The organism is Herbaspirillum frisingense GSF30 (assembly GCF_000300975.2).
In the GTDB taxonomy this organism is placed as follows: domain Bacteria; phylum Pseudomonadota; class Gammaproteobacteria; order Burkholderiales; family Burkholderiaceae_D; genus Herbaspirillum; species Herbaspirillum frisingense.
The window spans coordinates 112,843-170,513 of record NZ_AEEC02000008.1; the positions used below are offsets into that span (position 1 = coordinate 112,843).

Sequence of the window (57,671 nt, forward strand, 5' to 3'; positions counted from 1 at the left end):
GATATTTAACGTTGTATTGATCGACCCAGTCGGCGTAGTCGGCACGCGCGCCGGGGAAGCCGACCATCTTCCAGCCGCCCATCTTCTGGTTGCCGCCGTACATCGGGTCGGCGAAATAGCCTTCCTTGGTATTGCCCAGCATGAAGCTGAAGAAGGTCTTGGCCGGGACGGTCTCGAAGGCGATCTTGCCGCCTTCCATCATCTTCAGCACTTCCAGCTGCTTGGCCTTGTCCAGTTCGGCGAAGACCTTGCCGTGGTTCTTGCTGCACCAGTCGTTGCAGGCGGCGATACCCTGGCGATAGATGTCACGCGGCACCAGCGAAAGCTGGTAACCCAGTTCGGGAACGCTGTCAGGATGGAAAGGACCTTGCATGTACCACAGCTTGCCGGCGCCATAGGGGGTTTCCATCTGGCGGTCGATGAACTCCGGCACGCCCGTTTCGAGGGCGCCGGCACCGTACTGGTCGGAGGGGATGAGGTGGTCGACGGCGGCGTTGATGAAGGCCCATTCGGCCGCGTTGAAGTAGGTGGGGGTGTAGGCGCGGGGCTTGCCCGGTGAGCCGGTGTCGGCGATTGCCTGCTGGCTGACTGCGACGGTAGTGGCGCCACCTAGCGTTGTTGCTGCTGGGACAATGGCCAATACCTGGCGCAGGAAACGCCGCCTCGGCTCTTTATCTTGTGACATGACTATCCTTTGGACGTGGGATTTGACGAGGGAAAACACGGACGCTACGCCACGGCCGGAAGCAGGGATACACCCCGCCCCTTGATGGACGTCTATCTCTTGTTGTTGTGGTGATACCCCCTGCCGGCCGGCTCCTGGCGCCGACCGGCAGGGTCAGGAACACGGTCCGAACTCAGGCCAGCACTTCGCCGAAGAAGGCCTGCAGTGCCACGGCGGCACGCTCGGCGGTCTGGCGGTGATAGAAGAAGCCGGGGTTGTTGGCATCCGGATCGGTGAAGGAGTGGCCGGCCTGGCCATAGTTGACCAGTTGCCAGTCGATCTTCAGCGCGCTCATCTCGTCAATGAAGCCATTGACCTGCTCACGCGGGACCGAAGGATCCTGCACGCCATGCAGCACCAGCACTGCGCCCTTGATTTTGCTCTCGCCCGGGGCCGGGGTATCGAGCGCACCGTGCAGCGACACCGTGCCGCGCAGTTCGGTGCCATCACGGGCAAGTTCCAGCGCGGCCGTGCCGCCGAAGCAGAAGCCGCAGGCGCCGATCTTGTCGGCCGCGAGTTTCACGAAGCTCTGTTCGCGCAAGACCTTCAGCGCTGCCTGCATGCGCCGGCGCAGTTCTGCGCGATCTTTCTTCAGGGGCATGATGGCGGCCACGGCCTGGTCGCCATCGGTGGGGCGCACCGACTTGCCGAAGACGTCGGCCACCAGGATGGCATGGCCGGCACCGATGGTGGTGGCGGCGATTTCCAGTGCCTGCTGGCGCAGGCCGAAATAGTTGGGCACCGACAGCACGCCCGAGACAGGCGGCTGGGCCTTGTTGTAGAGCAGGACGCTTTCGTAATCACCGCCGTCGACGCTATGGGAAATCGTTTCGAGGGCAAGATCGGTGACCGCAATGCCGAGCTTGGCGGCAATGGCGGCGGTGTTCCAGGACGTGGACATGGAGGCTCCTTTGGGTGGAAAACGCCAGCCGGTGTGGAGACCGGCCGGCGCTCAGGAAACTTTTATTTGGGCGCGGATTGCGGCTGCAGATTGACAACGCAAGCCGGAAACCAGCTCAGCAATGCCTTCACCTTGACCGCATCAGGGCAACAATGTTCGCACAAACAGTGCATTTCTGCAGGAGGTCATACCACTTGACCTCGTCATAATGCGAGGTACTTACCTACAATCCCCATACAAGCCGCATGGATAAGGGCTTGGCTTGACATTTGTCTGCGAGCAATAGATTCTTGCCCGACCCGTCGGCAGCCTCTTCCTCAGACAAATCCAAACCAGAGCTCCCATGAACGACACCATCGACCTGCCCTTCCCGTCCGAACCAGCTCCCGAGCCAGTGCCGAGAGCGAGCATCACCCCACCCCCTTCCCCGCAACCTTTTGTCTTCAGCGGGCGCGGTTCGGAATATTTCCGCATCTGGACCGTCAATCTCTTGCTGTCCATCCTCACCCTGGGCATCTACTCGGCCTGGGCCAAGGTGCGCCGCCTGCGCTACTTCTATGACAATACCTCGGTGGCCGAGGGCAGCTTCGACTACCACGGGAATCCCGTTTCCATCCTCAAGGGCCGCATCATCGCCGTGGTGTTGCTGGCGGTCTATCACTTCGCCGGTGCGGCCAATCCACTGCTGGGCCTGGCAGCGGCGTTAATGATGGTGCTGGCCGGCCCCTGGCTGATCTGGCGCAGCCTGCAGTTCAAGCTCTACAACACCAGCTATCGCGGCATCCGCTTCGGTTTTCGCGGTAGCCTCGGCGGCGCAGCCCGCAACTTCCTGATGTGGCCGATGCTGGCCAGTGTTTCCCTGGGCCTGCTGGCGCCGCTGGCCTACCAGCGTTTCAAGCGCTACCAGCACAGCGAAGCGCGCTTCGGGGCGACGCACTTTTCCTTCCATGGCTCGGTGGGTGCGTTCTACAAGGCCGTCGTGATCGGGCTGGGGCTATGGCTGGGCGGGCTGGTGGTCATCTTCGTCGGCTTTGGCGGCCTCATGCTGATCGAGCTTGCCAAGTCGGGCGACATGGGGGGAGGCAAGCTGGTGCTGATGTCCCTGTGCCTGTATGCCTGGAGCTTCCTGGCCATCCCGCTGTGGATGACCTTGATGCAGAACCTGGTCTGGAACAACACCCGCCTGGGCGAGCATCGCTTCCAGAGCAGGATGCGTTGGGGCCGCACTGCCTTCATCGTCTTCACCAATATCCTGGGCATCGCCTTCACGCTGGGTCTGTTCACCCCCTTCGCGCAGATCCGCCTGCTGCGGTATCGCATCGAATCGCTGACACTGCTGCCGGCCAGTGGCCTGGATGATTTCATCGCCTCCAGCGAAGCCCATGGTTCGGCCACCGGCGAGGGCCTGGGGGATCTGCTCGACTTCGACCTGTCGATGTAGGCCAGGGATGGTCAAGGCTTCCTATTACGACGGCAAGACCTCGCGGCGTCACCAGGTGACGCTGACGGTGGTCGATGGCATGGCGCAGGTGCGCGGCGAGGTCGAACGCGATTGCCCGATCTCGCAATTGCGCGTGTCCGAGCGCTTCAAACGGGCGGCGCGCAAGGTCAGCTTCGCCGACGGCGCCTATCTGGAAATCATCGATGCCCAGGCCTTCCGCGATCTGCTGCAGCAGACCGGTCACCACGACACGCTGGTGGTGCGGCTGCAGCAGAGCTGGCGCCATGCCCTGGCCGCCTGCGCAGTCCTGATCGCGGTGGTGGCACTGGGTTACCTCTATCTGCTACCGCTGGCTGCGCGCGGCATCGCCGCGGCACTGCCAGTGCAGGTGGATCAGCAGATCGGACGCGGCACGCTGGAATTCCTCGACCAGCATGTGCTGGCCCCCAGCCTGCTGGACGTGCGCCGGGCGGCCGCCATCAAGGCGCGCTTCCAGGCTTTGACGGCGCCCATGGCGGATGCGCCGGCCTATGACATCGTGTTCCGCAAGAGTCGCATCGGTCCCAATGCCTTCGCCCTGCCCTCCGGACAGATCGTGGTGACTGACGAGATCGTGCGCCTGCTGGACGATGACGATGCGCTCATGGGCGTGCTGGCCCACGAGCTCGGCCACGTCCACCGACGCCACCTGATGCGCCGGCTGATCCAGAGTTCGGCCATGGCGGCCACGGCGACGGTGCTGTTCGGGGACGTCTCGGCGGTGCTGGCCAATATCCCGACGGTAATGCTGGACCTGAAGTATTCACGCGACATCGAGCGCGAAGCCGACGACTACGCCATCGCCATGTTCCAGGCCAACGGCCTGCCGCGCCAGAAGCTGGCGAAGGTGTTCGAAAAGCTGGAACAGGCCGGTGGCGGTGCCGACGGCAGCGTGTCACCCTATCTGTCCAGCCACCCCGCCAACGACGAACGGATTGCCCACATCCTCGGGGCGCGCTGATCCGTTCAGGCCGAGAAGGGGAACAGGGTGCGTACGGCAGTGAGTGCCTCCATCCCCTCCAGCTGTGCCAGCCGCTCGTGGGCAATGTGCTCATCGATGCCACCGTAGCGCAGGCATTCCAGGAATTTCTCGCGCCGCTGGTCCGGCGTCAACGGCTCGCGTGCTGCGCCACGCGGCGCATCGCGACGGCCACGCAACTGCCGGCCATCATTCAATTCGATACAGACCTCGGCCCCCTCGGGGGCCTGCAGTTGCCGCACCGGCTCCTGCCATTGCGTGCTACTGCACATGCTGACCCTGGCCATGAGCGCGATCATGTCGGCCTGCGCCAGCCGCGCCGCCTCCAGGTCCTGCAGGCGCGGCCCGTCGTGCAGCACCGCCGCCGCAATGGCGAAGGGCATGCTGAACTGTGCCTGCTGCGGCGTCTGTGGACGATCGTGGATCAGGTTGGCGATCACGATGGGCGGCACGTCGCAGCGGATGGCAAGAATCTCCTCGCTGCGCACACCATGCGCTGCGATCAACTCCACCACCACATCGACAGCGGCATGCGAAGACAGGCAGACCGGGATGCGCTTGACGTCCAGCCCCGGATCTTCCAGCGTCCAGCGTTGCCCCAGTGCGCTGAAGACGCTGCCGTCGAAGTGATCGTCATTGAAGAGATGCGCAACGCCATGGCGATGCTCGAAGGCATCGATCGGGCCGGTGGCGCCGGCCTGTGCCAGCCAGGCCGCCATCACCCCGGCCTCGGCGGCGCGTCCGGCCAGCAGGGCCTTGGCATCGGTGCCGAAGCCGGCCTTGATGCCGGCTGCGCTGGCAGCGGCCAGGCCGAGTGCATGCGCGGCCTGCTGCGCGTCCAGACGCAGCAGCCAGGCTGCCGCCGCGCAGGCCCCGATGGGGCCGAGTATCCCGCTGCTCCACCAGCCGCGCCGGTAGAGCCGGTTGTCGCTTGCCAGGCCCAGCGTGTACTGGCATTCGGCGCCGACCACCAGGGCCGTCAACAGGGCCTGGCCATCGGCATCGATCTGCTGGGCCACCGCCAGCGCGGCCGGCACGATCACCGCCGAACCGTGGACGAAACCGGCATAGCAGTTGTCATCGAAGTCCAGCGCATGCGCGGCCACCGCATTGACCAGCGCGGCGTGGCGCGCCTGCGTGCGCTGGTCGCTGCCGGCCAGGCCACAGGTACCGACCGCGCCATCGCCCTGCACCAGCAGGCGGGCATGGGCCGCCACGCGGGTGCGACCACCGGCGCTGATCACGCCGAGCGTATCGATGAGGCTATGCAGGGCGATGCTGCGGATGCGCGGGGGGATGCTTCCCGCCTCCTGCCGCACCAGCCAGCGTGCCATGGCAGGGATGGCGAGGCTCACACCCGGCGCATCGCCTGTCATGGCGGAGTGCGGCCCGCTCAATCCGGCAGCTGCCCGGCCGGAGCGCCCAGCCAGGTCTGCGAGAACTTGTCGATGGTGCCATCGGCGCGGGCTTCGCGGATGATCATGTTGATCTTCGCCAGCAGGGTCGATTCACCCTTGGGCATGGCCACGTAGCAAGGCGCATTGGCCAGGATCACCTTCAGTTCCATGTCCAGTGACGGGTTCATCTTCTGCAGCGCGGCGGCAACCGTGGTGCCGGTGGCGAACATCTGCACATGCCCGGCCAGGAAGGCCGACAGCGTGGCATTGTTGTCCTCGAAGCGCTTGACCACCGCGCCCGGCGCCAGCTGTTCCAGCTCCTGGTCCTGCATCGAGCCACGGGTCACCGAGATAGTCTTGCCGTTGAGTTCGGCGAAGCTGGTGGCCTTGACCTTCTTGGTGCCGAACACCGCATCGAAGAACGGCGCATAGGCCAGGCTGAAGTCCACCACCTTGGCGCGTTCGGCGGTCTTGCCCAGCGACGAGATGGTGATGTCGGCCTTGTTGGTCTGCAGGTAGGCGATGCGGTTGGGCGCGGTCACCGGAACCAGTTCGACCTTCACGCCGAGTTTCTTGCCGATCAGTTGCGCCATGTCGATGTCGTAGCCACGCGGGGTCATGTCACTGCCCACCGAGCCGTAGGGCGGGTAGTCGGTCGGCACGGCCACGCGGATGGACTTGCGCGCCATGATGGTGCTGTAGAGGTCGTCGGCCAGCACGGGCGAGCTGGCCACGGCCAGGCCAGCCGCAAGAGTCAGCATGGCAAGTAGGGAGCGGCGTTTCATGGAAAACCTTTCTGGAGCCAAGCTCCGTCGATACGCAGTAAGAAAGTTCGAGAACCTGGGGCGAGCCCCTGCCGCCTTCTGGCGTGCTTGTTGTCCGTCGCATGTCTCGGGCATGCGCCGCTCCGGTAATGCTTTTTGCGCTGCTGCCTCTTCAGGTGCGGCGTCGTCTGTTGCGGGTGGGCGCAGCCGCGCGCGGTTCCAGCGCGGGAGCTTCCTCGCCCTGGCTGCCCCACCATTCGCCCACGCCCCAGAGTTTTCTCTCGGTGTCGGCGATCTGTGACTTGATGTTGATCTTTGCGGTGGCGGCCATGAGCGCCGCCAGGATTTCTGCCACCAGAAAGGCCGGCAGCAAGGTATCGAAGAACGACGCGCCCTTGTTGGGCACGATGATGGCTTCGCTGGCCATGCGCGCCATGGGCGAGCTGGCGCTGTCGGTGATGACCACCAGCCGCACGCCGGCCTTCTGCAGATGGGTGGCGATCGACATGGCCCGGCGCGAATGCGGCGCCATGCTGCAGATCAGCGCCACGTCGCGCGAGGAGGGCTGGTGCATCAGCTTCATGATGCCGCTCTCGCCGGCGCCATCCACCAGCGTGACATTGCGCGCAAAGAATTCACACACATGGGCAAACTGGAAGGCCACCGGGAAGGAACCGCGCAGGCCCAGGCAAAAGATGTCACGTGCCGCCGACAGCAGCTTGGCCGCGCGCATGATGGCCGGCATGGTGGATCCGCTGGCGAAGGAGCGTATCTGCGCCTCGGCGGTCTGCACCAGGTCCATGGCCAGGGCTTCCTCGCCGATGCGCTGGTGCAACTCCACCAGGCCCTGGGCGCGTGAACCGAATTCGCTGCCATGGCTGCGCAGGCTGGCCTTGAACACTTCGCGTACGGCGTCGTAGCCGGACAGCCCGAGCGCCTTGGCAAAGCGCGTCATGGTGGACGGTGGCAGCTCGATCAGGCGCGCCTGTTCGCGCATGGACAGCACCGCCACCTCATGCGGGTGATCCAGCACGAAGGCAGCCACCTCCCGCACCTGGCGCGGCAGGCGGTCGAAGCGTTCCTTGATGAGGGCGGTCAGCGCAGCTTGGTTCACGATGCAGGGCAAGGGGCGGAAGATAGCCCTGCATGAGCAACATGTGTGCCAATTGCCGATGCAAACGATACAAATGAACCATTTGCGTCCGCGCTTGGCCTGCATCAGCAAGGGCCTGCCACCGGGCTTGCCCCGTCCCGGCGACGACCGGGGCGATACAAACGAAACAGAAATCGGCCCTTGCTGTATCGACCGCCTCTCCCGCGCCGTGGGGATGGCGCGGCACCCGGACCGTGTCAGCCGCGGCGCAGCGCCCCGTCATGGGACATCACGCCCCACGCCGACGCAAAGCCGTGGGCGATGCTGCTCCCTCAGCTCGACAGATGGGCGGCGGAGCGGATGTGCAATTCGCGCAGCAGGGAGAGGAACAGTTCAGCGCGGTGCGTGGAAGGACGGTGCGGGTCGGTCACGGCGCAGATGGGATGGACGAAGGTGGGACTGGCGCGGCGCGCGCGCAGGGCATAACGCTTGCCGATCAGTTGCGCGTAATGCGTGGGCAGCAGGCCGACATAGTCACCGCTGGCCACCAGCAGGGCGATGGCTTCCAGGCCACCGGCCTCCGGCCCGCGCTCGTATCCATCGCCGGCCAGCACCTGATCGACATAGGGATGGGGTCGGTAGACCAGGGGCCAGACCGCCTTGCGCGGCTCGCCGCCCTCCTTGCGCACGGCGCCATAGAGGCGATGGCTCTCGACGAACAGCGGCAGGTAATCGAATTCATCATCGCCCGGATAACGGCCGCGAATGGCGATATCGACCCGTTGCTCGCGCAGCGCCTGGTTCAGTTCGGGAAAGGTCATCACCTCGATACGCGGCTGTACCTGGGGCGCGCGCCGCTTGAGCGCGGCGATGGCCTGCGGCAATTTGCAATCGGGATGACTCAGGGCATGCTCCACCACCCCCAGCGCCAGCGGCCCGGACAGCACACCATGCACGGCATCGATCTCGGGGCGGATGCGCTCCAGCGAACGCAGGGCGGTGGTGGCCAGCTTGAGCGCCACCTCGCCCTCGGGCGTGAGCCGGAAGCCGGCCGGCCCCCGCTCGCACAGGCGCACGCCCAGGCGTTCCTCCACCTCGCGCACATGGCGGCTGATGGAGGCCTTGGACATCAGCAGCACCCGCTCGGCGGCGGCGAAACCACCGGCCTCGGCGACGTTGCAGAAGACCCGCAGCGAGCGCAGGTCGCGCTCATCGAAATCCAGCCTGATCATGACGCTCCTGTCTGCATGCACCGTTGCGGTGAAATTGCAAAGTCTCGAAAAATGAAACTATACCTCTAAAAGAATCATTTTCTATGATCACCGCGACTCGCTACAGTGAATGCATGCACAGCGGCCCATCGCTGCCTCATCGATGCATGCAGGCCCGCTGCATTTCTTTTATCAGGAAACCATCCATGGACAATCTCACCGCACCGCGCACCGGCCACAAGACCCTGCTGTATTCGGAGCTGGTCACCGACCTCACCGACTTCAAGGCCGACATCGCGGTCCTGGGGGTCCCCTTCGGCGCCGCCTACGGCCCGCGCCAGTACAGCAACGACCAGACCAATGCGCCGCAGGCCCTGCGCGACCTGAGCGACCGCATGGTGCGCCATCCCAGCCACTATGACTTCGATATCGATGGTCCGCTGCTGCAGGAGCGCGAGGATATTCGCTTCGTCGACTGCGGCGATGTCCTGCCCGACCTGGCCCAGCCGGAGCTGCACAAGCAGCGCGCCGAAAGCGCGGTGCGCCAGATCCTGCGCGGCGGCGCCCTGCCCATCGTGCTGGGTGGCGACCATGGCATCACCAATCCGGTGCTGCGCGGCTTCGATGAAGTCGGGCCGATCACGCTGGTTCACATCGATGCCCACCTCGACTGGCGCGACGAGGTCAACGGCGTGCGCGATGGCCTGTCCAGCGTGATCCGCCGTGCCTCGGAACTGCCCTACGTCAAGCACATCGTGCAGATCGGCCTGCGCGCCCAGGGCAGCGGGCGGCCGGCCGACTATCGCGCCGCCAAGGAATGGGGTGCCGACCTGATCAGCGCCTATGAATTGCACGACATCGGCATGGATGCGGTGCTGGCGCGCATTCCCGATGGCGGTAACTACTATCTGACCATCGATGCCGATGGCCTGGACTGCGCCATCATGCCGGCCGTCGATGGCCCCGCGCCGGGCGGCGTCACCTTCCTGCAGGCGCGCAAGCTGATCCACGGCCTGGTGCGCAAGGGCCGCGTGGTGGGCATGGACATCGTGGAAATCCAGCCGGCCAAGGACAATGCCAGCAAGATCAGTGGCGTCACCGCCGGCCGCCTGATCGTCAATCTCATCGGCGCCACCATCCGCGCCGGTTATTTCGACAAGAAGTAAGAAGCCCCGCTCACTATCCCAACCACCCATTTCCGGAACCGACATGGCCCATACCCGCATCCGCAAGTTCAACACCCGCGAAACCTATCCCGAACAGAAGCTGGACAATGACCTCTGCCAGGCCGTAGTGGCCCGCGGCACCATGGTCTTCCTGCGGGGACAGATCGGCCAGGACCTCGATACCTCCGAGAGCGTCTGCATCGGCGACGTCAAGGGACAGACCGAACAGGCCATGAAGAACATCGACATGCTGCTCAAGGAAGCCGGCAGCCAGCTGGACCATATCTGCAAGCTCACCATCTATATCTCCGACCCGCGTTTCCGCGAGGATGTCTATACGGTGGTGGGCAAATGGCTCAAGGGCGTCTATCCGGTCTCGACGGGGATCGTGGTGACCGCCTTCGCCCGTCCGGAATACCTGGTCGAGGTGGATGCCACGGCGGTGATTCCCGACTAGATCAGACCTTTATGCAGTGACCGCCAGGTGCGGCACTGGAACTCTTCCGGTAAGTAGCAGTACTTGGGCCGCATCGATGATGCGGCCTTTTTTTGGTGCGGCGCGGTGGAATTGGGCGTAGCGGGAAGCGGGAGGCAGGAGGCAGGCGGTGCGGGCAGCAAAGTCCCGCTCCGTAACCGGCGACCAGGGGCCGCCGGCGGGAGGATCAGCGGGAAGAGTTGTCGCGCGACATTGTCGACAAACCCGAATACAGGCTGCAGCTGTGCGGCGCGCCACGATGGGAACCGGTGTCCAGTTCGCTGGAATCGTTCAGGTAATCGACCAGCTTGCGATAGAGCTTTGCGAAGTAGTGCATGACTTACCCCCTTTCAATGTGCCTCTGTTGGCTGTCTGTTGGCGGATGGTGTCAGTGCTTGACGAACCACCCATGCCGGCTTTACCACCCCACCCACATCACCCGCTTCACGGCCCGGCACGAACCGTATAAATTGTTTATATGATTTATTCTATTTGCATGCGGCGGCCGCGTCTATCAGGAATTCTCTGACATTGGCTTCCTGTTGCAGGTAATCATCACTTCCGGCGCGCCTACATCCCGGCCGCATGCCCCTGCAGCCAGTCGCGAAACGCCGTCATGGCCGTCCCCTGTGGCCGGGATTTGAGGCGGGTGAGCCAGTAGGCACCGGTGACGATGCCGGTCTCGAAAGGGCAGACCAGCCGCCCCTGGCGCAGCTCCCGTTCGAACATCAGTACCGGCAGCAAGGCCACACCGGCCTGCTGGGCGGCCGCTTCGGCCAGCGCCAGCGAGGAGTCGAACACGAAGCCGCGCAAGGGCGGGCAAGGTGCGCCGGCGGCGGAGAACCACTGGTTCCACTCGTCGCTGCGGTAGGAACGCAGCAGGGTCTGGCTCGCCAGGTCGGCAGGGCTGCGTAATTGAGCGGCCAGGGCAGGTGCGCACATCGGCGCCAGCGGCGCCTCGAACAGACGTTCAGCCTCGGTGCCATGCCATGCACCATCGCCAAAGCGGATCGCATAATCGAGACCCTCGCCGGCCAGATCGACCCGGTTGTTGTTGGTCAGCAGGCGCAGGTCGACGAAGGGATGGTTCTGCTGGAATTCCCGCAGGCGCGGCATCAGCCAGCCCACGGCAAAGGTGCCGACCACACCCACGGTGAGCACTTCTCGGCGACGGCCATGTTCGAACTGGCCCAGCACGTCGGCAATGCGTCCGAAGGACTGGGCCACCACCGGCAACAGCGCCAGGCCCTCGTCGGTCAGTGCCAGGCCACGCGGCAGGCGCCGGAACAGGGCCACGCCGAGCCGCTGTTCGAGGTTCTTGACCTGCATGCTCACGGCGGTCTGGGTCACGCTCAATTGCTCGGCGGCGCGGGTGAAGGACAGGTGGCGGGCCGACATCTCGAAGGCACGCAAGGCATTCAACGGCAAATACATGGAGTCTCCAGGCATCAGATTTTCTTGGGTCTACGGCCAATTATCATGAATTGTGGCCATCGCCGCCACTGCCTATGATCTGGCCTGTCGCAAATCCGCAATCAACAAATTACTAGGAGAAAACATGTCCGGAAGACGCAACTTCCTGGCCCTCACGGCCCTGGCGGCCGGTGGCCTGATCAGCCGTAGCTGGGCTGGCGACGTACAAGGCGCAAGTAAAACTATGGACTCGTCCAGTATCGTTCAGAAACTGGCGCGGCTGGAAGCCGATATCGGCGGCCGCCTGGGCGTATCGCTGGTGGATACCGTCCATGGCCGGCAGTGGGGTTATCGCGCCGACGAGCGCTTCCCCATGTGCAGTACCTTCAAGTTCCTGGCGGCGGCAGCGGTGCTGCGCCGGGTCGATGAAGGCCGGGAGCGCCTGGCAAGGCGCATCGTCTATCGCAAGCAGGACCTGGTCCCCTACTCGCCCACCACCGGCAAGCACACTGGCGGCGCCGGCCTTTCCATGGCGCAGTTGTGCGAGGCGGCCATCACGCTGTCCGACAATACCGCCGCCAACCTGATGCTGGCCAGCATGGGCGGCCCGGCCGGACTGACCGGTTTCGTGCGGACGCAGGGCGACGAGCTCACGCGCCTGGATCGCAACGAACCCACGCTCAACGAAGCCATCCCGGGCGACCCGCGTGACACCACCACCCCGGCCGCCATGACCGCCGACCTGCGCCAGGTGGTGCTGGGCAATGCCCTGGCACCAGCCTCGCGCGAACAGATCACGCAGTGGCTGCTGGCCAACCAGACCGGCGACAAGCGCGTGCGCGCCGGCCTGCCGGCGGGCTGGAAGGTGGGAGACAAGACCGGGACGGGTGACCGCGGTACGGCCAACGACGTGGGCGTGGTGTGGACGCCGCAGGGTGCGCCGCTGCTGTTTGCGGTCTACCTCACCGAGAACACGGCCGAAGCGGCCCGGCGCGACGCCGTGCATGCCGAAGTCGGTCGCCTGATTGCGCAGGTGATGGGCTGAGCGCGTGCGTGCTCAGTTGAGGCTCGGTGGAGGCTGGGTGGAGGCTCAGTTGGCAAACTGCAGCGACACCGGCCCCACGCCTTCCAGCGCGGCTTCCACCAGCAGACCACCGCGCGCCAGTTGCAGGCCGGTACAGGAGCCGGTGGTGATGATCTGCCCCCGGCGCCAGGGCTGGCCGCGCTGGGCGCAATGCTGCGCCAGCCAGCCCAGCATGGGCCACAGGTCGGCCGGGTTGCCGCCGGTGGTGCGGGTGATGGGCTGGCCATCGATGACCAGGCTGGCCTCCACAGTGCGCAATGACAATTGCGGCGGCAGCGGCTGGGGCTGACCGGTCACCAGCGCGCCATGGCTCTGCAGATCGGCCATGCCGGCCCAGGGATTGCCGCAGGGCGGATGTCCCAGGCGCGTCTCCACCACTTCGATGGCCGGCAGGATGGCGTCGAAGACGGTGCGCAGTTCGGCCTCCTCGGGCTGTTGCGTGCCGGGATCGAAATCACGCCCCACCCGCAAGGCCAGTTCCACTTCCAGTCCGCGCATGCGCCACTGCGGCCCGGCCAGTCGGGCGCCCGAGGGCAGGATGCCGGACTGAGGCAGAGGCGCGCAGCCGGGCGTGCTGCCATCGCCCTTGCTGCCCACCTTCCACCCGCCCACCGGCCCCAGCCGGCGCAGTTGCGCATCCTGCACCGCGTAGGCGGTCTCGGCGTCGCCCACCGCCAGCCGGCGCCAGTCCAGGGCCAGGCCGCTGTGGCGGGCGTCGAGCAGAAGTTGGGTGGCGGCGTCGATGTGCATGGGTAAGGCTCCGGCAATGAGATGGCATGGGCAGCGCGCATTGTACTGTCAGGGGCGCCATCGACCAAAGTCCAGCTTCGACCAAGCGATGAAATCGGCCCCGTCGGCACGCTGTCCCGGACCCGCCGATAATGAAGAGAATCACGCTTGACTTCGAGCGCACTCCAACTTCTAGACTGGCTGCCATGACCTCTTCCCTGACCATTGCCCAAGCTGCTGCGGCCACCGGCCTGTCGGTGCATACCCTGCGCTACTACGAGAGGATAGGCCTGCTCGATCCGGTCGAGCGGCGCGACAACCGGCATCGGCGCTATACCCAGGAAGACCTGAACTGGATCGCCTTCCTGAAGAAGCTCAAGGCCACCGGCCTGCCGGTGCGCGCCATGCTGCGCTACGCCGAGCTGCGGCGCGACGGCAATACCGTGGAGAGTGTCATGGAACGCAAGGCGATGCTGCAGGCCCATACGCTAAGCGTCCAGCAAACCCTGGCCGAACTGCAGGAAAACCTGGCCGTGCTGCACCACAAGCTGGCGCTGTACGACACCCTGGAACAGCAGGCGCGCATGGCGCCGGCCATTCCGGCAGGGCTGCCCCGACCGGCCTCAACCAAAGAAAGGATTGCACCATGACCGAACCCATCACCTCCCACCTGCAACCGGAATCCGCCGTCGGCACCCGCCGCCTGGGCAGCAACGGCCCGCTGGTCTCGGCCATCGGCCTGGGCTGCATGGGCATGAGCGATTTCTACGCCCGGCGCGACGACCAGGAATCGCTGGCTACCATCGACCGCGCCCTGGAGCTGGGCATCAACTTGCTGGACACGGCCGATATGTATGGCCCCTACACCAATGAAGAGCTGGTCGGACGTGCCATCAAGGGGCGCCGCGACAAGTTCTTCATCGCCACCAAGTTCGGCTTCAAGCGCGACCCGGCCGATCCCACCGTGCGCGGCGTGGACGGCAGCCCTGCCTATATCCGGCAAGCGGTCGAAGGCAGCCTCAAGCGCCTGGGCATCGAGGCCATCGATCTCTACTACCAGCACCGCATCGATCCCAACACCCCCATCGAAGCCAGCATGGGCGTGCTAGCCGATCTGGTGCGGGCCGGCAAGATCCGCTACATCGGCCTGTCCGAGGCGTCATCGGCCACGCTGGAGCGGGCGCACCGGGTACACCCGGTCACCGCGCTGCAGAGCGAATATTCGCTGTGGACGCGCGACCCGGAAAGCGACGTGCTGGCCACCTGCCGTGCACTGGGCATCGGCTTCGTGGCCTACAGCCCGCTGGGCCGGGGCTTCCTGAGCGGCGCCATCCAGCGCGTCGAGGATCTGGCCGAGGATGATTTCCGACGCAGCAATCCGCGCTTCCAGGGCGAGAATTTCCAGCGCAACCTGCAATTGGTGGCAAAAGTGAAGGAAATCGCCAGCCAGCACGGCTGCACGCCGAGCCAGCTGGCGCTGGCCTGGGTGATGGCCCAGGACCCGCATCTGGTCCCCATCCCCGGCACCAAGCGCCGACACTATCTGGAAGAAAATGCCGGCGCCTGCAATGTGAAGCTTTCTGCCCAGGATCTGCAGAACCTGGATGCGGTCTTCCCACGCGGCGCCGCCGCCGGTGAGCGCTACACCGAAGCCAGCATGAAACTGCTCAACGGCTGATTCCCTGGCCGCCCCCTGGCCGCCCCCTGACCGATCCCGCAGCAGCCCCCCCACCCGACGCCGACCTCGGCGCCGGGTCGGTTCCCTCCCCGAACCACCGACCTTCCGCCCCACACCTACGTAGTCCTACTGAGCCCCTCTACGTGGTGCCCCGCTTGTTCTGCTTGTCGTAAATGCCAATACTACGACCAACAAAAAAAGCCGCATCCGCGTGCCGACAATCCACGATCAGGGACATTCACCACCAGGCTGCAGCCAGCCGGCTGAGCGCATCCGTCGGCAGGCTGCCGCTGCGCGCAGGTTCAGCATCAATACCCGGACATGACCTGTCCGGGGGATAAAAAAACAGGGCGTCAAAAACGCCCTACCACCTTCAAAACGACAGAGGAGAACAGATGTCCGTCGCTGCCCCATCCGCAAAGAGTCCTTTGCGCCTATTGCTGTTGCTGCCTTTCATCGCCCTGCTCTGGGTACCGTTCTACAACCAGGAACTGCCCAGCCTGTTCGGCTTCCCCTTCTTCTACTGGTATCAGCTGGCGTGGGTGCCGCTGACTTCCCTGATCATCTGGCTGGTCTATCGTGATGGCCTGACAAAGGGAGTCGAGTGATGGAGACCTCCAACATCCACTGGACCGCCCTCTGGGTCTTCCTGTTCTTCTTCGTGCTGGTCACCGTGCTGGGTTTCATGGCCTCGAAATGGATGGCCGGCCCCAGCAACAAGGGCGCCCACCTCGATGAATGGGGCCTGGGTGGCCGCAACTTCGGCACCTGGATCACCTGGTTCCTGGTCGGCGGCGACTTCTATACCGCCTATACCGTCATCGCCGTGCCGGCGCTGGTCTATGCGGTGGGGGCCTATGGCTTCTTCGCCCTGCCCTACACCATCCTGGTCTATCCCATCGTGTTCGTGATCATGCCCAAGCTGTGGCATGCCGCCCACAAGGCCGGTCACGTGACCGCCGCCGACGTGGTCTGGGGTCGCTACCAGTCGCGTCCGCTGGAGTTCGCCATCGCCCTGACCGGCGTGGTCGCCACCATGCCCTACATCGCGCTGCAGCTGATCGGCATGGAAGTGGTCATCAAGGCCCTCGGCCTGACCGGTGAACTGCCGCTGCTGGCGGCCTTCGTGATCCTGGCGCTGTACACCTACTCGGCCGGCCTGCGGGCGCCGGCTCTGATCGCCTTCGTCAAGGACATCATGATCTACATCGTGGTGATCGTGGCGGTGGTGGTGGTGCCGGCCAAGCTGGGTGGCTACGGTGCGGTGTTCAGCTCGGCGCGCGATGCCTTCGCCCTCAAGGGTGGTGCTACCGGCCTGACCCTGAAGCCCACGCAGTTCCTGCCCTTCGCCTCGCTGGCCCTGGGTTCGGCGCTGGCGGCCTTCATGTATCCGCATACGCTGACCGGCATCTTCGCCGCCAAGGACGCCAATACCATCCGCAAGAACGCGGTGTTCCTGCCGGCCTATACCGTGCTGCTGGGTCTGATCGCGCTGCTGGGTTACATGGCCTATGCCGCTGGCATCAAGGTGCAAGCCAACAACGACGTGGTCCCGGCGCTGTTCAACAACCTGTTCCCGGGCTGGTTCGCCGGCTTCGCCTTCGCTGCCATCGCCATCGGTGCGCTGGTGCCGGCTGCGGTGATGTCCATCGGTGCCTCCAACCTGTTCACCCGCAACTTCTGGAAGCCTTACGTCAATCCTGGCATCAGCCATGAAGGCGAAGCCAAGGTGGCCAAGATCGTGTCGCTGGTGGTCAAGTTCGGCGCGCTGGTGTTCATCCTGTTCCTGCCGACCAAGTTCGCGCTGGACCTGCAGTTGCTGGGCGGCGTGTGGATCCTGCAGACCTTCCCGGCCCTGGTGTTCGGCCTGTTCGTCGGCTGGTTCGGTGCGCGCGCCCTGCTGTGCGGCTGGGCGGTGGGCATCGTCGGTGGTAGCTGGATGGCCTTTGCCGATGGCATCAAGCCGGTCCATAGCTTCATCATCGGTGGCGAGGCCTACACGCTCTACACCGGCCTGATCGCTCTGACCCTCAACGTGGTCGTGGCCGTGATCGCCAACCTGATCTTCGGCAAGGGTTCGCAGCCCGCGCTGAAGCGCTGAGCGAGCGCCTGCGGGCGCCCGTCGTAGAAAAGCCGAGCCCGACCCATGTGGTCGGGCTCGGTTTTTTTGTTCCCCGAAGCCGGTGGCCGTTACGTTCTCAGGCCAGCGCTTCCAGGCACAGGGCGATACCCTGACCACCGCCGATGCACAGCGACACCACGGCGCGCCGCTGGCCGGTGCGCTGCAGTGCGTGGGCGGCCTTGGTGATGAGGATGGCCCCGGTGGCGCCGATGGGGTGACCGTGGGCGATGGCGCCACCGTCGATGTTGAGGATGTCGGACGGAATGTCCAGCTCACGCTGCACCGCCAGCGCGATGGCGGCAAAGGCTTCGTTGATCTCGAAACGGTCCACCTCGCCCAGGCTCCAGCGGGCGCGGGCCAGCGCCTGGCGGATCGCCGGCACCGGTCCCAGGCCGAACATGCCCGGCTCCACGCCACTGACGGCCGCTGCGCGCACAACCACCAGCGGGGCCAGGCCCAAAGCATCGGCGGTCTCGCGGGTACTCACGATCATCGCCGCCGCACCGGCATTCACGCCGGGCGCATTGCCGGCGGTGATGCTGCCGTCCTTGCGGAAGGCCGGCTTCAGGCGGGCCAGCGATTCGACCGTGGTGTCCGGGCGCACGGACTCGTCCTGGTCGAAGATCTGTTCACCTTTCTTGCTGGTGAGGGTAATGGGCAGGATCTCGCGGCTGAAGTAGCCGGCCGCCTGGGCGGCGGCGAAGCGCTGCTGGCTCTGCGCGGCGTAGTGGTCCTGCTGCTCGCGGCTGAGGCTGAACTGCTGCACCAGGTCCTCGGTATGCCAGCCGGAATGCTTGCCGGAGAAGGCATCGTTGAGGCCGTCGCTGAGGATGGCGTCGATCACCGCGCCATCGCCCATGCGCATGCCGGCACGCGCCCCGGGCAGCAGATAGGGGGCGCGCTCCATGTTTTCCATGCCGCCGGCGATGACACAGCGCGACAGCCCGGCACTGATCTCGCCCAGTGCCGTCACCACTGCCTGGGCGCCGGAACCGCAGACGCGGTTGATCGCCATGGCCGGGGTCTCGACCGGCAGACCGCCCTTGATCGCAGCCTGGCGGGCCGGGTTCATGGCGTTGCCGGCCTGGATCACATTGCCCATCACCACCGAATCGACCACTTCCGGGGCGATCCGGGTGTTCTGCAAGACCGCCCGGATCGCCTGGGCGCCCAGCTCCACGGCGGGGACGTCCTTCAGACTGCCGCCAAAGCTGCCGATCGCGGTGCGACGCGGCGAACTGATCACGATTTCCTGCTGCATGGCCTGCTCCTTCCTCACAAGTCGTTCTTCACCCATGCCGCTATCTGCGACCACCCGACGGGCGGCGCTGACAGGCAGCGGCACACCGTTACCATCCCGACAAGAGGCGGGAAGGCAACTTACTTTCATAATGCAACTTACTAGATGCTATCACTGCGGACGCCGATTGGCATCTCGTAGTTTTGCTGTTGCCGGCGTGGGGTCGGTAAGTCAGGAGGAGGGCCCGCCGTCGAGCGACGGCGGGTGGTGGCGCAGCGAGGAGCGCCTCAGTCGGCGCTGCTGGCGGCCGGATGTTCGGCCAGCGGCACGAAGGTATTGCTGGCGGCATCCAGCGCCAGGATGGAGCCGGATTCGATGTCATAGACCCAGCCGTGCAACGCCAGGCGGCCCTGCGCCAGGGCCACCGCCACCGAGGGATGGGTGCGGATGTTGTTCAGCTGGGCGATCACGTTCTCGCGCACCATGCCGTCGATGCGGTCCTTTTCGGTGGCGTGCGGGCGGGATTCGTTGATCATGCGGGCCGCATCCGTATGGTGCAGCCAGTTGCGCACGGCCGGCATGTGATCCAGGCAGGCACAGGTCGCCACGGCGGTCATGGCGCCGCAGTCGGAGTGGCCGCAGATGACGATGTCGGACACCTTCAGCTGCGCCACCGCGTATTCCACCGTGGCACTCACGCCGCCCGGCTCGGGGCCGAAGGACGGCACGATGTTGCCGGCGTTGCGGATGACGAACAGGTCGCCCGGTTCGCGCTGGGTGACCAGCTCCGGCACCATGCGGCTGTCCGAACAGGAGATGAACAGGGCCTTGGGCGTCTGCCCGGTGGCCAGGGTCTTGAACAGCTCCTTGCGGGAGGGGAAGACGTCCTGCTGGAAGCGCAGGAAGCCATTGATGATGTCGCGCATGGGGGAATGCCTTGGTCTGGATGATCAACAGCCGGCATTATCGCCCGGAATCGCAATCGTCGCCTTGGCAAGTCGGCAATGGTCGACCGAACGAAACCCGCACGGACCGCCGGCTGCTTCGTTTTCCCTTCTCTTCCCTGCCCGCCCTAAGCGGCCGCCAGCTGGTACTTGCGAATCTTGTCGTAGAGCGTCTTGCGCGGAATCCCCAATCGTTCGGCGGCCACTGCCACGCTGCCCTCGCTGTCCTTGAGGGCGGCGGCGATGAGGCCAGCTTCGAACTGTTCCACCTGCTCCGGCAAGGGAGACGCCGGCAGGTCGCCGGCAGGCGCACCAAGGCCGGCGATCTGCTCCACGCCCAGCACCCAGCGGTCGGCGAAATTGCGCAGCTCGCGCACGTTGCCGGGCCAGTCGCGCTGTTGCCACTGCTGCATCTGCGCCGCCGTCCAGGGTGGCGACTCGCGCCGGTAACGCACCGCCGCCGCCTGGCAGAAATGCGCCAGCAGCAGCGGGATGTCGCTGCTGCGCTGGTTCAGCGCCGGCAGGTCGATGGAAACCACGCCGATGCGGTAGTACAGGTCTTCACGGAACTGGCCCTCGCCGGCCAGCTTCAGCAGGTCGGCCTTGCTGGCGGCGATCACGCGGCAATCAACGGCGACCGACTCGTTGCCGCCCAGGCGCTCCAGGCGCCGCTCCTGCAGCACGCGCAGCAGCTTGACCTGCAAGGCCAGCGGCATGCTTTCGATCTCATCGAGGAAGAGCGTGCCGCCGTCGGCATATTCCAGCTTGCCGATGCGACGCTTTTGCGCACCGGTGAAGGCGCCGGCTTCGTGGCCGAAGATTTCGCTCTCGAACACGGTTTCCGGCAAGGCGCCGCAATTGAGGGCCACGAACGGCCCCTTGCGGCCGCTGGCGGCATGCAGCTGGCGCGCCACGACTTCCTTGCCGCTGCCGGTCTGGCCGTTGATCAGGACATCCACGTCGGCCGGCCCCAGGCTGCGGATGAGCGTGCGCACGCGTTCGATGGCGGGCGACTGGCCGACCAGCGGTGGCAGTTCCGGGTCATGTGCCCAGGCTTCGCGCAGGCGGCGGTTTTCCAGCACCAGGCTGCGCTTTTCCTGGGCGCGCAGGGCGATCTCCAGCAGGCCGTCCGAACTGAAGGGTTTTTCGACGAAGTCATAGGCGCCGGCACGCATGGCCTCCACCGCCATGCCGACGTCGCCGTGGCCGGTGACCACGATCACCGGCAGGTCGGGGTCGATGGCCACCACATGCGCCAGCACCTGCAGGCCGGACCAGCCCGGCAGGCGCACATCGGTCACCAGCACGCCAGCGAAGTCGCGGGTCAGCAAAGGCAGGGCCTGCTCGGCGCTGGCACAGGCGGTCACCGTAAAACCCTCCAGCTCCAGCGCCTGGGCGGTGGCGTGGCGCACGGCCTGCTCGTCCTCGATCAGGATGGCGCTCTGGGCGCCGCTTTGTCTGTCCATCAATTCTCCGTCTTCAACAGGGGCAGGCGCACCACGAATTCGGCGCCGCCTTGTTCATGATTATGCGCGCTCAACTGACCATTCATGGCTTGCACGATCGATGAGGAAATCGCCAGTCCCAGCCCCAGGCCCTTGCTGGAAGACTTGGTAGTGAAGAAGGGTTCGAACAGGTGCGGGGCCACCTCGTCGGCGATGCCGGTCCCGGAATCGCGGATGCGCAGCACCGCCTGGCGCTGGGCGTGATCGACCTCCAGCAGCACGCAGACGCATTTGCGCGGCGCCTCTTCGACGGCATCCAGGGCATTGCGCAAGAGATTGATCAGGACCTGCTCGGTGCGCACCGCGTCGCCGGTGACGTGGACGGCTTCGCGCAGTTCGATGCGCACTTCGACGCCCTGCTTCTCGAAGTCGCCCGACAGCAGCAGCACCGAGGCCTCGATGGCCTGGCGCAGATCGACCGCCACCGGCGCATCGCCGCTCTTGCGCGCAAAGCCCTTCAACTGGCCGATGATGCGGCCCATGTGGGCGCTGGCGCTGCTGATGTGTTGCAGGTTTTCCGCCACCTGGGCCTGTTGGCCGCGGGCCAGGAACTTCACCGAATTGTCGGCAAAGGCGCGGATTGCCGCCAGCGGCTGGTTCAGCTCGTGTGTGACGCCGGCCGCCATCTGTCCCAGCATGGCCAGCTTGCCGGCCTGGACCAGCTCGTCCTGGGTGCTGCGCAAGAGGCTTTCGGTCTGCTGCAGCTTGGCGTACTTGGTGGCGATGGCCTGGTTGGCGGCGGTCAGTTCTTCGGTGCGCTGGGCGATGCGCTGGTCCAGTTCCTCGGCGGCGCGGCGCAGGGCATCACGGGACTCCAGCCGCTCCTGCAGGCGGCGCCGGTGCTGGTACCAGGCCAGCAGCGAAATGGCCAGCGCCAGCATGAACAGGGCCGCAGCCATGGTCGAGAGCATGGCCGTGCGCTGCATGCGCGCCTGCGAGGGAAACAGCATCAGCTGCCAGCCCAGCCGCCCCACCGTGCGCGAGACGTGGGTGCCGAAGCCGCGCTGCAGGGCCGGTGGCAGCGCCGTCACCGGAGTGATGGGCAGGTCTGCATATTGGTGGGTGCCGGCCAGCTCCTGCTGCACCGGCGCGCTCAGGGCCTGCAGGCTGTGGTATTTCCATTCCGGCCGGTTGGAGAGGAAGACCACGCCGCCAGCATCGGTCAGGGTGATCGGATCGCTGCTGCTGCGCCAGGTATGTTCGAATTCGGCCAGGTCCACCTTGACCACCATGACGCCGATGGGCAGGTCACCCTCGGCCTGGTCCTGGCGCCGGTAGATCGGTTGCGCGATGAAATAGCCCGGCTCGCTGGAGATATTGCCGATGCCGTAGAAGCGCCCTGCCCGCCCCTGTACCGCCTCGCGGAAATAAGGACGGAAGCCGAAGTCGCGCCCGACAAAGCTGAACTCATCGTCCCAGTTGCTGGACGCCAGCGTCAGTCCCCGGCGATCCAGCATGAAGATATTGACTGCCCGGGATTGCTGCTGGATGGTCTTGAAGGCGCGGTTCAGGCGGTCCACCGCCAGGGCGTCCTCGGGATGCTGCAGGACCTGGCGCACATCGGTCTGGAAGCCCAGGGCAAAGGGCAAGGCCTCGTACTTCTGCAGGATCGATTCCAGGTCCAGCGCGGCGATCTGCAATTGCGCCGCGCCCATGTTCTGCTGGTCCGTCGCCGCCTTGCGCAGGGCCACGCGATAGGTGATCCCGCACACCAGCAGCGTGGTGGCGAAGAACAGGATCAGGATCAGCAGGTTGCGTCTGGCTCGCATGCGTTCGAAATGACAGGTCCGTGGGGATAAAAGCAGCGCGGCGCCCCGCTGGGCGCCGCGTTGAAGGCCACATGATAACGCGACAGCCGAAGCTGCCGCGCTGAACCTGCGCTGATGCTGGCGTTACACCAATCAGGCCGGCTTGTGCAGCTTGCCGGGCTCGGCGGTGTCCTGCTCGTCCGGGTTCATGGCGACATCACCCTTGAGGTGGCCATGGCGTTGCGGGTCGGGCATGCGCAGGCTGATGATCAGGGCCACCAGGCACAGGGCGCTGACATACCAGTAGAAGGCCGATTCCACGCCAGCCGACTTCAGCGACAGCGCCACGAACTCGGCCGAACCGCCGAAGATGGCATTACCCACCGCATAGGACAGGCCCACGCCCAGGGCGCGCACTTCGGGCGGGAACATCTCGGCCTTGATCAGGCCGCTGATGGAGGTGTAGAAGCTGACGATGGTCAGGGCCAGGATGGCCAGCGCCATGGCCACGCCCGGGCTGCTCACGTCCTTCAGGAAGTGCAGGATGGGGAAGGTGCCGATCATGCCGAAGAAGGCGAAGCAGAGCATGGAATTGCGACGGCCGATCTTGTCCGAGATGGCACCGAAGATCGGTTGCAGGATCATGTAGACGAACAGCGCGCCGGTCATGACGCCATTGGCGACCTTGGGGTCCATGCCGGCGGTGTTGACCAGGTACTTCTGCATGTAGGTGGTGAAGGTGTAGAACATCAGCGAACCACCGGCGGTGAAGCCGACCACGTTCAGGAAGGCGCGCTTGTGCTGTAGCAAGCCCTTCAGGGTGCCAGCGTCCTTCTTCTTGCGTGCACCGGCCGACGAGGTCTCAGCCAGCGAGCTGCGCAGGTACATCGCCACCAGCGCACCGACCGCGCCCAGCACGAAGGGAACGCGCCAGCCCCAGGCCATCAGCTCGGCCTTGGTCAGCCATTGCTGCATGCCGAACAGCACCAGCACGGCCAGCAACTGGCCGCCGATCAGGGTCACGTACTGGAAGGAGGCGAAGAAGCCGCGACGACCATTGGGCGCCACCTCACTCATGTAGGTGGCCGAGGTGCCGTATTCACCGCCCACCGACAGGCCCTGGAACAGGCGTGCCAGCAGCAGCAGGGCCGGGGCCCAGGCGCCGATGGTGGCGTAGGTCGGCATCACGGCCACGGCCAGCGAGCCGCCGCACATCATCAGCACCGAGATCAGCATGGAGGTCTTGCGGCCATGCTTGTCGGCGATGCGGCCGAACAGCCAGCCGCCGATGGGACGCATCAGGAAACCGGCGGCGAACACGCCTGCCGTGTTGAGCAACTGGCTGGTGGGGTCGCCCTTGGGGAAGAAGGCCGGCGCGAAGTAGATCGCGCAGAAGGAATAGACATAGAAGTCGAACCATTCGACCAGGTTGCCCGAGGATGCGCCGAGGATGGCGAAGATGCGCTTGCGGTACTCTGCCGCGCTCAGTTTGACGTTGTCGCTCATGGATATCTCCTGTGTGGGCCGCTCCTTCCCGGCGCTGGCGCGTCGGTCGTGCGGCGGGTCATCTTGCTTTTGGTGGAACCGGAACAAGGCAATCAGGAGAGCGACGCAAGCAGCCGTCAGGGTGTGGACGATGCTGGCCCGCATCAGAGGTCTGTCTCCGTTTTTGCTTTTGTTTTGTGGCTCTTATTGCAGACTTCGTGCCAAGAACCAGGCAGGGCCTCGAAAATACGTAAGTCATTGATTTAATTGCATTTTCATTTCTGGATCAGGGAAAAACGCGCAGAAGTCCGGGCGGATTCCCGGAATGCTGCCGCGCCGCATGTCCGGGAATCCATCCTGACCACCCCGCTGGATGGGACGAAAAAAAAACGGCGCATGTCGGTTCGACATGCGCCGCTTTCGCGGTCTTGCGCTTGAATCAATGCGCCATCAGCGCGCCATCAACGCTCCGACAGCGCATCCATGACGCACAGGGCGGTCATGTTGATGATGCGGCGCACGGTGGCCGACGGCGTCAGGATATGCACCGGCTTGGCACAACCCAGCAGGATGGGGCCGATCGCCACACCGTTGCCCGATGCGGTCTTGAGCAGGTTGTAGGCGATGTTGGCGGCATCGATGTTGGGCATGACCAGCAGGTTGGCGTCACCCTTCAACGGCGAATCCGGGATCACTGCATGCAGCAGCTTGGATTCGAGCGCGGTGTCGCCGTGCATTTCGCCATCCACTTCCAGGTCCGGTGCGATCTCGCGCAGGATGCCCAGAGCTTCGCGCATCTTGCGGGCCGATTCGCTGTTGCTGGAACCGAAGTTCGAGTGCGACAGCAGGGCCGCACGCGGGTGCAGACCGAAGCGACGCATTTCCTCGGCAGCCAGCATGGTGATCTCGGCCAGCTCGCGGGCGTTGGGGTTTTCGTTGACGTGGGTGTCCACCATCACCAGCTGGCGATTGGGCAGGATCACCGCATTCATCGCGGCATAGACATTGACGCCTTCGCGCTTGCCCAGGACCTGGTCGATGTAGTGCAGGTGCAGCTGGGTGGTGCCGTAGGTGCCGCAGATCATGCCGTCGGCATCGCCCTTGTGGATCGCCATGGAGCCGATCAGGGTGTGGCGGCGACGCATTTCCAGCTTGGCGTACTGCTCGGTGACGCCCTTGCGACGGGACATCTCCAGGAAGCTTTGCCAGTAGTCGCGGTAGCGGCTGTCGAAGTTGGGGTTGATGACCTCGAAGTCGGTGCCGGGGCGCAGGCGCAGGCCGAACTTCTTGATGCGCTGTTCCAGCACTTCCGGACGGCCCACCAGGATGGGCTTGGCCAGGTTTTCATCGACGATCACCTGCACCGCGCGCAGCACGCGCTCTTCTTCACCTTCGGCGTAGACGATGCGCTTGTTGGCTTCGGCGGCCTTCTTGGCGACCTGGAAGATCGGGCGCATGAAGGTGCCGCTGTGGTAGACGAACTGTTCCAGCTTCTCGATGTAGGCATCCATGTCCTGGATCGGACGGGCGGCCACGCCGGAGCTCTCGGCAGCACGCGCCACGGCCGGCGCGATCTTGATCATCAGGCGCGGGTCGAAGGGCTTGGGAATGATGTATTCCGGGCCGAAGGACAGGTTGGCGATGCCATAGGTGGCGGCCACGATATCGGACTGCTCGGCCTGGGCCAGCTCGGCGATGGCGTGGACGGTGGCGATCTCCATCTCGCGGGTGATGGTGGTGGCGCCCGAATCGAGCGCACCACGGAAGATGTAGGGGAAGCACAGGACGTTGTTGACCTGGTTCGGATAGTCCGAACGGCCGGTGGCGATGATGGCGTCGTCGCGCACGGCCATGACTTCCTCGGGCAGGATTTCCGGGGTCGGGTTGGCCAGGGCCAGCACCAGCGGACGGGCCGCCATCTGCTTGACCATCTCCGGCTTCAACACGCCTGCGGCCGACAGGCCCAGGAAGATGTCGGCATCGGGAATCACTTCGGCCAGGGTACGGGCATCGGTTTCGCGGGCGAAACGCTCCTTGTCCGGGTCCATCAGTTCCTTGCGGCCCTTGTAGACCACGCCGGCCAGGTCGGTGACGTAGATGTTCTCGATCGGGAAGCCGAGGTCGACGATCAGGTCCAGGCAGGCCAGCGCTGCCGCGCCCGCGCCGGAGACCACCAGCTTGACGTTCTTGATGTCCTTGCCGACCACTTTGAGGCCGTTCAGGATGGCGGCGCCGACGATGATGGCGGTGCCGTGCTGGTCATCGTGGAAGACCGGGATCTTCATCTTCTCGCGCAGCTTGCGCTCGATGTAGAAGCACTCGGGGGCCTTGATGTCTTCCAGGTTGATGCCGCCGAAGGTCGGCTCCAGGGCCGCGATGACGTCGATCAGCTTGTCCGGGTCGGTTTCGTTGATTTCGATGTCGAAGACGTCGATGCCGGCGAACTTCTTGAACAGCACGCCCTTGCCTTCCATCACCGGCTTGGAGGCCAGCGCACCGATGTTGCCCAGGCCCAGCACGGCGGTGCCGTTGGTGATGACGGCCACCAGGTTGCCACGGGCGGTGTAGCGGAAGGCGTTCAGCGGGTCGGCCACGATTTCTTCGCAGGCCGCGGCCACGCCGGGAGAATACGCGAGGGAGAGATCACGCTGGTTGGTCAGCAGCTTGGTGGGCGTGACCGCGATCTTGCCCGGGGTCGGAAACTCGTGGTAATCCAGCGCTGCCTGACGAAGTTGCTGACGCACTTCTTCTTTCTTACTGATCATCGAATCCATAACTCTGTATTCTCTAGTTGACTTGCGAAGGGGGTCGATTCTAGCAGAGGTCGGCCCTCAATCATAGGCCAGCGGCCTTATGCTGCCCCGCGCAAAGCCTTTTCGGGACTGGCTTTGCGGCGTTTCACCAATGGCACATGATGTTCGCGAACATGGGCTTTCAGCGGGCAGATGACGTCCGGTTACCGTGTGATGTGCGCATTTGCGCACAGCTTGATTTCCGGCACGACAGGCTGCCACCGCCACCCAATGACGGGTATTGGGGAAAACCCCTAGACTTTCAGGAACACATGAACCGAGCCTGGATAGTGCCCCCCCCGGGCAGCTCTCGCTGCAGCGCAACAATTCACAATCCGCACACATAGACTGACGGATATTGTGCGCCTGAAGCCATGACGGATTGGTTACAATCGGCCCCATGCTTTCCGAATTCGAACTCATTGCGCGCTATTTCAGCCGCCCACCCGCCCCCGACAGCCGCACGGCGCTCGGCGTGGGGGACGACTGCGCGCTGATGACACCGGCACCGGGCATGCAACTGGCCATTTCCAGCGACATGCTGGTCGCCGGCCGCCACTTCTTCCCCGATGCCGATCCCGCCACGCTGGGCCACAAGTGCCTGGCCGTGAACCTGTCCGACCTGGCCGCCATGGGGGCGCAGCCGATCGCCTTCACGCTGGCGCTGGCCCTGCCGGAAGCCCGCGCCGAATGGCTGGCGCCGTTTTCCCGGGGCATGCTGGCGCTGGCCGATGAACATGGCTGCGAACTGATCGGCGGCGACACCACCAAGGGGCCGCTGACCATCAGCATCACCGTGTTCGGTGAAGTGCCGCCGCAGCAGGCGCTGCGCCGCGACGCCGCGCGCGTCGGTGACGATCTCTGGGTCTCCGGCAGCCTGGGCGATGCGCGCCTGGCACTGGCCGGCTATCGCCGCGAATTCAGCGACGACCTGGCCGTCAATGCGGAAGAACTGGCCGTCGCCGCGCCGCGCATGCACGCACCGACCCCACGCGTGGCACTGGGCCTGGCCCTGCGCGGCATCGCCCACGCCGCCATCGATATCTCGGATGGCCTGGCCGGTGACCTCGGCCACATCCTGACGCGCTCCCGCGTCGGCGCGACGCTGGACGTGGACGCCCTGCCGCCCGGCCCGGCGCTGCAGCAGCGCGACCTGCACCTGCGCCGCCGCTTTACGCTCTCCGGCGGTGACGACTACGAACTCTGCTTCACCGCTCCGGTACGCCAGCGCGATGCCGTCTACAAGGCCGCCCAGGCCGCCGGCACACCGGTCACCCGCATCGGCAGCATCGATGCGGCTGCCGGCCTGCGCCTGCTGGATGCGGCAGGCGAACCCCTGCAGGACACGCCGGATTCCTTCGACCATTTCCGTTCATGAACCAAGCTGCCACGCCCTTCCCCCCACCGCCCCCACCCGCCCCGAAGAAACGCAAAGCCACCGCGCATTTCATGCTGGCCCATCCGGCCCACTGGATCGCCCAGGGTTTCGGCAGCGGCCTCTCGCCCATCATGCCGGGTACCGCTGGCACGCTGTTCGCCTGGCTCTCCTTCGCAGTGCTCTCCACGCGCTGGCCGCATGTCTTCACGGCCGGCAACTGGCTGGCCATCATCGTGGCCGGCTTCATCATCGGTATCTGGGCCTGCCATCGCACCGGGCAGGCGCTGAACTCGCCCGACGACGGCAGCATGGTGTGGGACGAGATCATCGCCTTCTGGCTGGTGCTGGTACTGGTGACGCCGGCCAGCCTGAAGACGCAGTTCGCGGCCTTCGTGGTATTCCGCTTCTTCGACATGGTCAAGCCGCCGCCGATCGCCTGGTTCGACCGCCGCTTCAAGGGCGGCTTCGGCGTGATGTGGGACGACATCCTGGCCGCCTTCTATACCCTGCTGGTCTTTGCCTTCTGGCGCGCCTACTGGTAAGTGAACAATCAGCGCTTGTCCGATACAACAAGAGCCGACATCGGAGTATGCTAGTTCGCGCAAGTTGATCAACCGACCGTGGTCCGCCCCGCACGACGGGCCGAGACTGCGGCACAGCCGAGGATGACACTCATGGACAGCACGATAGACCTAGCCACCCGCGTGGGCCAGACTCTCAAAGCCAAGGGCCTGCTGCTCGCCACTGCAGAATCGTGTACCGGCGGCGGCATTGCCCACGCCATCACGGAGATCGCCGGATCGTCGGAATGGTTCGACTGCGGTTTCGTCACCTATTCGAACGCTTCCAAGAATGAACTGCTGGACATTTCCGAAGCCCTGATTGCCCAGCATGGCGCCGTCAGCGAGGAGATCGCCGGCGCCATGGCCGAGGGCGCGGTGGCCAACAGCAGTTCGGACCTGGCCGTCTCCACCACCGGCATCGCCGGCCCCGGTGGCGCGGTGCCGGGCAAGCCGGTGGGCACCGTCTGCTTCGGCTGGCGTGTAGGCGACAAGACCTATACCGAGCGCCTGGTCTTCAAGGGCGACCGCCAGCAGGTGCGCGCCCAGACGGTGGATCATGCGCTGAAGGGCTTGCTCAAGCTGCTGGCCGATTGAATTCGGCCGGACTGAATCCGGCCCATCAAGACAAAGGCGGCGCTCCATCGGAGTCGCCGCCTTTTTCATGGCACCGTCGCTTCAGGATCAGCGGAAGCGGTTGATCGCGTCACGCGTTTCGATGGCCACGCGGCGCGCGGCCGCGGCGAAGTCTTCACCTTCCTGCGGCTTGGCGTACAGGATGGCGCGCGAGGAATTGATCATCATGCCGGTGCCGGCGGCGGTCCTGCCGGATTTCACGGTGGCTTCGACGTCCCCGCCCTGGGCGCCCACGCCCGGGACCAGCAGGGGCATGTCACCGATGATGGCGCGTACCTGCGCCAGCTCGTGCGGGAAGGTCGCGCCCACCACCAGGCCGCACTGACCGTTGGTATTCCACTTCTCGGCCACCAGGCGCGCCACGTGCTGGTACAGCGGCTTGCCATCGACTTCCAGGAACTGCAGGTCCGAACCACCGGCGTTGGAGGTGCGGCACAGCACGATCACGCCGCGATCCTTCCACTCCAGGTAGGGCGAGACCGAGTCCCAGCCCATGTAGGGGCTGACGGTGACGACATCGGCGTCATAGCGCTCGAAGGCTTCGCGGGCGTATTGTTCGGCGGTAGCGCCGATATCACCGCGCTTGGCATCCAACACCAGGGGGATCTCGGGATAGTTGCTGCGCAGATAGGCGCAGATGCGCTCCAGCTGTTCTTCCGCGCCCAGCGCGGCGAAATAGGCGATCTGCGGCTTGAAGGCACAGGCGGCCTCGGCGGTGGCATCGATGATGGCGCGGCAGAATTCGAAGATCGCGTCCGGGCGGCCTTGCAGCTCGGCCGGGAATTTCTTGAGGTCGGGGTCCAGGCCCACGCACAGCAGGGAATTGCGCGAAGTCCACGCAGCGTTGAGTTTCTCGATGAATGTCACGGTGGTGCCTTTAACTGAAAGATGCGCTATTGTAGCGCGCCGGCACGGCCCGATCTCGATATTTGACTGATGTTCAGCGGTTTTCCCGGAACATCGGGCACTTGGCGTGGATTTTCCGGTCTCATGCGCTCTCATTGCTTCACTTTTGCTACGAGGAAACACAACATGAAAAAACTCTTCGCCTGGCTGGCCGTCGCCATGACGGCCCTGACCCTCTCCGGCTGCGGCTACAACGAGTTCCAGGCCAAGGACGAGGCCACCAAGGCCGCCTGGGGCGAAGTGGTCAACCAGTACCAGCGCCGCGCCGACCTGATCCCCAACCTGGTCAACACCGTCAAGGGCTATGCCTCGCACGAGAAGGACACCCTGGAAGCCGTCACCCGCGCCCGCGCCGCTGCCACCAGCTTCCAGATCACGCCGGAGGTGCTCAATGATCCGCAGGCCTTCGCCAAGTTCCAGCAGGTGCAGGGCGAGCTGTCCTCGGCGCTGTCGCGCCTGATGGTGGTGTCCGAGAACTACCCGCAGCTGAAGGCCGACGCCAGCTTCCGCGACCTGCAATCGCAACTGGAAGGCACCGAGAACCGCATCACCGTGGCCCGCCAGCGCTACATCGCAGCGGTCAAGGACTACAACATCCTGGCGCGCAGCTTCCCCACCAACCTCACCGCCAAGCTGTTCAGCTACGAGGTCAAGCCGTCCTTCACGGTGGATAACGAAAAAGCCATCTCGACCGCCCCCGCGGTCAACTTCGGCAAGTAATCTGCCCGCCCCGGTCCGCCATGCGCAAGCTGCTCATCACCTGCTGGCTGTTGATCCTCCTGCCCCTGGCTGGCCTGGCCCGGGCCGATGACGGCCTGGTGGCCGTGCCGCCCTTGTCGTCCCACGTCATCGACCAGATCCACCTGCTGCAGCCGCAACAGCAGCAGGCCCTGGAAGGCGTGCTGGCCGAGATCGAGCAGCGCACCGGCAGCCAGATCGCGGTACTGCTGATGTCCTCCACCGCGCCGGAAGCCATCGAGCAATACAGCATCCGCGTGGCCGATGCCTGGCAACTGGGCCGCAAGGGTGTGGATGACGGTGTGCTGCTCATCGTCGCCCGCGACAATCCCAAGTCGCTGCGGCGCCTGCGCATCGAAGCCGGACGCGGCGTGCAGGGCAGCCTCACCGATGCCCAATCCAAGCGCATCCTGGAAGACGTGATCGCACCGCATTTCCGCCAGAACGATTTCTACGGCGGCCTGGCCGCCGGCGTGACCGCCATCACCACCCTGCTGGAACAGGAAAAACTGCCCGCCGCCCAGCGCCACACCGGGCCTGTGCAGGCTGATGACGGTGGTGGCTGGTCGACGCTGATGGTGATCGTGCTGTTCCTGGTGGTGTTCTTTGCCATGCTGCTGAAGTCGCGCCGCGGCGCCCGCAACACGCTGGACAACAATGACTGGGGCCGAGGCCGGGGACGCGCCACCACGGCCGGCGTCATCATCGGCAGCATCCTCGACGAAGCGGCACGCCAGGCCGCCTCCGGACGCGGCTGGCCGCGCTCGGGGGGTGGCGGTGGTGGAGGCTTTGGCGGCTCCTCCGGCGGTGGCGGGTTCTCCGGCGGTGGTGGCAGCTTCGATGGTGGCGGCGCTTCAGGAGACTGGTGACATGCCTCACAACACCCCATCCCCTTCCCTGCCGGTGCGCCTGATGCGCCATCTGCGCAGCACCCGCACCACGGCGCGGCGTGCCTTCCCCTCGACCACGCTCAAGGCCATCCAGGCCAGCATCGGCGAAGGGGAGCAACGGCACCGGGCGCAGGTCCGCGTGATTGTCGAAGCCGCCTTGTCACTGGGTGCCGTGCGACGCGGCGAAAGCGCCAGACAGCGCGCCCACGAACTGTTTTCGCACTACCGCATCTGGGATACCGAAGAAAACTGCGGCGTGCTGGTCTACATCAACCTGGCCGACCGCAAGGTGGAAATCGTCGCTGATCGTGGCATCAATCGACATGTCACCCGCGAGCAGTGGCAAGAGGTGTGCCGCCTGATGACGGCGGGTTATGCCAGGGGTGATTACGAATCCAGTACCCTGCAAGCGCTGGCCGCCCTGCATGCGCTGCTACAGACGGCGATGCCGCGCCAGGATGACGACCGCGACCACAACGAACTCTCCGACAAACCCCTGCTGCTGTAGACAAGCCGCCTTGGAGCTGGCGCCTCAACCGTTCTCGTACACCCACTGCAGCAAGGCATCCTGTGCCTTCTGCCCATTGGGTGCGGCAGCGTGGTTGATCAGGAACACCACCACATAGGTCTTGCCCGAGGCCGCCTGCACGTAGCCGGCGATCGAGCGTACATCGTTCAGGGTACCGGTCTTGATGTGGGCCTGGCCGGCCACGCTCTGCGTCTTCAGGCGTCGGCGCATGGTGCCGTCATAGCCCACCAGCGGCAGCGAGGAAATGAACTCCGGCATCAGCGGCGAACGGTAGGCCTGCACCAGCACGCTGGCCAGCAGCGAGGGCGTGACCCGCTCCACCCGCGACAGGCCGGCGCCATTCTCGATGGCCAGTCCATTGGTATCGATGCCCTTGTCGTTGAGCCAGCCGCGCACGACGCGTGCGGCATTGACCGTGTCGCCCGGCTGCCCGGTCATCTCGGCGCCCAGCGTGAGCAGCACCTGGCGCGCCATGACGTTGTTGCTGTACTTGTTGATGTCGCGGATGACTTCCGGCAGCGTCGGCGATTGCACCTCCACCATCAGCCGCGCCGAGGGCGTGACCACCCCGTTGACCACGCGCCCGGAAAAACTGCCACCCAACTCGGCCCACATCTGGACAAAACTGGCGCCGACATACTGCGCATTGTTCATGCGGTAGGGGTGCACGTACCACACCCGCGGCCCGCAATCGGCAGCGTAGGTGCCACCGAAGCTGGCACCATTGATGTCGTTGTTGAGCATCAGCTTGCCCTGCCAGTCACCGCAAGGCTCCTGCGACAGGCGCGGGGGAGTGATGGTGAAACCGGCCATGGGCGGGTCCATGCTGACATTGACCACACCGGCGGCGGCATCCGGCTCGAAGCGGAAGGCCTGGGTACGGTAGTTCAGCAGCAAGGCATCGGGGCCGGCGTTGTAGGGCTTCTGCGGATCGCCGTCGAACTGCGAGGGGTCATAACTGGACTCGGCGAAATAGCTGCGGTCCAGCACCAGATTGCCGCGGATGTCCTTGATGCCGCGCGCGCGCAGCTGGCGCAGGAACAGCCAGAAATTTTCCAGCACCAGCTTGGGGTCGCCACCGCCCTTGAGAATCAGGTCGCCATTGAGTACACCACCGGCCAGGCTGCCATCGATGTAGGCCTGGGTCTTCCACATGTAGGTGGGGCCCAGCATTTCCAGCGCAGCGTCGGTGGTCACCAGCTTCATGACCGAGGCGGGGTTGAAGGGCTGGCCGACATTGCTGGACGCCAGCAGGCGCTTGCCGCTCTCGGCATCGACCACCACCACGCCGGTGTTCTGCTGCGGGATATGCGCCACGCGCAGCGCGCCCACCACCGGTGGCGGCAGGCCTTGCGCAAACAGCGACGATGCAGGCACCAGCAGCGCGACGGCCAGCGTGAAGGACGAGAGAGAAAGGCGGCGCAGCGCAGGAGAGGAGAAACGGAACATGATCAGCGGGTCGACAGGAAGCAGGCATTATAGGGGATCGACAATGTCGCTTGCGCCGACGGGGGGCAGGGATCAACCCTGCTGCATCGGGACATCAGGGCGTCATACCGCCGTGCGACACTGCCATCCCACTGACAAACAGTCATCGGCGCGGGTTCCCGCCCTGCTCCAGATCAAGGCCCGCGCACACCGGGTCGATCCAGGCTTGCCTGCAATGTGGTAGTGGGGTTACGCTTGCGGACCCCTTTTTTGAATCGGTACGTACGTCATCGCACTGGCCCTGCCGTTACGCCGGGATGGCTAGCCCCGAATGGACCGGATCGAAAGAACAACAGCACACCATGCCATCCCGTTCCAACAACGAGCAGCGCGCCGGATCGCGCTCGCCGCCGACGCTGCTGCGTAGGCTGCGCGAGCTGGTCGACCCGGTGGCACTTTACCGCCAGCGCCCTGGGCGGGCGGACGACATGCCGCCGGAGGCATTGATCGGCAAGGGAGTGCGCTTCGTACAGCGCATCTATCGCCTGCGCGTGATCGGCCTGGGGGTCGGCTTCTTCTGCGTGGCAGCCGGTTTCATGCAGAATCCGGTGATCTGGCCACTCTGGCTGGCGCTGTTCGGCCACGGCTACCTGTGGCCGCACGTGGCGCGCCACTGGGCGCTCAACAGCGCCATCCCCTATCGCGCCGAGCGGCGCAACCTGGTCATCGATGCCGCCATCGGCGGCTTCTGGATCGCCGCCCTCAACGGCAACCTGATCCCCAGCGCGGTCATCATCTCCATGCTGTCGATGGACAATATCGCCGCCGGCGGGCTGCGCCTGTTCATGCGCGGACTGTATGCCAGCATCGCCGCCTGCGCGCTGGGCTGGTGGCTGCTGGATGCGCGCTTCCTGCCGCAGTCCGACCTGACCACCGTCCTCGCCTGCCTGCCGATGATGGCGTTGTATCCGCTGGCGCTGGGCAAGTCCACCTATGAAATGTCCAAGAAGCTGGCCGAGCGCTCACGGGAGTTCGAGATCGTCAGCCAGACCGACGGCCTGACCCGGCTGTTCAATCGGCGTTACTGGGAAAGCCTGCTGATCGCGGAATTCGAACAGCGCAGCCAGGGCGGCGCGGGGAGTCACCAGGCCTTCCTGCTGTTGCTGGACCTGGACCATTTCAAGAGCATCAACGATACCCACGGCCACCTCACGGGCGACGAAGTCTTGCGCAATTTCTCGCGCCTGCTGCGTGCTGCACTGCGGGCAGACGACCTCATCGGTCGTTACGGGGGCGAGGAATTCGTGGTCATCCTGCGTGACATCGCCCCCGCCGAAGCGCTGCAGCTCTCGCAGCGCCTGGTCGAGGCGGCGCGCAGCACAAATGATGAAAACAATTTATACGGTTGCACCGTCAGCGCAGGACTGGTGCCCTTCTCGGCGGACATGGAAGCCCACTTCGTCTGGTTGCAGCGCGCCGACCACGCCATGTACTGCGCCAAGGAAAGTGGTCGCGATCGCCTGGTGGTGTGGGATGCCAGTCTGGCACGCAGGAACGGAGCGCCCTGATCAGCGACCAACGGCGACGACGGTGCAGGAAGGGTAGATCGATGGAATGACCGGAGGGGGCAACTGCCCGAGGACACCGGCAGGCGAGAAAAGCAGACGCAAAAAAGGCCGATGTTTTCGGGGCCGCCACGAGACCACTGTGAAAACATCGACCTAGGGAAATCAAGGCGGGGCGATCGGCAAACTCAAAGAATAGGCTGGTTCCCTGGAAATGCCTGCACCGATGCCCCGGCCATTGCCGCAACGAGCGGCAAAGCGGGCCGCAGAAAGCCCGCTAAATTAGCACTGGCAGTGCCTCCAGTACTAAAAGGGCGAGCAGCGCGCCAAAGACCGCGCCCACTGCTCTCAAACTGGTACGGACCATTCGTGACGCCACCGGTACCTCCCCGCACAACAACAAGCCCGCCAGGGCCATCGGGATGAAGAACATGAGGTTGTTCATGATGAGGTTGGGCATGATGCGTCTCCTGGTCGAGTTTCTTGGTCTTGCGCGTGGTGCGCGTACTCTTGATGGGGCTTGCCTCGTCTGGAGTATAGGTCGCACGACATGGAAGACAAGGCAACGGCGGGAACAATCGGTGCTGCACAGCAGCGCAGGCACCGCCCGGAGATGCCCGCCGGGCGGCCCTGACAAAGGGCTGACAGCCCACACCGCATCTGTTGCACATGCACAAATTTTTGGCAAGATTGGGTGAATTGCCTTGACCCTGTTTTCTGCGCGGGCGTAGAATTCGCCCGTTCTCATTTTCTGGAGTCCCTCTCATGGGCACTTGTTCGGGTGACAGTTGTTGCCGGTTAATTCCGGGTTAAGCCTCAGCAAGGATTTCAGCAGGACTTCTTCCTGTCGTCATCTTGCACAAGGCAGATGACGGCATCTCATGTCGGTAGCGCGCAGCCTGTTTGACGGGTTTCCCCGCGCCCTGGCGACAGCGATATTCCCTCACAACGACAGATCGACGATCGACCGCCGCAGACACGGCGGCACAACGCATGCATCACCACGCCTTGCCTGCCCTGCGCAGCGCCGGGACGGCTTTTGCCTGCCACATGCCGCATGCATGCCCGCCTGGCTCATCGCCACGCGCGGCCTGCTCTGCTTGCGCCATCAGGCGCCGATGACAGGGGCTCCGCTCAACCAGGCGGAGGCTATGCACATTCCATGAACACGCGAAGACCCAGCGCGCCCTGCCCGCTCGCCCGCGCCCTTGCCGGCGGGGACCGGCCACGGCGCTGATCCGAGGCCGGCAAGTCCAAGCGCTTGCCGGTGCGATGCACATCCTTCGTCCCCGGGACGAAGACCAACAAGAAAAGAAGCACGTCATGAATCTGAACCTGCTGAAAGAAACCTTTGCCAGCTTCATCCGCGCACGCGGCATGGATCGTCACTTCCGCCGCCTGGGCATGGACATGTTCCGCAGCGCCCCGGTCACCCGCGAAGTCCCGCAGACCCTGGCCGAACAACTGAGCGAGGCCTCCCGCAGCGAAGCACAGGCCCTGCTGCAGCGCCTGCAATCGCGCCCCGATGGCCTCACCGAGGCCGAAGCCGACGCCATCCGCGTCCACAGCGGCCCCAATGAAGTCGAACACGAAAAGCCGCTGACCTGGCCAGTCCACCTGTGGCACTGCTACAAGAACCCCTTCAACCTGCTGCTGACCCTGCTGGCGGCCGTGTCCTTCTACACCGAAGACATGAAGGCGGCCATCGTGATTGGCACCATGGTGGTGGTCTCCACGCTGCTGCGCTTCGTCCAGGAAGCGCGCTCCAACACCGCCGCCGACAAGCTCAAGGCCATGGTCAGCAACACCGCCACGGTGATGCGTCACGACCAGGTCGAGGAGATCGCCGCCGAAGCCCAGCGCTACTTCGACGTAACCCTGCATCCCAAGGGTGCGCGTCGCGTCGAAGTACCGATCCGCAATCTGGTGCCGGGCGACATCGTGCTGCTCTCGGCCGGCGACATGATCCCGGCCGACCTGCGCCTGCTGTCGGCCAAGGACCTGTTCGTCAGCCAGGCCGCAATGACCGGCGAATCGCTGCCGGTGGAAAAGTTCGTCACCCCCAGCAACCTCAACACCAGCAGCCCGCTGGAGCTGGACAACCTGTGCTTCATGGGCACCAACGTGGTCAGTGGTTCGGCCAGCGGCGTGGTCCTTACCACCGGCAAGCGCACCTATTTCGGTGCCCTGGCCGAACGCGTCACCGCCACCGACCGCACCCCCACTGCCTTCCACGCGGGCGTGAACAAGGTCAGCTGGCTGCTGATCCGCTTCATGCTGGTGATGACCCCGGTGGTGTTCTTCATCAACGGTTTCACCAAGGGTGACTGGGTCGAGGCCTTCCTGTTCGGCCTGTCGGTGGCGGTGGGACTGACGCCCGAAATGCTGCCCATGATCGTCACCTCGACCCTGGCCAAGGGCGCGGTGGCGCTGTCGCGCAAGAAGGTGATCGTCAAGCGGCTCGATGCGATCCAGAACTTCGGCGCCATGGACGTGCTGTGTACCGACAAGACCGGCACGCTGACCCAGGACAAGATCTTCCTGGAACGCCACACCGACATCCACGGCGAGCCCGATGACGAAGTGCTGCAGTACGCCTACCTCAACAGCTACTACCAGACCGGTCTGAAGAACCTGCTGGACGTGGCCGTTCTGGAACACGCAGAACTGCAGCGCGAGATGTCGATCGCCTCGGCCTATCGCAAGGTCGATGAGATTCCCTTCGACTTCCAGCGCCGCCGCATGTCGGTGGTGGTCTCCGAGCGCGAAGACCACCATGAGCTGATCTGCAAGGGCGCGGTGGAAGAGATCGTCTCGGTCTGCTCGCACGCCCGCGTGAACGGCCAGATCGTGCCGCTCACCGCCGAACTGCTGGAAGAAATCCGCGCCACCACCGGCAGCCTCAACGCCGAAGGCCTGCGCGTGGTCGGCGTGGCCGCCCGCGATCTGCCGCCGACCAAGGAGGTCTATAGCCTGGCCGATGAATCGGACCTGGTCCTGATCGGCTACATCGCCTTCCTCGATCCGCCCAAGGAATCCACCGCACCGGCGCTGGCCGCCCTGCGCGCCCATGGTGTGAAGGTCAAGATCCTCACCGGCGACAACGAACTGGTGACTGCCAAGATCTGCCGCGAGGTCGGGCTGGAGGTCAAGGGCATGCTGCTCGGTTCCTATGTGGAAAAGATGAGCGACGCCGAATTGTCCGAAGCGGTGGAAACCGTAACCGTCTTCGCCAAGCTCTCGCCGGCCCACAAGGAGCGCATCGTGCGCGTGCTGCATGATCGTGGTCACGTGGTCGGCTTCATGGGCGACGGCATCAACGACGCCCCGGCCCTGCGCGCGGCCGACATCGGCATCTCGGTCGATACTGCTGTCGATATCGCCAAGGAAGCGGCTGATCTCATCCTGCTGGAAAAGAGCCTGATGGTGCTGGAAGAAGGCGTGCTGGAAGGCCGCAAGACCTTCGCCAACATGCTGAAGTACATCAAGATGACGGCCAGCTCCAACTTCGGCAATGTCTTCTCGGTATTGATCGCCAGTGCCTTCCTGCCCTTCCTGCCGATGCTGCCCTTGCATCTGCTGGTGCAGAACCTGCTGTACGACGTCTCGCAGATCTCAATCCCCTTCGACAACGTCGACAAGGAGTTCCTGGAAAAACCGCAACGCTGGGATGCCGGCGACATCGGTCGCTTCATGGTCTTCTTCGGTCCGATCAGCTCGATCTTCGACATCAGCACCTTCGCACTGATGTGGTTCGTCTTCGGCGCCAGCTCGCCGGAACACCAGACCCTGTTCCAGTCCGGCTGGTTCATCGAAGGCCTGCTCTCGCAGACCCTGATCGTGCACATGATCCGCACCCGTCGCATCCCCTTCTTCCAGAGCCGCGCCTCCTGGCCGCTGATGGGAATGACGCTGGTGATCATGGCCATCGGCATCGCCATCCCGATGACGCCGCTGGCGCACTATTTCAAGCTGGAAGCGTTGCCACTGTCCTACTTCCCTTGGCTGGTGGCGATCCTGGTGGCCTATGCGGTGCTGATCCAGGCGATGAAGGGCTGGTATACGCGGCGGTATGGCTGGCAGTAGGTTCGGTCGCGGCCAGCAAAAGGCAGTTCAATGAAACTGATGCCACGCTAAGGTCCCCATTCAATTCCACAAAGACGGCGATGCGCGCTTGACGTGTGCATCGCCGTCGTCTTTATTGCACTGCGCTTCGATGGCTTCTGCCGCGGCAAAAACACATCATTTATCGAAGCAATTCAACAGACGTCGCGCTGGCGCCATGCAACCATCTGCGCTTTCCCGATCTGGCCCTGCTTGAACCGCATCTGCTTTCCACGGGAAACCATCCCCTCCCGTAGAAAGACTGGCATGCATCGACACAACATCGGCTGGGCAATCCCCACCCCTCAGCCACAGCCCCACCGCATCCTGCAATTCTCGTCTGCCCCACGGCGCAGCCTTTCCTGAGCATCCCGCATCAAGCGACGCATGGACCGCACTGTCCAGCGGCGCAACCAACTGGAGCGCCCTCCTCGCCCGGCTCGACCACGTCGATTACCGGCAGATGGAAGAGCTCCACCGTCTCATGTCCCCATCCAGAGGAGCAGCACGATGACCAACTGTAATTTCTGCCACAAGAAAGGCCTGCTGATCTACCCGGTCCGCTACGCCATCGCCAGTCCATATGGCGCGGACGGCGTACCGGGGCTATCCGGCAATTTCCGCATCGAAGACGCACCCCAGGCCGCAGGTGCCGCCAAGTACACCCTGCGTGCGCTGCGCCCCGGCTATCTCTATACCTATGACGAGCGGCGCCAGCGGCTCAAGGCCTATGTCGTCCTGCCCAGCGGGCATCTGTGGAACTATCCGCTGGAACACAACACGCCCCATCCCTCGACAATCCGGTTCGCCTGTATCGAAGCCAGCGAAGTCGTACGTGCCTATTGCGTCGACATCGAGCACACCGATGCCGACCCCGCAGGTAACTTCTGGATAGGCTGGTCCAATGTGCAGTGGACCAAGACCCTGATCAAGAAAGTCAGCGATGCAAGCTGGCGCAAGAAACACATGCGCTGCATCGCCATCCCCGCCCTGCTGGCGGGCAGTGCGGCGCATACCGGCGAATTCAGCGCCTGCGCGGAGAAGGTCTCGCATTTCGCTGCCAACACAGATGCAATGAAGAAGGCCTTTTCATTCAGCAACACCCCCGTCGATTTCGAGAGCCTGAAATACGCCACCAAGGCGCGCTTCAACGGCATCATGGCGCAACAGGAACCCCACTTCAAAGGCTACATCGCCGCCCTCAATGACCCGGTCGGCATGACCAACGACTTCAGCGAACTGACCGTACCGGGATTGCATGCAGGATTCGATGAAAAGGTGCATCAATCCAAGGTCATCGCCGACATCCTGGCCATGACGGAACAACACGTACGTCGTGAAGCCCGTAACGACGTAAACCTCGACGACACGATCGACGAGGTAAGCAAGCATCATCCCGATGGCAATCTCTACGCTGGGTTGAAGGGGTGGATGGCCGTCTTCAAGGCGGGTGGGCTTGAGCGCTACGAGAAGAAGCAACAAGAGAAAAGAAGAAAGTACGGGATCGACAAGGCCGGTCGGCAAGAGGCCGCCGCAGACGAGGCCTGGCATGATCTGACTCATGACAATGGCAAGCCGACCCTGGACGAGAAGAAGCTGAAGGCCTTCCCCGCCATCTATGAAGCCGCGCTCAAGGAATTCGAACCACGCTACCTTCAGCTGGTGATGACCCATGTCGGCTGGCTCAGGAGCGAGCAACTGGCGAACTGGATGGAGGCCGTCCACGACGATGCCGATATCCGCAGCGGCTATGCCTACAACGAATCGGTATCGCAATGCATCGGCCATGCAGTCTGCACCCAGCCTTGCATCGACCAGCTTACCAGCTGGATCTCGGACGAGAACCTGAAAAGCCCGCGCAACCTGTACGGCCGTGCATTGCTTTACAACCAGGCCGACATCATCGCTGCGACGGAGCCGCAGCTCAAGGGCAGCGATATCCAGGTTGAGAACATCCTCAACATCTACAAAGGCGCCATCGACCGACTTCACGATCCGCAGCAGGCCACGCAATTGATTGATCACCTTGCACTGACGACCGGCAATGTCATCAGCCGCTCTCTGGTCAAAGGCGGCCAGAGCATAGCCCGTTCGCTGGCGATGGTTCATCTGAAATTGCTGGCCGGCAGCAGCCTCAAGGTCAGCAACGCAAGTGCTACCGATATAGCTCGATGGGCCATCACCCAGGCACAAGAGCAAGGCATCAAACTTGACACCCATCGGCGGCAGACCAGGGCGGACGCCCGTGCCGAGGCACGTAGTGCGGTCAGGCGTGCGAAGGCGACCACAAACGTTATCGCTTATGAACTCGATATTCCCAGGCTGGAAAAAGAGGGGCGTATCGCTCCCGGGACGATCAAGGGCATGGGGATTCCGGGTATTGCGCTGGCGCAGAAGTGGCTTGGGTCCTCGTCGCCGCGGGATTTCAGGCTGGGGGTGGTGACCATTATCGTGCAGATGATGGCGCTCAATTTTGCCATGAAGGATCTGGCTAACAATGATCAGTTCAACCAAGAGGAGACACGAGTCAAGGCTACCGTGGCGATCCTCAGCTTAGGCGCGACCATCGTCGAGACGGTTGCGGTCACTGTAGAGAAATCTACGGAGCACCCGCTAGCGGCCTTTATTCGGAGGCAATGGGCTTTGGACGAGAAGCTTCTAGGAAGGATCGTGATGGGCGCGCGAGCGGTCGGGATGCTCGCGGGCCTTGGTGCTGCCGCTTACGATATTTCTGTGAATATGACTAATGCTTTAAAGGACGATAAGGATACCCTTGCGTTCCTCTATTTTTCGAATAGTATCTTGGGCGCCCGAATTGCTTTAGCCGCTTTCTATTCATTAGGCCCGCTATTCTGGCCTATTCTCCTACTCTCTGTAGCCGTCGGAATAACCATCGCGCTCATCAATAACAGCTCACTAAAGACGTGGATATCGCGTTGCGAATTTTCCATAGGGGAAAAATACGATTCCTTTGAGCACCAGTTAAAGGGATATCACGACGCGGTGGGGGCCTAAAAATGGATGAGCGTATATACCAATATAAGCCAGGATACCCAATTCCAGAATGGGACCTAAAACACCGACTCCCGATCAACAAGCCAGTCAGTTCCGAGTGTAAAGACACCAGTACTATTTTCAGGATCAACTCCACCTTTATGGAGGTAACTGATCAGCCATATCGAGAGCGACATTGGCAGGCTGGAGGCGTCCTAGGCACGGTGTTCATGGCAATAATATCTATTACGCCGCTCGTATTGATTGCGTCAAATCCAGTACCAAGACTTAATTTTGCAATTGCTGCTCTCTGTTGCCTTTCCATCAGCTCAATCATCTATTTCACATATATGGCGCTCAAATACGGCCGAGACGAATTCTTTTCGCTGCGGCGTCGCCCTATCCGCTTCAATCGCGAGGAGAGAAAAATATACGCGATTCGTCGTCGTAGATTCTTTTCCAAGCCGGGTGAGGGAGATATCACATGGGAAGTCCCCTGGGACGACAAGGCCATTTTTTGCATCCACCGCGGAATCGTCCAACGCAGGCACGTTTTTCATATCCGACATTACGAGGTGGATCAGAACGGCAACGTCATACGTGCATTCGCAATTGGGCGAACATGGGAAGAAGACGAATGCCTCACTGGCCTACTTTCGCAGTGGAACTATTGGTGCTGGTACATGAATCAGGGGCCGGCTGATTTACCTAAACCTCTCCTCTTCTTCAAAGAAAAAGAGAACATGCTGGAGAGCTTTCTATTCTGCATGTACGACTTCGGAATGCGCGCCAGCGCCGCCCATCGCATCTCGATGATGCCGCTCATTCTGTTAATGACCAGCTACCGCCTGATGGCGCTATGGACTTGCCGTGATCCGATCTGGCCTGACGCCGTGAACAAGGTCAGTGTCATCGATCCAGAGGATCCTTTCAATGAGCCCTCCGGCCGCACACCCATCGGATGGGCAGAAACAACGCATGCAATGGATCGCCATGAATATCCGGAAGGCGACAAAAAGGAAATGGAAAACTGGTCTGGCGAAAAAGATCCCACCGCCAATGCCTTGCTCTGGGCAAAAGATGTACCGCCCAAATGTTGACCTTTGCGTGATAAGGATATTTCGAGCAGTCAACACGACAAACCCTGCCAGTTGAACGGCATTGGCGCCACGAAGCCAATGCCGGTTCTTCCAAGTCTGCCCCGTCTCGATGGGAAAATATCGGTATCGCTCAACGGCGCGGCAAGCGCACCGTCACCATGGTCTGCACCTGGTCATCGGAGGTCATGCTGATGCTGCCGCCATGTGCCTTGACGATCTGCTGGGCGATGAAGAGACCCAGTCCCAGGCCTTCCTTGCGCCCAATCTCGCGCTCGCCACCGCGGAAGGGATCGAAGATCACCGGCAGCAGCGCTTCCGGGATCACGCCGCGATTGGCGATCACCATCACCACCTCGTGCTCGCTGCGTCCATCGATGCCGATGCAGACCGGATGGCCCGGCTCGCCATGCTGCAGGGCATTGCCCAGCAGGTTGGCCGCTACCTGGCCCAGGCGGTCGCCGTCCCAGTAGCCATTGTCGTCACCCTCGATGCGACGTTCGATGACGCTGCCCGGATAAGTGGCCTGGTATTCCTGCACTACCCGCTCGGTGATCTCACCCAGGCAGGCACTGGCGCGCACCAGCGGAATGCCGCCTGCCAGGCGGGCGCGGGCCAGGTCCAGCATGTTCTCGATCAGCTTGGCCATGCGCTTGCCGCCGTTGAGGATCTGCTGCGAGGCCTTTTGCGCCACCTCTTCCTTGTAGGTCCGCTGCATCAGCGTGGCCGCCATCACCACGGCACTGAGCGGATTGCGCAGATCGTGGCCGAGGATGGCGACGAACATCTCGTTGAGGCGCAAGGTCTCCGTGCGCTCGTGCAGTTCCAGCGCCAGTTGCTGCTTCTGACGATACAGCTGGAAGAACACCTCCGCCTTGTTGCGCAGGATGTGCGGTTCGATGGGCTTGTAGAGAAAATCCACCGCGCCGCTCTCGTAACCCTTGAACAGGCGGCGTTCGTCGCGCACGCCGGCCGTCACGAAGATCAGCGGCACGTTGCGGGTGCGTTCGCTGCCGCGGATCAGTTCGGCCAGTTCGAAGCCGTCCATGACCGGCATCTGTACGTCAATGAAGGCCAGTGCCACCTCGTGCTGCAGCAGCAGCTCAAGGGCTTCCATGCCCGAGCGCGCCAGCAGCAGTTCGACATCGTCACGCTGCAGCAGCGCCGACAAGGCCAGCAAGTTTTCTTCGAGATCATCGACCAGCAGGAATTTCACCCGTGGCAGGTCTCTTTGTTTCTGTTGTTCTATCACCTGCGTTCCTTTTCCTGGTCATTCCCCTGTACGCCCAGGGTACGCAGCAGATCGGCGATCTGCGAGAGCGTGAGCACATGGTCGATCTTGCCCAGCGCCAGTGCCTGTGCCGGCATGTAAGGCACCTGCGCCTGTTGCGGGCTTTGCACCACCGTCATGCCGCCGGCGCGACCGATGGCCTGCAAGCCGGCCGCGCCATCGTGGTTGCCACCGGTGAGGACAATGCCCAGCAAGCGCTCGCGGTAGACATCGGCAGCCGACTCGAACAGCACGTCGATGGCCGGTCGCGAAAAATTGACCAGTTCATCATTGGACATGGCCAGCAAGGGGCCGTCCTCGCCGCGGTCGACCAGCAGATGATAATCCGGCGGCGCAAAATGGATCACGCCGGGCTGGGCGGGCAGCTTGTCCTGCGCTTCCACCACCGGCTGGGCACAACGGTCGGCAAAGATCTGCGGCAGCAGGCTGGGCCGTTCGCGCGGCAGGTGCAGCACCACCATGGTCGCCACTGCCGCGCCACGACGCAGCGCCGGGAGGATTTCCGAGAGCGCCTCTATGCCGCCGGCGGAGGCACCGATGACCACGGCCGCGATGTTGCGGCCCTCCAGCGAAGGCAAGGTGACGGTACTCACAGCTCGCCCTTCTTCTGGAACAGGCGTTCCTCGCGGTCCACCTCGTCGAAGGCCACGCCATGCGAGGAGAAGCGCAGCGACTCCTTCGAGCCCAGGCCGAGGAAGCCCTTGCGCACCAGCGATTCGCGGAACAGCCCGAGGGCGCGCTCCTGCAGATGGCGGTTGAAATAGATCAGCACGTTGCGGCAAGACACCAGGTGCATCTCTGCAAACACACTGTCGGTGGCCAGGCTGTGGTCGGAAAAGACCACATTCCGGCGCAAAGACTTGTCAAACACGACGGCACCATAAGCCGCCGTATAGTAATCCGAAAGCGAAGTCCTTGCTCCGGATTTCTGGTGATTGCTGGTGAAGCCGGGAATGCGGTCCAGCTCGTAGACGCCGGCCTCGGCCTTCTTGAGCGCAGTCTGGTTGATGTCGGTGGCGTAGATGATGCTGCGTTCAAGCAGGCCTTCCTCGCGCAACAGGATGGCCAGGGAATAGACTTCCTCGCCACTGCTGCAGCCGGCCACCCAGATCTTCAGCGAGGGATAGGTGCGCAACAGCGGCATCACCTTCTCGCGCAGCGCCTTGAAGTAGCCAGGATCGCGGAACATCTCGCTGACCTGCACCGTGAGGTAGTCCATCAGCGCCGGGAAGACGGTGGCATCATGCAGCACCTTGTCCTGCAGCTGCGAGAGGGTGTCGCAGCCGAAACGGATCATGGCCGTGGCCAGGCGACGCTTCAGGGAGGCGCCGGCATAGCCGCGAAAATCGCAGTGATACTTCAGGTAGATGGCGTCCAGCAGCAACTGCATCTCGATATCGAAATGCCGGTTGGCCAGGGCCTGGTTTATTTGGGCATCCATACACGTACCAGGGACAGCAGTTTTTCCACATCCAGGGGCTTGGCGATGTAATCGTTGGCGCCGGCGGCCAGGCATTTCTCCTGGTCATCCTTCATCGCCTTGGCGGTCAGCGCGATGATGGGCAGGCGCTTCCAGATGGCCTGCTTGCGGATCTCGCGCATGGCGGTCAGGCCGTCCATCTCCGGCATCATGATATCCATCAGCACCAGGTCGATGACGGCGCCGGGCTTGTCCTGGCTGCGTTGCAGCGCATCCAGGGCCTCCCGGCCGTTACGGGCGATCTCGACCTTCATGCCCTTGGGCTCCAGCACCGAGGAAAGCGCAAAGATGTTGCGCACATCGTCTTCCACCACCAGGATGCGACGGCCTTCGAAGACCGTCTCGCGGTCGCGCGCCACCTTGAGCAGGCGCTGGCTTTCCGGCGGCAGCGTGGTTTCCACCTGGTGCAGGAACAGCGTCACCTCATCCAGCAGGCGCTCCGGCGAACGCGCATCCTTGATGATGATGGAGCGCGAGAAGCGGCGCAGATTCTGCTCTTCCTCGGCCGAGAGCGAGCGGCCGGTATAGACGATCACCGGCGGGAAGGCCACATGCTCCTGCTCGGCCATCTTTTCCAGCAACTGGTAGCCGGACAGGTCGGGCAGGTTCAGGTCCATCACCATGCAGTCGAAGGTGGTCTCGCGCAGGCGCGCCAGGGCGTCCGTGGCAGTACGCACACCGACCAGGTTGATGTTCTCGCCGGCCAGCAACTGGCGGATGCTGTCGAGCTGGCGGGCGTCGTCCTCGACCACCAGCACATGCCGCAGGCCTTGCAGGAACTTGGCTTCCAGCTTGCGGATGGCGCCGATCAGTTCTTCGCGCTGCACCGGCTTGAGTGCGTAACCGATGGCGCCGCGCTCCATGGCCTCTTGCGAATAGTCGGCCACCGACACCACGTGCACCGGGATGTGGCGGGTCTTGGGATTGCGCTTGATCTGGTCCAGCACACCCAGACCGGAGAAGTCGGGCAGGTTCATGTCCATCAGGATGGCGCTGGGACGATACATCTCGGCAGCGGCCACGCCTTCGTTGGCGGAGTGCGTGACGACGCACTGGAAACCCATCTCATGGGCCAGGTCGCGCAGGATCATGGCGAAGGCCGGATCGTCCTCGATCACCAGGATCAGGCGTGCAGTGGCCTCGATCCGGTGGCGGTCGTCGTCGATGGCGATCTCCTGCAGGCGTGTCGGTGGGGCAGCCGGCGCCGAGGCACTGGCAACGCGCACGTCCGGCGCCGTGGCCACCTGGGCCGCCTGCAGTGTCGAGGCTGCGGCAGCGGCATTTGCCGACTTCGGCGCCGTCGCCGGTGCACGCAGGATGGCCTGGTCACCGCTGTAGACCTGCGGCAGCGAGAGCGTAAAGATGCTGCCCTCGCCCGGCCGGCTCTGCACGGTGATATCGCCACCCAGCAGCTGTGCCAGGTCACGCGAGATCGACAGGCCCAGACCGGTGCCGCCGTATTTGCGGTGGGTGCTGCCATCGGCCTGACGGAAGGCTTCGAAGATGAACTGATGCTGGTCCTCGCCAATACCGATGCCGGTATCGCGCACGGCGAAGGCGATGCGGTTCTGGGCGTCGGCATAGACGCGCAGGCTGACCTCACCCTTCTCGGTGAACTTGATGGCGTTGGAGAGCAGATTCTTGAGGATCTGGCCCAGGCGCTGCATGTCGGTTTCCATGCGCTGCGGCACGCCCGGCTCCACCTCCACCTTGAAGCCCAGGCCCTTCTGCTGGGCGGTCATGGCAAAGCTGGCCTTGAGTTCCTCGGCCAGCTTGGTCACCACGAAGGATTCGGAGACGATATCGAGCTTGCCGGCCTCCATCTTGGAAAGGTCGAGGATATCGTTGATCAGTGCCAGCAGATCGTTGCCGGCCGACGAGATGGTCTGGGCGAAACGCACCTGTTCGTCGGTCAGGTTGCCCTGTTTGTTGTCGGCCAGCAGCTTGGCCAGGATCAGGGTGGAGTTCAGCGGGGTGCGCAGTTCGTGGCTCATGTTGGCCAGGAACTCGCTCTTGTACTGGTTGGCGCGCTCCAGTTCGGTGGCCTTGTCCACCAGCACCACCTGGGTCTTGGCCAGGTCGTCCTTCTGCAGTTCCAGCAACTGGGCCTGCTCTTCCAGCTGGGCATTGGTTTCCTCCAGCTCGGCCTGCTGGGTTTCCAGGCGCAGCTGCGAGGCCTTCAGGGCCTGTCCCTGCTCTTCCAGTTCTTCATTGTTGACCCGCAGTTCCTCCTGCTGGGCCTGTAATTCCTCGGACTGGCGCTGGGTCTCTTCCAGCAGTTCTTCCAGGCGGGTGCGGTCCTTGGAGGAGCGCACGGCGATGGCGATCTGGTCCGACAGGCGGGCCAGCAATTCTTCTTCCTCGGCGCGCACCCGACGCAGGAAGCCGAGCTCGAACACGGCCTGCACCGTGCCATCCACCGAGGCCGGGACGATCAGCAACTCACGCGGCTGATGACGCCCCACGGCCGAGGAGACAGTGAGATAGTGCTCAGGTACATCCTTGACATGCATGGCGCGATTGAGCTTGGCCGCCTGGCCCAGCAGACCCTGGCCGTCCCGCAGATTGGGCTGGATCTGCTGCTCGCCCTCATCTTCCAGGGCATAGGCTGCGAAGCGCTGGAAATCGCCGCCATCGGTGCGCAGGTAGATGGCGCCGACCTGCGCGTTCAGGTAGGCCGTGAGGAAGGCCAGCGTGTTTTCGCCCAGGGTGCTCAGGCGCTGCTCGCCCTGCAGGCGCTCGGCCAAGCCCATCTGTCCGGCGCGGATCCAGGTCTGCTTCTCCCGCGAACGATAGTCGCGCGAGGTGGTGACGGCAGCAGCGGCGATCAATACCAGCAGCAGGGCCGAACCACCCCAGGCCACGGCGGTGGAAAAGGCGACTGCATCACGCCAGTCGGACTGACGTGCGGTCAGCAGGTCGCGCTCCTGCTCTTCCATGTCGCGGGTCAGGGTGCGCACGCGGTCCATGGACATCTTGCCGCGATCCGATTGCACCACCGCCAGCGCGCCAGCGGCATCGCCATTGCGGCGTCGGGTGATGGTCTCGGCCAGTTCTTCCATCTTGTCGTTGACCACCCGTTCCACCTGCGACAGGCGCTTGACCTGGTCGGGGTTGTCGACGATCAGCTCGCGCAGGCGCGTGATCTCGCCCGGCAAGGCGGCCCGCGCCTGGTTATAGGGACTGAGATAGCTTTCGGTGCCGGTCAGCAGGAAGCCGCGCTGGCTGGTTTCGGCATCCTTGAGGGTGGAAACCAGATTCTGCAACTGCTCGCGCACCTGCATGGTGTGCGAGACGGCATTGGCCGCTTCCCCCCGGCTGACCGAGGCTTCGTAGGTGAACAGGGCGATCAGGACGACCGCCACGATCGCCACCGAAAACCCGATCAGGGGTCCCATCGGTAGTGGTGGGCCGGAAAATGCGCCCTTGCCCTGGCGCTTCAACATGGCAATACGTTCTTCTGCTTGGCTGGAATAAACCCGCACGGTGCGCTCCGTTGTTCGAATCGTTGGTCGAGCTGCGGGGGTTCTTTGCCCCCCTCCCCTGGTCTTGCCTTTTGCCACACGGAAAGCCGGCCATTATACGGTGGCCTTCCGGTTCACGCTGCGCCCGGCCCGGGATTGCCCGGGACTGCCTGAGGCTGCATGAACCCGGCTAGGACAGGCGCCCGCCGGTTCGGTTCCATTGCGCTGACATCCTGGCGCCGACAACCAGTGGCGCCGGCCGGCTCAGTTGCCGGCCAGGCCGGCAGCGATATTGATGGACAGTCCGATGATGGCGGCATTGAAGATGAAGCAGATCAGCGAATGGACCAGCACCGACTTGCGCAGCGAGCGCGAAGCCACGCCGACATCGGAGGTCTGCACCGCCACGCTGATGGTGAAGGCGAAATAGAGGAAATCCCAGTAGTCGGGATTGCGCTGCCCCTCGGGAAAGCGCAGCGGCAGGGCGTCGGGATCGTCATCATCGGCATAGAACAGCCGCGCATAGTGCAAGGTGAAGATGGTCCCGATCAGGGCCCAGGAACCGAAGACGGTGGAGGCCGTGAAGGCATACCGCAGCAGGCGCCCGCCCTCGCGGTGGTGGCTGACCCCGGCCAGTTCCAGCAGGATCGCCAGCAGGCTGGCGATGGCCGCCACGCAGACCATGACCAGCACCACCTGGGCGCTTTCATCCTCGGTTTCGGCCAGGCGCTTGACGGCCTTGGCATCGGCTCGCACCATCATCAGCCACAGGCTGAAAAGATAGAACCAGACACCGGCGTTCCAGCCGATCAGGCATCGACTGATCCAGGTGGAGGCAGGAATGAAGACGGCGGCGACAATACCCACAGCCATGCCGATCAGCAAGCGTGGGTGGACCTGGACGATGTGGCGGGCGACGGACATTGTTATTGTTGGGCTGGTGCGTGAAGCCGCGGTGGCGTGCAATGGGCAGGACATTAGCATGCCCCGCCCCGCCCGGCCAGCGCCCTGCCGCCTTTGCGCCCTAGCGGCTGGGGAACAGACGCGCCAGGCGCACCGCTTCCTCGAAACTGGACAAGCCGGTCAAGGCCATGGTGTTGATGGTCATCGGCCCCTCCACCCTGGCCACGTTGGTGACACGACCTTCCAGCACGGCCGCCAGCTGGCGGCCCATGAATTCCCGCGAGGCTGCCGCCAGCCTGGCCGTCCCGACCGGCGAGAACTGCAACACCAGAATGGCGCGACCGGCGGCGTCCTTCTGCGCGCTGGCGCGCTGCACGTCGCTGGCATCCAGGGCCACGCGCGGCGCAAGGTAGATGTCGCCGCCCGGGGGATCGCTGATCTGCGCCTTGATCCAGCCCTGGGTCGGCACCGTGGTAGCGCCGCGCAGCTCGAACAGGGTCGAGGAAGACGGCGCCGCACCACCCTGCATGCCGCTGGAGGCGCAACCGGCCAGCACCAGTGCGGCACCGGCGGCCGCGCCCAGCAGCAGGGTGCGGCGGCGCGGCGATGCCAGATACAGGGCACCGGGGGTGAGGGAGAACTCGGGGGCGCTCAAAATTCGTGCTCCTTCAAGGCGCGCTGGGCGCGTTCGCGGGCGCTGGCCAGCGCCTCTTCCTCGGTCGGGAAGAGGCCCACGGGAATATAGGTCTCGGCGATCTCGGGCTCGCGCGCCAGGCGCACGAAGACCTGCGCCTCGAATCCCTCGTCGGGCTTTTCCACCGCTTCATAGCGGGCGATGTGGGTACCGCTTTGCAGGACCTTGTCCGTCATGTTGCCTCCTGGATTGTCACGAAGAAGGTGTTTAGACAGAACCGGGAGAGCGAGGTTCGGCGGCGGCGCAAGGGGCCCCTGCCATCAGCCAGCCAGCGGGAAGCGCACTGTAAAGAGCGTGCCCAGCCCGTGCTCGCCGCTATCAACGCTGATCACGCCGCCATGGTCATGCGCAATCTCGCGCACGATGGCCAGGCCCAGGCCGCTGCCGGCCACCTTGTCGTTGGCGCGGTAGAAGCGGTCGAAGATGAGCTCGCGATGCTCGGGCGCAATACCCGGCCCGGAATCCTCTACCGTCAGCACGGCGGCACCATCTTGCTCCATGCAACGGACGGTGACCGTGCCATGCGGGGGCGAATAGCGCACAGCGTTATCGATGAGGTTGTCGATCAGGTCGCTCAGGAGGAAGCGGTCGCCCCGCATGCGCGCCGGTTGCAGGTCGAAGCCGAGGTCGATGCGCTTCTTGTCGGCCTCTTCGATGAAGTGCTGGACCGACTCTTCCAGCAGCTTGTCCAGCGACAGCTCTTCCAGCTTGCGGCTCTCGAAGAGCCCCGGCTCGGAACGCGCCAGGGCCAGCAACTGGCGACTCTGGCGGATCATGCGTTCCACCGAGGAATTCATCATCGCCAGGGACCGGGCCGTATCGGGCTGATCCTGATGCTTGTCGTGCAGCAGCTCCAGTTGCAGCTTGAGCCCCGTGAGGGGGGTGCGCAACTGGTGGGCGACATCGGCCATGAAGTTCTGCTGTGCCTGCTCACCCTTGTTGATGCGCGCCATCAGTTCATTCATGGCCACGATCAGCGGCTGCAGTTCGACCGGTGCGCCGGTGCCATCGATGGCGCCCAGCTTGCCATGACCGCGTTGCTCCAGGTTGCGCTGCAGGCTCTTGAGCGGGCGCAGGCCGCGCCGCACGGCGATCAGCACCACCGACAACGAACCGAAGGTCAGTGCGCCGTCCAGCAACAGGAAGGACAGCAGGATGGTGTAGTGCGCCCGGTCGCGCTTGCGGATGGTCTCGGCCACCGCCACCGAAATGATGCCGTTCTTGACTCGCACCTGCATGGCGGCGATGCGCACCGGCTCGCCGCGCATCTCGCCATCGAAGTTGATGGGACGGTCGAAGACATCACTTTCCGGCAAGCGGGGGAAGCCCTTGTCGCCCACCACGATCTGGCCTTCGGTATTGCGCACGGCGAAGAAGGTAGTGTCGGAATGGTTGCTACGCAGGATCTGCTCGGCCTGCTGGGTCAGTTCGGCAGTGGTGCGTTCCTGCCGGTGGCGCACCTGGGCGTACAGGCCCCAGGTGGAATCCATCAGGTTCTGGTCGAAGGCGTGCTGGGCCGGCAGCCAGGCCAGCCAGTAGGTCAGGCCGGCGCCGACCAGGTTGAGCAACAGCAAGGGCGCGATCAGCCACCTGAGCAGGTCGCGCCGGATGCTGGCGTGGGTCGGCGATGGACTGGCCGCGGCGGTGTCGGACATGCGCTGCCGGCCGGGATCAGGTCTCGCTCTTTTCGAGCATGTAGCCAAAGCCGCGGATGGTGCGGATCACCACCCCGGAGTCGGCGATCTTGAGGCGGATGCGCGAGACGTAGACTTCCACCGCGTTGATGGTGAAATCCTCGCCCCAGGGCAGTACGGCGTCGATGATCTGCTGCTTGGAGACCACCCGCGAGGCGTGCTGCATCAGGTATTCCAGCACCGTCCATTCGCGCAGGGACAGCTCGATCTTGCGACCATCGATGTCGGCGCGCTTGGTGGCGTTGTCCAGCGACAGGCCGCCCACGGTCAGCTGTGCCGGCTGCGGCGCGCTGCGGCGGATCAGCGCCTTGATGCGCGCCACCAGCTCGGGCGTGGCAAAGGGCTTGACCAGGTAATCGTCGGCGCCCAGCTCCAGGCCGTGCACGCGGTCGGGGATGGTGTCGCGCGCCGTCAGCAGCAGCACCGGGGTATTGTTGCCGGCCGCACGCATGCGCCGCAGGACCTCGAAACCATCGATGCCGGGCAGGCCGATGTCCAGCACCAGCACGGCCGCGTTGAAACGCTGCGACAGGGCATCATGGCCGTTGTTGACGGTATGCACGGTGAAACCATGCGAATTGAGCACGCGCGACAGGCCGTCGGTGAGCACCGGGTCGTCTTCGACCAGCAGAACATTCATAGGAACTTCGAGAGAAAGAAAACAGCGCAAAACCTCTGCGTGACGCTGCATCGTATTGCAGCCGCGCCAATGCTGCAAATCGGGGATTGCCCGAGACAGCCCGGGGCCGGCAGGCGGTGTTACTTTTTTGTCACACTCAGTTTGACGTCAGCTTGCTGACAGTCATTTGTCAGCTTGCCTCCTTAATCTTGCAAGCCGTGCCGGTGAATAAAAATCATTGGCATACAGAACAACAATACTGGTCATCAGCCAGCCAAACGGTCTTCCATGTCGAAGGACGGAGTAGCCAGCCATTGAAGCCAATCCGGCGCGAGCCGGATTGGCTTCTCGTTTCTCTACTCCACTCTCCTCGACACGAACATGAACCGTCTCACGCCGATCGCCGCCGCATTGCTGGCCACCTTTGCGGCTCCCCTGCCGCTGCTGGCGCAACAGACTGCGCCCGCTTCTGCATCCACCTCTGCATCCACTTCTGCGACCGCCAGCAACCAGCTGGCCCCGGTCACGGTGGAAGGCCGCCGCGACGATTTCGCCAGCACCGGCACCGCCATCAGCAAACTGTCCGCCGACCTGCACGACGTGCCGCAATCGGTGACGGTGGTCAACGAGGCGCAGATGCAATCGCAGGGGGTGAGCTCGCTGGCCGACGCGCTGCGTAATGTGTCCGGCATCACCCTGGGTGGCGCCGAAGGCGGCCAGATCGGCAACAACATCAACTTGAACGGTTTCTCGGCGCGTACCGACATCTACCTGGACGGCTTCCGCGACCGTGGCCAGTACTACCGGGACACCTTCGCCATCGAGGAAGTGGAAGTGCTGATGGGCCCGTCCTCGATGCTCTTCGGACGGGGCTCCACCGGCGGCATCATCAACCAGGTCAGCAAGAAGGCCAACCTGAAGACGGCCACCGAAGTCTCGGCCTCGGTCACCACCAACGGCCTGGTGCGCAGCACCGCCGACGTCAACCGCGCGCTGTCGGATACCTCCGCCCTGCGCATCGAAGCCATGGCCCAGAACGGCGCGGCCAGCACCCGCAACCAGACCGACGTGCAGGACTTCGGCCTGGCCGGCTCCTACGTCTGGGGCATCGGTACGTCCACCGAGATCACCCTCTCGGCCCTGCTGCAGCACAACCACGACCAGCCCGATTACGGCCTGCCGCCGCTGAACGGCCATCCCGTCAATGTCGACCGCAACACCGCCTATAGTCTCAACAGCGACCGCACCAACCAGGACGTGGCCTCCTTCAATGCCGGCATCAAGCACAAGATCGCTCCCGACGTGACCTTGCGCAGCCAGACGCAGTTCAACTACGTGCATACCGATGCCGTGGAAACCGCGCCCAATACCATCGGCACGGTCTCTTCCAGCGGCTTCACGGCGCTGACCAATGCCACCAGCAACCTGCCGCTATCCAGCCTCTACGTGCGCGGCCAGAGCCATGACCGCGACATCCGCGACTACTCCATCTTCAACCAGACCGAACTGGCGGCCAAGTTCGCCACCGGCAGCATCAAGCACGATGCCCTGGTGGGCGTGGAAGTGGGTCATGACGGCTACGACAACCAGAACTACTACCGCAACGGCAGCTGCAACGGCCGCTCTCTGAATGCCGCAGGCGCCACCACCGGCTACATGGATTGCGTCAGCGTCGTCAGCCCCAGCTACAGCGCTGCCGGCAGCAGCGTGGCCGATACTGCCGGCAACCACGCCGGTGGCAGTGCCAACACCATCGCCGCCTACGTGGGCGACACCATCGAACTGGTGCCGCAGTTCAAGCTGGTCGGCGGCCTGCGCTATGACCGCTACATCGCCAGCATCAGCAACTCGATCAACGCCGGCAACACCTCAGGCTCCACCGCACTGGCCTCGGCCGACCAGACCGTCAATTTCCTGAGCGTGCGCTCGGGCGCGATCTGGCAGCCCAGCGCAGCGCAGGCCTACTACGTCTCGTATGGCACCTCGTTCAATCCCTCGCTGGAACAGCTGACCGGTACCCTGGGCCAGCAGAACCTGGATCCGGAAAAGAACCGCTCCTATGAGGTGGGCGGCAAATGGGACCTGGACAATGGCCTGGCCCTGAGCGCAGCGGCCTTCCAGATCACCAAGGAAAACGCCCGCAGCCTGGTCACCACCGGCGTCTATGCCCTGGCCGGCACGGTCCGCGTGAACGGTGCGCGCGCCGGTGCTACCGGTCGCATCACGCGTGACTGGCAGATCGCCGCCAACTACACCTACCTGGATGCCCAGGTCATCGGCGGCGCCGTGGGCGATACGTCGGTCGGCAAGGTGCCGGTCAATACGCCCAGGCACACCCTCACCACCTGGACCACCTACGACCTGGCCCCGCACTGGCAGGTCGGCGGCGGCGCGACCTACATGTCGCAGCGCTATGCCAATGCCACCAACACGGTGCAAGTCGGTGGCTACACCCGCTATGACGCCATGCTGGCCTACACCACCAAGGCCTATGACATCCGCCTGAACCTGTACAACCTGACCGACAAGATGTATTACGATGCGCTGATCCAGTCCGACGGCGGTCGTTCGGTCCCGGGTTCAGGTCGTACCGCGTTACTGTCGCTGACCTATCGCATGTAAGGACGAAGGAAACCCCGATGCTCATCACCATCCCCCAGCTGCTGGACCCGGCCACCCTGCAGACGGTACGCGGGCTGCTGGAGGCCGCCGGACCCGCCTGGGTGGATGGTCGCGTGACCGCGGGTTACCAGGGCGCGCCGCTGAAATTCAACCAGCAGATCGACGAGCATGCCGAGGTGGCCCTGCAGTGTCAGCACCTCATCGTGGCGGCGTTGGAACGGCATCCGCGCTTCATCAGCGCGGCGCTGCCCAACCTGATCTACCCGCCCATGTTCAACCGCTATGGCGAGGGCATGGGCTTCGGGGCGCACGTGGACGGTAGCGTGCGCATCCATCCGCACACGGGCCGCAAGCTGCGTACCGATGTCTCGGCCACCTTGTTCCTGGCCGACCCGGCCGAGTATGACGGGGGTGAATTGCAGATCGAAGACAGCTACGGCATGCACAGCGTCAAGTTGGCCGCTGGCGACATGGTGCTCTACCCGGCCACCAGCCTGCACAGCGTGACCCCGGTCACGCGTGGCGTGCGCATGGGCTGTTTTTTCTGGGTGCAGAGCCTGGTGCGCGACGATGGCCAGCGCCAGATGCTGTTCGATATGGACAACGCCATCCAGCGCCTGAACCAGACCGACGCCGACGCCCAGGCGCGGCGCACGCTGGTGGGCTGCTACCACAACCTGCTGCGGCAGTGGAGCGATACCTGAGCGCTGCCGATCTGCCCATCCTTGCGGTCTTTACTTGAAATAACGCGGGTCCATCCGGCGGAACACCCAGGCAGAGACCAGGGTGATCACGCCCACGATCACGAAGGTGATCTGGAAGCTGGCATTGGTGGCCACACCCTCCGGGCTCTTGAAGGCGTTGACCATGGTGCCGCCGATGGTCACGCCCAGGCCGATGGCCAGCATCTGCACCATCGAAAAGAGACTGTTGCCGCTACCCGCATCATCCTTGCGCAAGCCCTTGAGGGTGACGCTGTTCATGGCCGCAAACTGCATCGAGTTCGATGCACCGAAGACGGCCAGTTGCACGATGGCCGCCGCCAGTGGCCAGCCCGGCGTGATCAGGGCGAAGGACACGATGGACACGCCCACGATAGCGGTATTGACCAGCAGGAAGCGGTCATAGCCATGGCGCTTGACCAGCGGC

Annotated in this window: 49 protein-coding genes (2 of these 49 only partly in view); 21 read left to right on the forward strand and 28 right to left on the reverse strand. The window is 64.0% G+C overall.

Annotated features, from left to right (window positions below; all coding sequences use genetic code 11):
- Positions 1-685 carry the 5' portion of a gluconate 2-dehydrogenase subunit 3 family protein gene (locus tag HFRIS_RS08040; RefSeq protein WP_039874931.1) on the reverse strand. The gene continues 38 nt to the left of window position 1, outside the view, so 685 of the gene's 723 nt are visible here — the first part of the coding sequence; the start codon lies at positions 683-685; its stop codon lies off the left edge, out of view.
- A 172-nt stretch (positions 686-857) separates the two neighbouring features.
- Positions 858-1,625, reverse strand: a complete 768-nt coding sequence (locus HFRIS_RS08045) for a dienelactone hydrolase family protein (RefSeq protein ID WP_006462798.1) — start codon at positions 1,623-1,625, stop codon at positions 858-860.
- Positions 1,626-1,968: 343 nt separating this feature from the next.
- Here HFRIS_RS08045 and HFRIS_RS08050 point away from each other — a divergent pair, with 343 nt between their 5' ends.
- Together HFRIS_RS08050 and HFRIS_RS08055 are read left to right on the forward strand one after the other, a co-directional pair.
- A complete protein-coding gene (locus HFRIS_RS08050; RefSeq protein WP_006462799.1) occupies positions 1,969-3,066 on the forward strand; it encodes a YjgN family protein in 1,098 nt (365 codons plus the stop codon).
- Between the two features lie 7 nt (positions 3,067-3,073).
- Positions 3,074-4,066: a M48 family metallopeptidase gene (locus HFRIS_RS08055; protein WP_006462800.1), complete on the forward strand. Its 993-nt coding sequence runs from the start codon at positions 3,074-3,076 to the stop codon at positions 4,064-4,066.
- Positions 4,067-4,071: 5 nt separating this feature from the next.
- On the opposite strand, the gene HFRIS_RS08060 is transcribed toward HFRIS_RS08055, so the two are convergent.
- The 4 genes from HFRIS_RS08060 to HFRIS_RS08075 form a co-directional block, all read right to left on the reverse strand.
- Complete coding sequence (locus HFRIS_RS08060) at positions 4,072-5,439, reverse strand: MmgE/PrpD family protein (RefSeq protein ID WP_244436271.1); 1,368 nt, start codon at positions 5,437-5,439, stop codon at positions 4,072-4,074.
- A 38-nt stretch (positions 5,440-5,477) separates the two neighbouring features.
- Positions 5,478-6,266, reverse strand: coding sequence for a transporter substrate-binding domain-containing protein (locus HFRIS_RS08065; RefSeq protein ID WP_039874933.1), 789 nt, complete (start codon positions 6,264-6,266; stop codon positions 5,478-5,480).
- Positions 6,267-6,417: 151 nt separating this feature from the next.
- Positions 6,418-7,359, reverse strand: a complete 942-nt coding sequence (locus tag HFRIS_RS08070; RefSeq protein ID WP_039874981.1) for a MurR/RpiR family transcriptional regulator — start codon at positions 7,357-7,359, stop codon at positions 6,418-6,420.
- A 311-nt stretch (positions 7,360-7,670) separates the two neighbouring features.
- The gene (locus HFRIS_RS08075; RefSeq protein WP_006462804.1) at positions 7,671-8,570 is read right to left on the reverse strand and encodes a LysR family transcriptional regulator; all 900 of its coding nucleotides are present in this window, start codon (positions 8,568-8,570) and stop codon (positions 7,671-7,673) included.
- Positions 8,571-8,755: 185 nt separating this feature from the next.
- Between HFRIS_RS08075 and HFRIS_RS08080 the strand changes: the two genes are divergently transcribed.
- Positions 8,756-9,715, forward strand: coding sequence for an agmatinase (locus HFRIS_RS08080; protein ID WP_006462805.1), 960 nt, complete (start codon positions 8,756-8,758; stop codon positions 9,713-9,715).
- 43 nt (positions 9,716-9,758) lie between these two features.
- Positions 9,759-10,172: a RidA family protein gene (locus HFRIS_RS08085; protein WP_006462806.1), complete on the forward strand. Its 414-nt coding sequence runs from the start codon at positions 9,759-9,761 to the stop codon at positions 10,170-10,172.
- A 205-nt stretch (positions 10,173-10,377) separates the two neighbouring features.
- Here the strand turns inward: HFRIS_RS08085 and HFRIS_RS25540 are convergent, their stop codons facing one another.
- Positions 10,378-10,527, reverse strand: coding sequence for a hypothetical protein (locus tag HFRIS_RS25540; RefSeq protein ID WP_006462807.1), 150 nt, complete (start codon positions 10,525-10,527; stop codon positions 10,378-10,380).
- A gap of 233 nt (positions 10,528-10,760) precedes the next feature.
- Positions 10,761-11,624, reverse strand: a complete 864-nt coding sequence (locus HFRIS_RS08090) for a LysR family transcriptional regulator (RefSeq protein ID WP_006462808.1) — start codon at positions 11,622-11,624, stop codon at positions 10,761-10,763.
- Between the two features lie 124 nt (positions 11,625-11,748).
- Between HFRIS_RS08090 and bla the strand changes: the two genes are divergently transcribed.
- The gene (bla, locus tag HFRIS_RS08095) at positions 11,749-12,648 is read left to right on the forward strand and encodes a class A beta-lactamase (RefSeq protein ID WP_039874936.1); all 900 of its coding nucleotides are present in this window, start codon (positions 11,749-11,751) and stop codon (positions 12,646-12,648) included.
- 45 nt (positions 12,649-12,693) lie between these two features.
- On the opposite strand, the gene HFRIS_RS08100 is transcribed toward bla, so the two are convergent.
- A complete protein-coding gene (locus tag HFRIS_RS08100) occupies positions 12,694-13,437 on the reverse strand; it encodes a 2-keto-4-pentenoate hydratase (RefSeq protein WP_006462810.1) in 744 nt (247 codons plus the stop codon).
- A gap of 185 nt (positions 13,438-13,622) precedes the next feature.
- Between HFRIS_RS08100 and HFRIS_RS08105 the strand changes: the two genes are divergently transcribed.
- The 4 genes from HFRIS_RS08105 (at position 13,623) to mctP (ending at position 17,195) form a co-directional block, all read left to right on the forward strand.
- A complete protein-coding gene (locus tag HFRIS_RS08105; protein WP_006462811.1) occupies positions 13,623-14,066 on the forward strand; it encodes a MerR family transcriptional regulator in 444 nt (147 codons plus the stop codon).
- Positions 14,063-15,094, forward strand: a complete 1,032-nt coding sequence (locus tag HFRIS_RS08110) for an aldo/keto reductase (RefSeq protein WP_006462812.1) — start codon at positions 14,063-14,065, stop codon at positions 15,092-15,094. Before HFRIS_RS08105 ends, HFRIS_RS08110 begins: the two co-directional genes overlap by 4 nt.
- Before the next feature lie 428 nt (positions 15,095-15,522).
- The gene (locus HFRIS_RS08115; protein ID WP_039874939.1) at positions 15,523-15,702 is read left to right on the forward strand and encodes a DUF3311 domain-containing protein; all 180 of its coding nucleotides are present in this window, start codon (positions 15,523-15,525) and stop codon (positions 15,700-15,702) included.
- Positions 15,702-17,195: a monocarboxylate uptake permease MctP gene (gene mctP / locus HFRIS_RS08120; RefSeq protein ID WP_006462814.1), complete on the forward strand. Its 1,494-nt coding sequence runs from the start codon at positions 15,702-15,704 to the stop codon at positions 17,193-17,195. The genes HFRIS_RS08115 and mctP overlap by 1 nt, the downstream gene beginning before the upstream one ends.
- A 97-nt stretch (positions 17,196-17,292) precedes the next feature.
- Here mctP and HFRIS_RS08125 read toward each other — a convergent pair whose 3' ends face one another.
- The 6 genes from HFRIS_RS08125 to HFRIS_RS08150 form a co-directional block, all read right to left on the reverse strand.
- Positions 17,293-18,477: a thiolase family protein gene (locus tag HFRIS_RS08125; protein ID WP_006462815.1), complete on the reverse strand. Its 1,185-nt coding sequence runs from the start codon at positions 18,475-18,477 to the stop codon at positions 17,293-17,295.
- A 266-nt stretch (positions 18,478-18,743) separates the two neighbouring features.
- On the reverse strand, positions 18,744-19,382 hold the full coding sequence (locus HFRIS_RS08130; RefSeq protein ID WP_006462816.1) for a carbonic anhydrase: 639 nt from the start codon (positions 19,380-19,382) through the stop codon (positions 18,744-18,746).
- Positions 19,383-19,528: 146 nt separating this feature from the next.
- A complete protein-coding gene (locus tag HFRIS_RS08135; protein ID WP_006462817.1) occupies positions 19,529-20,866 on the reverse strand; it encodes a sigma-54-dependent transcriptional regulator in 1,338 nt (445 codons plus the stop codon).
- The gene (locus HFRIS_RS08140) at positions 20,866-22,674 is read right to left on the reverse strand and encodes a sensor histidine kinase (RefSeq protein ID WP_006462818.1); all 1,809 of its coding nucleotides are present in this window, start codon (positions 22,672-22,674) and stop codon (positions 20,866-20,868) included. Before HFRIS_RS08140 ends, HFRIS_RS08135 begins: the two co-directional genes overlap by 1 nt.
- A 132-nt stretch (positions 22,675-22,806) precedes the next feature.
- The gene (locus HFRIS_RS08145) at positions 22,807-24,159 is read right to left on the reverse strand and encodes an MFS family transporter (protein WP_006462819.1); all 1,353 of its coding nucleotides are present in this window, start codon (positions 24,157-24,159) and stop codon (positions 22,807-22,809) included.
- Between the two features lie 440 nt (positions 24,160-24,599).
- A complete protein-coding gene (locus HFRIS_RS08150; protein ID WP_006462820.1) occupies positions 24,600-26,912 on the reverse strand; it encodes an NADP-dependent malic enzyme in 2,313 nt (770 codons plus the stop codon).
- A gap of 418 nt (positions 26,913-27,330) precedes the next feature.
- On the opposite strand from HFRIS_RS08150, the gene thiL reads away from it, so the two are divergent.
- From thiL to HFRIS_RS08165, 3 genes are all read left to right on the forward strand, one after another.
- Positions 27,331-28,308 (forward strand): thiamine-phosphate kinase, encoded by a 978-nt coding sequence (gene thiL / locus HFRIS_RS08155; protein ID WP_006462821.1) that lies wholly within the window; start codon positions 27,331-27,333, stop codon positions 28,306-28,308.
- Positions 28,305-28,850 (forward strand): phosphatidylglycerophosphatase A family protein, encoded by a 546-nt coding sequence (locus HFRIS_RS08160; RefSeq protein ID WP_039874945.1) that lies wholly within the window; start codon positions 28,305-28,307, stop codon positions 28,848-28,850. The genes thiL and HFRIS_RS08160 overlap by 4 nt, the downstream gene beginning before the upstream one ends.
- Positions 28,851-28,982: 132 nt before the next feature.
- A complete protein-coding gene (locus HFRIS_RS08165) occupies positions 28,983-29,465 on the forward strand; it encodes a CinA family protein (protein ID WP_006462823.1) in 483 nt (160 codons plus the stop codon).
- Positions 29,466-29,552: 87 nt separating this feature from the next.
- Here the strand turns inward: HFRIS_RS08165 and pyrF are convergent, their stop codons facing one another.
- Positions 29,553-30,371, reverse strand: coding sequence for an orotidine-5'-phosphate decarboxylase (gene pyrF / locus HFRIS_RS08170; protein ID WP_006462824.1), 819 nt, complete (start codon positions 30,369-30,371; stop codon positions 29,553-29,555).
- A gap of 165 nt (positions 30,372-30,536) precedes the next feature.
- Between pyrF and HFRIS_RS08175 the strand changes: the two genes are divergently transcribed.
- The 3 genes from HFRIS_RS08175 to HFRIS_RS08185 are packed head-to-tail and all read left to right on the forward strand — an operon-like array spanning position 30,537 to position 32,546.
- Entirely contained in the window at positions 30,537-31,130 is a 594-nt protein-coding gene (locus HFRIS_RS08175) for a LemA family protein (RefSeq protein ID WP_006462825.1), read from the forward strand.
- Between the two features lie 20 nt (positions 31,131-31,150).
- Positions 31,151-32,017 carry a TPM domain-containing protein gene (locus tag HFRIS_RS08180; RefSeq protein ID WP_006462826.1) on the forward strand — a complete coding sequence of 289 codons (867 nt, stop codon included), beginning with the start codon at positions 31,151-31,153 and terminating at the stop codon, positions 32,015-32,017.
- A gap of 1 nt (position 32,018) precedes the next feature.
- Entirely contained in the window at positions 32,019-32,546 is a 528-nt protein-coding gene (locus HFRIS_RS08185) for a TPM domain-containing protein (protein WP_006462827.1), read from the forward strand.
- 24 nt (positions 32,547-32,570) lie between these two features.
- Here HFRIS_RS08185 and dacB read toward each other — a convergent pair whose 3' ends face one another.
- The gene (gene dacB, locus HFRIS_RS08190) at positions 32,571-34,016 is read right to left on the reverse strand and encodes a D-alanyl-D-alanine carboxypeptidase/D-alanyl-D-alanine endopeptidase (RefSeq protein ID WP_006462828.1); all 1,446 of its coding nucleotides are present in this window, start codon (positions 34,014-34,016) and stop codon (positions 32,571-32,573) included.
- A gap of 341 nt (positions 34,017-34,357) precedes the next feature.
- On the opposite strand from dacB, the gene HFRIS_RS08195 reads away from it, so the two are divergent.
- Positions 34,358-35,563 carry a diguanylate cyclase gene (locus tag HFRIS_RS08195; RefSeq protein WP_006462829.1) on the forward strand — a complete coding sequence of 402 codons (1,206 nt, stop codon included), beginning with the start codon at positions 34,358-34,360 and terminating at the stop codon, positions 35,561-35,563.
- A gap of 274 nt (positions 35,564-35,837) precedes the next feature.
- On the opposite strand, the gene HFRIS_RS08200 is transcribed toward HFRIS_RS08195, so the two are convergent.
- Positions 35,838-36,020 (reverse strand): hypothetical protein, encoded by a 183-nt coding sequence (locus tag HFRIS_RS08200; protein ID WP_006462830.1) that lies wholly within the window; start codon positions 36,018-36,020, stop codon positions 35,838-35,840.
- A gap of 863 nt (positions 36,021-36,883) precedes the next feature.
- Between HFRIS_RS08200 and mgtA the strand changes: the two genes are divergently transcribed.
- The 3 genes from mgtA to HFRIS_RS08215 all read left to right on the forward strand — a co-directional run bounded on the left by mgtA (position 36,884) and on the right by HFRIS_RS08215 (position 43,758).
- Positions 36,884-39,646, forward strand: a complete 2,763-nt coding sequence (gene mgtA / locus HFRIS_RS08205) for a magnesium-translocating P-type ATPase (RefSeq protein ID WP_006462831.1) — start codon at positions 36,884-36,886, stop codon at positions 39,644-39,646.
- A 528-nt stretch (positions 39,647-40,174) separates the two neighbouring features.
- Complete coding sequence (locus HFRIS_RS25420; protein ID WP_006462832.1) at positions 40,175-42,679, forward strand: T6SS effector BTH_I2691 family protein; 2,505 nt, start codon at positions 40,175-40,177, stop codon at positions 42,677-42,679.
- Positions 42,680-42,681: 2 nt separating this feature from the next.
- Entirely contained in the window at positions 42,682-43,758 is a 1,077-nt protein-coding gene (locus HFRIS_RS08215; protein WP_039874951.1) for a DUF6708 domain-containing protein, read from the forward strand.
- Positions 43,759-43,888: 130 nt separating this feature from the next.
- Here HFRIS_RS08215 and HFRIS_RS08220 read toward each other — a convergent pair whose 3' ends face one another.
- The 9 genes from HFRIS_RS08220 to HFRIS_RS08260 all read right to left on the reverse strand — a co-directional run bounded on the left by HFRIS_RS08220 (position 43,889) and on the right by HFRIS_RS08260 (position 53,921).
- Entirely contained in the window at positions 43,889-45,007 is a 1,119-nt protein-coding gene (locus HFRIS_RS08220; protein ID WP_039874952.1) for a hybrid sensor histidine kinase/response regulator, read from the reverse strand.
- Positions 45,004-45,639 (reverse strand): chemotaxis protein CheB, encoded by a 636-nt coding sequence (locus HFRIS_RS08225; RefSeq protein ID WP_006462835.1) that lies wholly within the window; start codon positions 45,637-45,639, stop codon positions 45,004-45,006. The genes HFRIS_RS08220 and HFRIS_RS08225 overlap by 4 nt, the downstream gene beginning before the upstream one ends.
- A complete protein-coding gene (locus HFRIS_RS08230; protein ID WP_006462836.1) occupies positions 45,636-46,487 on the reverse strand; it encodes a CheR family methyltransferase in 852 nt (283 codons plus the stop codon). The genes HFRIS_RS08225 and HFRIS_RS08230 overlap by 4 nt, the downstream gene beginning before the upstream one ends.
- Complete coding sequence (locus tag HFRIS_RS08235) at positions 46,472-49,972, reverse strand: response regulator (RefSeq protein ID WP_006462837.1); 3,501 nt, start codon at positions 49,970-49,972, stop codon at positions 46,472-46,474. Before HFRIS_RS08235 ends, HFRIS_RS08230 begins: the two co-directional genes overlap by 16 nt.
- A gap of 282 nt (positions 49,973-50,254) precedes the next feature.
- Complete coding sequence (locus HFRIS_RS08240) at positions 50,255-50,914, reverse strand: DUF1345 domain-containing protein (RefSeq protein ID WP_006462838.1); 660 nt, start codon at positions 50,912-50,914, stop codon at positions 50,255-50,257.
- Between the two features lie 100 nt (positions 50,915-51,014).
- Positions 51,015-51,548 (reverse strand): SecDF P1 head subdomain-containing protein, encoded by a 534-nt coding sequence (locus HFRIS_RS08245; RefSeq protein WP_006462839.1) that lies wholly within the window; start codon positions 51,546-51,548, stop codon positions 51,015-51,017.
- On the reverse strand, positions 51,545-51,763 hold the full coding sequence (locus HFRIS_RS08250) for a hypothetical protein (protein ID WP_006462840.1): 219 nt from the start codon (positions 51,761-51,763) through the stop codon (positions 51,545-51,547). The genes HFRIS_RS08245 and HFRIS_RS08250 overlap by 4 nt, the downstream gene beginning before the upstream one ends.
- Before the next feature lie 84 nt (positions 51,764-51,847).
- Complete coding sequence (locus tag HFRIS_RS08255; protein WP_006462841.1) at positions 51,848-53,242, reverse strand: sensor histidine kinase; 1,395 nt, start codon at positions 53,240-53,242, stop codon at positions 51,848-51,850.
- Positions 53,243-53,258: 16 nt separating this feature from the next.
- Positions 53,259-53,921, reverse strand: a complete 663-nt coding sequence (locus HFRIS_RS08260; protein ID WP_006462842.1) for a response regulator transcription factor — start codon at positions 53,919-53,921, stop codon at positions 53,259-53,261.
- 360 nt (positions 53,922-54,281) lie between these two features.
- Between HFRIS_RS08260 and HFRIS_RS08265 the strand changes: the two genes are divergently transcribed.
- Both HFRIS_RS08265 and HFRIS_RS08270 read left to right on the forward strand, forming a co-directional pair.
- Complete coding sequence (locus HFRIS_RS08265; protein ID WP_006462843.1) at positions 54,282-56,522, forward strand: TonB-dependent receptor; 2,241 nt, start codon at positions 54,282-54,284, stop codon at positions 56,520-56,522.
- A 17-nt stretch (positions 56,523-56,539) separates the two neighbouring features.
- Positions 56,540-57,226, forward strand: a complete 687-nt coding sequence (locus tag HFRIS_RS08270; RefSeq protein ID WP_006462844.1) for a Fe2+-dependent dioxygenase — start codon at positions 56,540-56,542, stop codon at positions 57,224-57,226.
- Positions 57,227-57,256: 30 nt separating this feature from the next.
- Here the strand turns inward: HFRIS_RS08270 and mdtD are convergent, their stop codons facing one another.
- Positions 57,257-57,671, reverse strand: the 3' end of a protein-coding gene (mdtD, locus tag HFRIS_RS08275; RefSeq protein ID WP_420865058.1) for a multidrug transporter subunit MdtD. 1,025 nt of this gene lie beyond the right edge of the window; the window shows 415 of its 1,440 coding nt (coding positions 1,026-1,440); its start codon lies beyond the right edge, outside the window; its stop codon occupies positions 57,257-57,259.

Bases quoted from the DNA above. Each gene is read 5' to 3' on its own strand.
- HFRIS_RS08160 (WP_039874945.1), top strand. From the start codon at position 28,305: ATGAACCAAGCTGCCACGCCCTTCCCCCCACCGCCCCCACCCGCCCCG.
- HFRIS_RS08130 (WP_006462816.1), bottom strand. From the start codon at position 19,382: ATGCGCGACATCATCAATGGCTTCCTGCGCTTCCAGCAGGACGTCTTC.
- HFRIS_RS08110 (WP_006462812.1), top strand. From the start codon at position 14,063: ATGACCGAACCCATCACCTCCCACCTGCAACCGGAATCCGCCGTCGGC.
- HFRIS_RS08135 (WP_006462817.1), bottom strand. From the start codon at position 20,866: ATGGACAGACAAAGCGGCGCCCAGAGCGCCATCCTGATCGAGGACGAG.
- HFRIS_RS08080 (WP_006462805.1), top strand. From the start codon at position 8,756: ATGGACAATCTCACCGCACCGCGCACCGGCCACAAGACCCTGCTGTAT.
- thiL (WP_006462821.1), top strand. From the start codon at position 27,331: ATGCTTTCCGAATTCGAACTCATTGCGCGCTATTTCAGCCGCCCACCC.
- HFRIS_RS08165 (WP_006462823.1), top strand. From the start codon at position 28,983: ATGGACAGCACGATAGACCTAGCCACCCGCGTGGGCCAGACTCTCAAA.
- HFRIS_RS08270 (WP_006462844.1), top strand. From the start codon at position 56,540: ATGCTCATCACCATCCCCCAGCTGCTGGACCCGGCCACCCTGCAGACG.
- mgtA (WP_006462831.1), top strand. From the start codon at position 36,884: ATGAATCTGAACCTGCTGAAAGAAACCTTTGCCAGCTTCATCCGCGCA.
- HFRIS_RS08150 (WP_006462820.1), bottom strand. From the start codon at position 26,912: ATGGATTCGATGATCAGTAAGAAAGAAGAAGTGCGTCAGCAACTTCGT.
- HFRIS_RS08265 (WP_006462843.1), top strand. From the start codon at position 54,282: ATGAACCGTCTCACGCCGATCGCCGCCGCATTGCTGGCCACCTTTGCG.
- HFRIS_RS08145 (WP_006462819.1), bottom strand. From the start codon at position 24,159: ATGAGCGACAACGTCAAACTGAGCGCGGCAGAGTACCGCAAGCGCATC.
- HFRIS_RS08125 (WP_006462815.1), bottom strand. From the start codon at position 18,477: ATGCAGCAGGAAATCGTGATCAGTTCGCCGCGTCGCACCGCGATCGGC.
- bla (WP_039874936.1), top strand. From the start codon at position 11,749: ATGTCCGGAAGACGCAACTTCCTGGCCCTCACGGCCCTGGCGGCCGGT.
- HFRIS_RS08140 (WP_006462818.1), bottom strand. From the start codon at position 22,674: ATGCGAGCCAGACGCAACCTGCTGATCCTGATCCTGTTCTTCGCCACC.
- HFRIS_RS08195 (WP_006462829.1), top strand. From the start codon at position 34,358: ATGCCATCCCGTTCCAACAACGAGCAGCGCGCCGGATCGCGCTCGCCG.
- HFRIS_RS08100 (WP_006462810.1), bottom strand. From the start codon at position 13,437: ATGCACATCGACGCCGCCACCCAACTTCTGCTCGACGCCCGCCACAGC.
- HFRIS_RS08255 (WP_006462841.1), bottom strand. From the start codon at position 53,242: ATGTCCGACACCGCCGCGGCCAGTCCATCGCCGACCCACGCCAGCATC.
- HFRIS_RS08185 (WP_006462827.1), top strand. From the start codon at position 32,019: ATGCCTCACAACACCCCATCCCCTTCCCTGCCGGTGCGCCTGATGCGC.
- HFRIS_RS08065 (WP_039874933.1), bottom strand. From the start codon at position 6,266: ATGAAACGCCGCTCCCTACTTGCCATGCTGACTCTTGCGGCTGGCCTG.
- HFRIS_RS08175 (WP_006462825.1), top strand. From the start codon at position 30,537: ATGAAAAAACTCTTCGCCTGGCTGGCCGTCGCCATGACGGCCCTGACC.
- HFRIS_RS08075 (WP_006462804.1), bottom strand. From the start codon at position 8,570: ATGATCAGGCTGGATTTCGATGAGCGCGACCTGCGCTCGCTGCGGGTC.
- HFRIS_RS25420 (WP_006462832.1), top strand. From the start codon at position 40,175: ATGACCAACTGTAATTTCTGCCACAAGAAAGGCCTGCTGATCTACCCG.
- mctP (WP_006462814.1), top strand. From the start codon at position 15,702: ATGGAGACCTCCAACATCCACTGGACCGCCCTCTGGGTCTTCCTGTTC.
- HFRIS_RS08235 (WP_006462837.1), bottom strand. From the start codon at position 49,972: ATGTTGAAGCGCCAGGGCAAGGGCGCATTTTCCGGCCCACCACTACCG.
- HFRIS_RS25540 (WP_006462807.1), bottom strand. From the start codon at position 10,527: ATGCACTACTTCGCAAAGCTCTATCGCAAGCTGGTCGATTACCTGAAC.
- HFRIS_RS08045 (WP_006462798.1), bottom strand. From the start codon at position 1,625: ATGTCCACGTCCTGGAACACCGCCGCCATTGCCGCCAAGCTCGGCATT.
- HFRIS_RS08260 (WP_006462842.1), bottom strand. From the start codon at position 53,921: ATGAATGTTCTGCTGGTCGAAGACGACCCGGTGCTCACCGACGGCCTG.
- HFRIS_RS08215 (WP_039874951.1), top strand. From the start codon at position 42,682: ATGGATGAGCGTATATACCAATATAAGCCAGGATACCCAATTCCAGAA.
- dacB (WP_006462828.1), bottom strand. From the start codon at position 34,016: ATGTTCCGTTTCTCCTCTCCTGCGCTGCGCCGCCTTTCTCTCTCGTCC.
- HFRIS_RS08050 (WP_006462799.1), top strand. From the start codon at position 1,969: ATGAACGACACCATCGACCTGCCCTTCCCGTCCGAACCAGCTCCCGAG.
- HFRIS_RS08240 (WP_006462838.1), bottom strand. From the start codon at position 50,914: ATGTCCGTCGCCCGCCACATCGTCCAGGTCCACCCACGCTTGCTGATC.
- HFRIS_RS08085 (WP_006462806.1), top strand. From the start codon at position 9,759: ATGGCCCATACCCGCATCCGCAAGTTCAACACCCGCGAAACCTATCCC.
- HFRIS_RS08200 (WP_006462830.1), bottom strand. From the start codon at position 36,020: ATGCCCAACCTCATCATGAACAACCTCATGTTCTTCATCCCGATGGCC.
- HFRIS_RS08250 (WP_006462840.1), bottom strand. From the start codon at position 51,763: ATGACGGACAAGGTCCTGCAAAGCGGTACCCACATCGCCCGCTATGAA.
- HFRIS_RS08055 (WP_006462800.1), top strand. From the start codon at position 3,074: ATGGTCAAGGCTTCCTATTACGACGGCAAGACCTCGCGGCGTCACCAG.
- HFRIS_RS08180 (WP_006462826.1), top strand. From the start codon at position 31,151: ATGCGCAAGCTGCTCATCACCTGCTGGCTGTTGATCCTCCTGCCCCTG.
- HFRIS_RS08230 (WP_006462836.1), bottom strand. From the start codon at position 46,487: ATGGATGCCCAAATAAACCAGGCCCTGGCCAACCGGCATTTCGATATC.
- HFRIS_RS08105 (WP_006462811.1), top strand. From the start codon at position 13,623: ATGACCTCTTCCCTGACCATTGCCCAAGCTGCTGCGGCCACCGGCCTG.
- HFRIS_RS08090 (WP_006462808.1), bottom strand. From the start codon at position 11,624: ATGTATTTGCCGTTGAATGCCTTGCGTGCCTTCGAGATGTCGGCCCGC.